Here is a 57671-nt window from a genome sequence, read left to right as displayed (position 1 = left end):
AAAGTCGTCTTGTACAGCTACATATCCCCATATGGCTCCCCATAATCCGCTACCATAAACGGGCAGAATATAGTTTTTTATGTTTTGGTCATTCGTACATACAAATACAGGTAGTTGTCTGTTTTCTAATGGTTTGCCTATTTCTTTTTTGATATCAACAGTGAAAGCGTCACCATCTATTCTGTCTCCCTTGCTGTCAACCAAAAAAGCTTCGGTAATATATTTGTTATATAAACTTTCGATGTATCCAGCCTTGTCGCTTTGCTGGTCAGCATCTAAACCTATATGTACAGATGTGAGTATGTTTTGCTTTTTCTCAACCTCTATATTCTTATCCTGTCTTGGTTTTAAGGTTAGTGCAGTAAATGACAATGCCGCAGCAACCAAAATAACCATTATCGAAGAATATATTATTGTATATGCATTTCCTTGTGTATTCATTATTCCGATAATTTTAAGCTAAACAGTTCTTTTTGAATATCTTATAAATCTCTTAATTTATGTTCATATTGAACTCAACTATTATCCTTGCACAGCAGGATTAGTTTGTCGAGTCCGTTTCATGCGTTGTTTGATGTTTGCTTGAACAACATAATGGTCAATAAGTGGTGCAAAAACATTCATCAATAGTATTGATAACATCATTCCTTCTGGATAAGCTGGGTTTAAAACTCTGATAAGAACTGCTAAAAATCCTATCAGAAAACCATATATCCATTTACCTGTCTGGGTTTGCGATGCAGTAACAGGGTCGGTTGCCATAAACACAATTCCGAATGCGAATCCACCCATCAGTAAGTGATGCCAAAATGGTACCGACATAAATGGGTTTGTGGCAGTTGCTGTCAAATTGAGTATAATTCCCATTAAAAGTGCACCGATTGTTCCCGAAAGCATTATACGCCAACTTGCTATGCCTGTTGCCAATAGTAATAGTGCTCCAATGCCTATGGCTATTACTGATGTTTCTCCTATTGAGCCTGGCACAAAGCCTATGAGCATTTCTGCAATACTATGAGTTTGTGGTTCACCGCTTGCAGCTAATGCTAATGGTGTGGCTCCAGAGAAAGCATCGGCTTTTTCTGCAATCCAAACTGCGTCGCCCGAAATGTGCGATGGATAAGCAAAGAAAAGGAATGCTCGCGCTGTCAGTGCGGGGTTCATAAAGTTCATTCCAGTACCACCAAACACTTCTTTACTAAAGATAACCGCAAATGCTGTACTAACTGCCACCATCCAAAGTGGAATATTGGGAGGCATAATTAGTGGAATTAACATTCCTGTAACCAAAAAGCCCTCGTTTACTTGATGTCCACGCAGTTGAGCAAATAAAAATTCAATACCAAGACCAGTTACATAGCTTACAATTATTATGGGAAGTACTTTAAGGAACCCAAACCAAAACAGTGAAAAGAACGATGTCGTTGCTAATGCTCCTGTTGATAAATAGTGTTGATATCCAACATTATACATCCCAAATAAGAGTGCCGGCATAAGCGCTAATATCACAACTGTCATGGTTCGTTTCATATCTATTACGTCGTGGATATGTGAACCAGATTTGCTTGTTGTTTTAGGTACAAATGCGAATGTTTCAAATGCATCGTAGGTTGAATGGAGCCAGTGAAACTTGGCACCTTTTTGAACCTTCGGTTTTATATTGTCTAATAATTTTCTTGCAGCCTTCATGTGTTCTGTTTTATAACTCACTAATTAAAAACTCAATTCCTTCTCGTAGAGTCTTTTGTACCTCAATTTTGGAGGTACAGGCAAACTCGCAAAGCGCTAAATCTTCTTCAATAACCTCGTATATTCCCAACTGCTCCATTTTGTCAATATCTTTTGTGATAACGGCTTTAAGCAGATATACGGGTAAAATGTTCATTGGCAGATACTTCTCATATTCGCCGGTAACGACAAAAGCTCGTTCATCTCCGTTTATATTTGCATCTATAACGTATTTACGTTTTGGGAACAACCAACTGAAATAAGCTTTTGAAGCCGAATATTTACTAAACCGAGGCATAGCCCAGCCCATAAACTCGTATTCGTCACCTTCGGGTATAACGGTAATTTGATCATGATAAAAACCGAGAAAACTTGTTGCTTCCTCTTTGCTGCCTGTTAGTGGATTACCACTAATATATCGCAAGTTTTTATCCATACTTACGTTGTTTTTTAGTAAAGGCTCAAAATTAGCACCAACAGTAGTTTTTACATAACTTCGGTTGATAACTTCACTACCTGTTATTGCTATAATGCGCTGGAAATCAAGTTTTCCTGTGCTGAAATATCGTCCTATATTTTGAACATCTTGTGGTCTGACAGTCCAAACAATATCGTCATTCTTAATAATGGGAGCGATATGATGAATTTGTATCCCAACATTACCTGCTGGATGTGGTCCCGTAAAGTAATGTTTTTCGATACTTTTGATATTTTCAAACATTTCGTTTGATTTATCCGCATTTAAACCTAAATGAACTTTGCCCGAAGTTAATTGTTGCAGTATTTCTACACCTGCTGCAAAACTTTGCTTGTCTTGCTCAATTATAAACGAGATATCGGGGGCAAGTGGAGATGAATCAAAAGTTGATATAAAAATATCGCGTGGACTGTTTTCTGGATTCGCTACAAGTCCGAATGGACGTTGTGTTATAAAAGCCCAAAGTCCTGTTTTTAAAAGGTGTTCAGTTATTAACTTTCTGTCAAGCGACGAACGATTTATGTTTTCAAAATCGACAGTGCTATTAGTTTTGTCAGATTTTATAACTACTTCCAATAACGAGCGGCGTTCTCCACGATTTATAGCAGTAACCTTTCCAGAAACTGGTGCTGTTATAACAATGTCGGGATTGGCTTTATCGTGTAATATTGGTGTTCCGATTTTTACCTCGTCATCAATTTTTACTACGAGCTTTAGACTTAATCCTTTAAATTCCAAAGGTTTAATAGCAAAAGTCTCAGAATTTGGTACATCTGTAATTTTCCGGTCGGCTTCTCCAACTATAGGAATATCGAGCCCTTTGCGGATTTTTATTACTTTTGACATTAGTTTTTTTTGTTATTTGTTTGTGCTTGGTTTTTATCTCAATAATCGTGCAAATGTAGGTAAAATAAGATATATAATTTCTATATTTCTGATTTATATTTTAGTGTCATTAAGACAAAAATATATGTTGCTCAAAAATGTGTCAAACATAATATCTTTCTTAGTATATTCGTTTTTTGATTGGTTTTTATTGTAATTATGAGATATGTATAATGAAAAAGAAGTTATACTCAATTGAAAAGCAATTATTTTTTGTTGTTTTTTTTATTGCATACGGTCAGGCGTTTTCTCAACCACTATTTCCATCGCAAGAGGTTGTTGATAAAATATGGGAAGCGACATCATTGAATAATAATCGAGTACACGTCCCTTATGTTCAATCAGTTCAAACTTACTTATCGGGAAGTACAATGACATATCCAAATCTCGCGATTAATGGCAGTTCGTCGTTAGAGTTGCATTTCGATGATATAGACTCTACGCAACACAATTATTATTATACAATTGAGCATTACGATGCAAACTGGCAAGTTCAAAACAACGATGTAAACAGTTATTTAGATGGTTTTGCTAATAACAGTTTGAACGACTACGAGTTGTCGATAGCAACTACAATTCCGTATCGTCACTACGTTTTGAGGATTCCAAACAACGACATCAAAATAAAACGAACGGGTAACTTTTTGCTTAAAGTTTTTGATGCTTCCACAGATGATGTTGTGATATCGCGGCGTTTCACGGTTTATGACAATAAAATTTCTATTGACGCAAATATTCGAATGATACATGGCGGTAGTATGAATTACAACAACCAAAAACTTGAGTTGTCAATTGATATTTCAAGGGTTCAGGTTAGCGATGTCTTTTCTGATTTGAAAGTGGTTGTTGTGCCCAACTATATTTGGCATGGGGCGGTTACGGATATTTCCCCGTTGTTTGTCAGGGGGAATATTATAACTTACGAAAAAGAGTTAAGTCCAAATAACGAGTTTAGAACTTTGAATTTAAAAGAGTTAAGTACTAATTACTCTGATGTTGAAAAGTTAGTTACGATACGTGGAGTTGATCATGTACAGTTGCCAACCGATATGTTTAGGACCAATACACCGCCACGTAGTTCAGACGATATGAACGGTAAAAACCATATCGAAAAGTTTGGGTCGTGGAATAGTAATACTGAAGCTGACTATTTTTATGCCTATTTTACGCTAAAATCGGAGTTACCGATGATAGAGGGTAATGTATATGTTTATGGTGCATTGACGGGATATTCGTTAAATCCTTGGAATTTAATGGTTTACGATGTTGATAAGGCGCTTTACGAAAATAAAATGTTGCTAAAACAGGGATTTCATGACTATTGTTATGCTTTTGTTTATAATTACGACAATCGCATTGATTTCAGCAAGATTGAGGGGAATTTTGCCCAAACAAGTAACGACTATTTGATTTTTGTTTACAATTGCGATCGCTCCACAGGACTTGACGATTTGTTAGGTTTCACGGTGGTTACCTCTTTTCCGTAGAGTTTATATTGGAGTGGGTTGGAAGCTAATTATGTTTTTATGAGAAAGGGAAATGGAGATAAAAAAATTGAATTTTACAAACGGTCGCAAATAGACGTTGTTAAATGGGACTCTTTGGTTCGTCAAAGTTTCATGCGGTTGATTTATTTTGAATCGTGGTATCTTGATTCAATGACCAACTCTAATTGGAATGCCCTGATTTATGGTGATTATGAGTTTGTAATGCCTTTGCCTTTTAGGGAAAAGTATTTTATACAATATATTTATCAACCATTTATTACTCAGCGACTTGGGGTAATAGGGAAAGATGGCTGTTCGCCTGAAATAGTGTTTGAATTTTTAAGCTCTATTCCGAGTAAATACTTGATTGTTCACTTAAATGGCACTTTTAAAACTGAGATAAACAGTAATTATGATGTCGTTCAGCGGGATAATCAAATTTTGAGATTGATTAAAGGTTACGACCATATAGCTGCCGACTACAATAGAAATACACGGCGCAATATTCAAGCTGCAAACGAATTTGAATTGACAATAGATTATAATTTAGACGTTGAGCAATTTCTTGAGTTTCAGTGCCAATGGGAGCCTCAAGAGTTTACAAAACCAAATGCCAATAGTATTAAGAATTTGATATACAATGCAAAAATTTATTCCCAACCTTTGCTTGTTGGAGTTTACGATAATAGTGAGTTAATTTCAGCAGGCTTGTTTATTGTTGATGCTCAACGTGTTTATTTCCTTTTATGTTCATCAAGTAACGTTGGAAAAGATAAGCGTGCAATGTTTTTGTTGATCGACCGAGTAATTGAAAGATATGCAGGAGAGGATAAAATATTTGATTTTACAGGTTCGAGCATAAAGTCAATAGCGCAACGTAACTTGGGATTTGGTGCGGAAACAGAGCATTATAGTTTTGTGAGTCGTAAAAGTCTTATACAGCGCTTGACAAAATGATTTAATCTTTAACGATTATAAAAATATCTTCGTTGTCTTTTTTCATAAAGTATTGCTCACGCCCAAATTTTTCAAGTACTTCCGGATTAGTTTTTAACTCTTTAAGGTTTTTAGAGTCGGTTTCTATTCTATGCTTAAAGTACTCAATATCACTTTTTAATTTTCGCCGTTGCTTGATACTGTCAACCCTGTCAATCAGATTGTTAGTATCAAAAAAAATCATCCAAACTAGAAATACTATAAATGTTAACCCATATTTGTTATGTAACCTCTTAAAGTAAAAGTTTTTCAGACCCTTCATGATTATTAATTTACACGTATTGTTATAGTGTTCTTATTTGAAAAATACGATCAAATATAAGTTTATCTTATTGCAAATAGTTGATAAACTATAGTTTTTTATTAAGTAAAATTTCAAGTACTGCATTTGCTTGCATATTCGAAACAATTCCAATCCTTGGTGCTAAAGGCGGTAGAGTTTCTTTTGCTCCAGTCATGAAATCACCACAAATAATCAATTTCTCATATGAAGCTTGTGAAATTCTATCGCTATTACCCCAACCTGCGAACCCTGAACTCATTATTAAAAACTTTTCAGGAAAATTTAATAATACCGTTTCGACAAGCATCTGTTTGTTTTCAACTAAACTAAATGCTTCGACAATAACATCGCAATTACGGAATATGGTTACAATCGAATTCTCGTCTAACTTAATGTCGTGTGTTTCGGTTTTAATTAGTGGATTTACTTTTTTAATATTTTCGGCTAATGCAAGCACTTTTTTATGTCCAATTTGATCCTTAAAATAGTATTGAACTTCAAGGTTTGATTCTACTACAACATCGAAATCGGTTAAAACTAAGTGGCCAATACCTGCACGAGCTAAAGCCATAGCACAGTTTGAGCCTAATCCTCCACTACCTGCGATACCCACCTTTTTATCGCGTAACCTGCGTTTTATAGTTTCTGTGCTAAGCATTTGTTATTAATGAATTAAACCAATATATCAACCATTTGCAATATTACATTAAGGACTGATGCTCCAAGGCATTTGCTTCTTTCGGGGCTCCAGCCGTATGTCGAATCGGGTAGGTTGTTGTTATCTTTAAATGGCATTTCAATTGTCAATGATAGGCAGTCGAAATTCTCGCCAACCCATTTGCTACAAATGTCCATTTTTGCCTTCCCTGGTTTATCTATTTCGTAACCTCTATCGGTTTGAAAATCAGGACTTGTTTTTTTCCAAATATCGGTAAACTCTTTTTCCAACATGCCTAAACGTTTGCTAAACGAGGGGATTCCAGCGTTTGATGTTGCAAAACAGTAGGGAAGAGCCTCATCACCGTGGATATCTAAACACATATCAACACCTGTATCTATCATACGTTGACGAACGTAATATACTTCGGGTGTTTCTATGGGGTCGGGATTTTGCCAGGCGCGGTTTAAGTTATGTCCGGCTGCGTTGGTTCGCAAATTACCATGTATTGAGCCATCGGGGTTGATATTTGGAATCAGATAAAAAATAGCTTGGTCCAAAAGTGTGCGTGAAACAGGATCGTTTGTATTACAAAGTCTTTCAATTAGCCCCTCCATAAACCATTCAGCCATGGGTTCGCCAGGGTGTTGGCGACCAATAATCCAAATTTTTGGTTTGCTATCGGCAATTTCGCCCGCCACAAGTAAATCGATATTGCGACCCTCTACGGTTTGCCCCAGGTTTTCAAGAACCATCTGCTTGCTTGTTTGGGCTTTATGGATCATCTCAAGATGTCGTTGGTGCGAATATGGTGCAAAATATGCATAATAAACCGAGTTGTATTCGGGCATATGTGTTATATGTAGTTCCTTCCCATCAAAAGATGTAGGAACTCTGAACCATGTTTTTAGGTCGTATGAAGCAACTGCACGGTAGCCCGTCCATCCTTCTGGATAGCTAACTTCTGAGGCGTTAACAATTGATATTTTACATGGGAAGCCTTGTGCACCCTCTAAACGAAAATAGAACCATTGCATAAATGTACTTTTAGTGTCTCGCCTGATAGCAAGCTCTATGTTTTCAGGGGTTTCGGCTTTTATTACCTCAATGTTTCCTCCATCAAAATTTGCAGTAACCTTCATATCTTATGTTTTAGTGTTAGAGAGTATTGACCATGTTATTAGTGGCGATTTTGCGCTAAAGTATATATTTTTTTGGTAAAATGATGCTTTGCTGTTAAAAAAGATTTATTTAAAGCACTTTTTAGTGATAGAAATAGGTTATTAGTGGTTAATTCAAGTTGATTCTTTAAATCTAAGTTTATAATATTTTGCCTATCTGTTTTATAACTTATTTGTAATTGCGCTAAAAAGCTAATAAAATTGTATTTTTGTCTTGAAATAAACAGAAATTTAATCAACTTTTGAAGTGTATATACCGGTATTGTTTTACACAAAGGCGTGATATTAAGGTATTTATACTTCATGTAATTAAAATTATAAACATATGAAAGCATACGGATTTCCCGGTCAGGGAGCACAATTTGTAGGTATGGGCAAAGATCTTTACGATAATTTGCCAATTGCCAAAGATTTGTTTGAACAAGCCAATGAGATATTGGGATTCAGAATTACTGATTTGATGTTTGCAGGTACCGAAGAGGATTTGCGTCAAACAAAGGTAACACAACCAGCTATTTTTCTACATTCTGTAATATTAGCGAAAGCATTAGGCAATAAATTTAATCCGGATATGGTTGCTGGTCACTCTTTAGGCGAGTTTTCTGCACTTACGACAGTTAATGCACTTTCGTTTGCTGACGGATTAAAGTTAGTTTACAAAAGAGCTTTGGCAATGCAAAAGGCTTGTGAAAAAGAGCCTTCAACCATGGCGGCTATCTTAGGACTTGACGACAGCATCGTAGAAGAGGTTTGTCAAAAAATTGACGAGATTGTTGTTCCTGCCAACTACAACTGTCCCGGGCAGTTAGTTATTTCAGGTTCTATAAAAGGAATTGAAATTGCATGCGAAAAACTAAAAGAAGCAGGAGCTAAGCGAGCACTTCCTTTGAAAGTTGGAGGAGCGTTCCACAGCCCATTGATGGAGCCGGCACGAGTTGAACTAGCCGAGGCTATCAACAATACGGTATTCAATAAGCCTATTGCACCTGTATATCAAAACGTTGATGCAAAACCGCACATTGAGCCAGAAACAATCAAAAAGAATTTAATTGCTCAACTAACTTCGCCTGTACGTTGGACGCAGATTTCTAAAAATATGCTTGCTGATGGTATGACAGAGTTTACCGAAGTAGGACCAGGCACAGTATTACAAGGTTTGATAGGGAAGGTAAGTAAAGAGGTGGTTGTAATGAGTGCGGCACTATAGGTGTAGAGCATTTTAATCTCTTTACCAATATATAAAAAACGATTAGCGAGGAAAAAATCGCTAATCGTTTTTTTGTTATCACAACGCTAAGCGCGTGATAGGTGAAATCTATTTTTTAATAAGCTTATGAATGGATATTGTGCCTTGATTGTTTAAATTTTATCTTGTTACTTTTCTCTTTCTCCTTTTAATAGATTTTAATCCTTTATACAACGAACAGACATTCCCCAGCTTCTATCGACATTGCTCCTATAGACTGAGCTTTCGAAGCAGCGCATGTCACGGTACCATGCAGAATTCGTAGTAGGATCTTCTGTAGCACTCCACCAATTACCGAATCTTCCAATAGCACCGAATCCGTTTACATAGTACCCACCTGGCAGGGCTGTAAAGCCAGATTCATTGGTTGCACCTTCGTTTGGACTTTCCCAGTGAGTAGTCCCTGCCTCTTTAAGCTTATCGCCGGCGATCCAATCTCCACCTAGATAATCGATTAATTGCGTCCACTCTGCATCACTTGGCAAGTGCCAACCTGCGGGACAAATACCTTGAATTCCGCTTGGATTAGTTTCGCTACCTGTCGTTCCGTCGACTGCTGCTATCCAATTATACAATACACCGTAGGTGTTATAATTGGCTGTTACTTTGGCTGCTGTTACATCTGTGCCTTCATAGTCATAAACATAATAATATGGCTCTGTTTCTGACCATGTCTCAGGACCAACTACATTTGGTAAATATTTTAAGTTCTCTGCCATCCAAATCTGTTCACCAATGGTTACGAATTTATAAACGTTACCATCGCGGGGATCCGTAAAACTGTTCTCATCTTGTTCTTGTGTAGTAAAAGTTAAGGTATTGCCATAACCTGTACCCTTGCTATTTGTTGCGTATGCTCGTACGTAGTATGTTGTATTGGGCGACAAATCAGTTAATATACTAGAAAACATACCTACTCCTGTTCCATCTGTGGTAATGTTGTCTGATATTGTTGGAGTTTGATTTGTGCTCCAACACACTCCACGAGCTGTTACATCTGATCCACCATCTGAAGTAATGCTACCACCGCTATTTGCAGAGGTTTGAGTAATGTTGGTAATTTCCGTTGTTGATAATGTGGGTATGCTCATGTTATTGCCGTTTATTCCGTCTCCTTCAACTTTTTCACAACCATTTGCAAAGAGTAGAAATAGTCCCACTAACAGTGTAAAAATAAAAATTCTTGTAGTTTTCATGATTATTATAATTTTTAATTTAACGTCACATCAAATTTCCACATTAGTTCATAAACTATGTGTTTTACAATATCTACAAAGGTAACAAAATCTTTTAACAGATGAAATAATGACGTATCGCAAAAAAGGCAATTATAATATTAAGGTAGAAATATTTTTTAAATTTGGCGCATAATACATAAAAGATACTATAATGCAATATGCTTATAATATCTTTATTTTCAACTCATTGGCTGTTTTGTGTCTAATGAGTTGTTATGTTTTACCTTGCACCTATTACCTGTTTTATTATCTTCACTAATTATTGAATTTGAAGAAATTATCATATCCAATGCCTAAGTCAAACCGACCGTTAGCAAATGCTGTTGGTTCGTTGTTTAGGACCGTCCTAAACTTAAAGGTGCCGGAAAGTATCGATTTCATAAATTCTTTATCAACCATGAGTTTTTGAAATTTCTTAAAATGAATTTCACCGTCAAGAATGTCGAGATGGTACGTTGTGTCGCCATTTGTAAAATAGGTCTCTACGTTTTCTCCGCTCAGGTTTATACGTACATCGTTCAACACTGAAAGCTCATCATGATTGTTTGGGGAATAACCTTTAATACTAAATTTTAGAGAGGTTTGTTTGCCATTAAATGTACCATTTAAGTTAAAATGTAGTGTGTCGGACTTTACAATGACCTTTACAGGCGTTATGTATTCACGAGAGACAAAAGGCTTTCTGTCAATATAAACCCCGAAAGTGTTGTAACCCCATTCGGAGTATATTGGAAGTTCGGGATAGAGCGAATCTTCGATAAAAACGCTTTGGTTAAGTTCAAAATCCTTTTCATTATAGCATCCAAAAAGGAGAAAAGATAAGATTACGATTAATGTAAGATGAATATATGTTTTCATACGTTTGTAGTTATTAATGTTTTATTCTTTTGATTCTTTGTTTATTAACGGAATACTAAGTGATAGTTGTATGCCAGTAAGAAAGTCAACTTTAATAATAGATGAGTGCTTCTTGGTTAAAATCCTTTTTACAGTAGGCATATCTGCACTTAAAGTAACACCATTAGTAAATTTATAACCCATGCCAATGCCCACGTATGTTGTAACCAAAAGCTTATTAGGAGAAAATGGTACTATATTAAGTACGTCGGCTTCGTATTGTTGCATCTCGGCTTGAAAAAACTCGGCACTTCTTTTTGAGTGGACATTCACTCCAAAGTCTAACCCTAATCTGCCGTAGAAGTTAAAACCTTGAAAGCGCAAAGGTGTATATTTTACCTCAATAGGGATAGATAGGTAGCCAGCTGTTTCTTCGATATTCTTTAAGCGAAATAAGTTTGTTTCGTATTCAGCGTTTTGATTAGAGCGAACATAGAAAAAGCCGTTTTCATATTCACCTAAAAAACAGTTTCTCATATAAGTGTACTGTAGTCCAGTATAAAGACTAAGCTTGTCGGAAAATCTAAACTCTGGCTTAATGCTCAAGTATTTTATTAATGATTTACTTGTCAGATAATCACTTTCGTAACTAGAATGGCTGTCGAAAGTTTGCCGTATGTCCCAAAGGTTTTCTTTCGTTCCATCAATGGCTCCAACGCCAAGTCCATCAACAGATAGATGAATAGAACAGTTTCTTTGTGCGTAAGAACTCACCCCTACGCTCAAAACCAAAAATGATAAAAGAATTTTCTTCATAAAAAACAGATTTATATAATTACAAAATTATATAATTTTTCGTTACAACAATAAGCAAAAATTGTTTTATTCCTATGACAAAAGTATATTTAAAACGCAACATCTAAGGAAAAAACTCATTTTTAATAAATGATGTTGCATTTTGACGCCTCAAATCTACCATTCATCAATTTTACGCTTACTTTAATGTATAAATACATTATATTTGCATTACAAACCATTTAACATATCAATCAAAATGAGATTAAAAATCACGTTTTTATTAATTTCAACATTTTTTGTCGGTATAAGGCTCTTTAGTCAAGAGTTTGATAATCAGATTTTTGACGATCCTACATTAGTCGCTGCCGAGAACCAAGAAGCCGAATTGGCTTATAATCTTGGTGTAACGCAGTTTGGCAATGGAGAGTACGAAAAGGCTCTCGAAAGCTTTGGAAAATCGATATCTTATGATGGAAATTTTGCAAAAGCATATTTAAATCGTGGGAGTACATATATGCAGTTAAAAGATTATGGAAATGCAGTTGCCGATTTCTCTAAAGCTATTGAAATTACAAATACTCTTGGGGTAGCATATTTTAACAGGGCTAGGTCATATGAACAGCTAAATAATCAGGATTCAGCATATTCAGATTATACAAGTGCTATAAACAATAAGTTTGAAGATTATAGGGCTTATTATTACAGAGGTGTAATAGAGTTTCTTAGAAAGAATTATGACGCAGCTGTAGCTGATTTTACTTTAAGTATTAATCGTAAAGAAGATTTTGCTTATGCATGGAACGATAGAGCAAGCGCAAAGCGCATGTTAGAAAACTATTTGGGGGCTATTGAAGATTACAACAAAGCCATTGCTCTTGATCCCCATTTAGCATTAGCTTATAGTAATCTTGGAAGTGCAAAGCGTCGTCAGGGCGATAATCAAGGTGCACTTGAAGAGTACAACTTGGCAATAAAAATGGATTCGACTCTTCCACTTGTGTGGAATAATAGAGGTTGTGCCCGATTTAACTTAGCCGATTACGAAGGTGCAGTTGAAGATTTTGAGCATGTAATTGAACTTCGAGACGATTATCCATTTGCGTACAATAACTTGGGAACATCTCTGATCAAATTAGAAAGATATAATGAAGCAATTGTTGCCCTGTCAAAAGCCATTGAGTTAAATCCTGATTATGGAGAAGCGTATTTAAACCGCGGCAATGCACGCGAAATGATACGTGATGTTAGAGGAGCATGTCTTGATTGGAAACAGGCAATTAACTTAGGACAAATTCAAGCGAAAAGCTTCGTGATTTTTTGTGAAACCGAATAAATTTTTCCACAGTTATGACAAATTTGTACAGAAATATAATATTCATAATAACTATAGTATTGTCATTTGCCTTGTCGCAAGATGCTGTAGCACAGAAAGTTAAATTAAAAATTAATTCAGCAGATTTCGAAGTCCCTGCCAATTATAAACAGGCTAAGAAAAATGCAAAGAAAGGACTGAAACACTATAAAAAAGGCAAAGTAGGCGATTACCGTGAAGCAGCAAAATATTTTAATGCTGCCTATGAATTTGATCCGAACAACGCAGCCTTAAATTATTATTTAGGGAGTAGTTATTTGGCCTCAACCAATAAAAAGAGATGTCTGCAACATTTTGAGATTGCACATAAGCAAAATCCCAATATTGCAAAAGACATTTTATTTAAACTGGCAAGGGGATATCATTTGAACTATAAGTTTGAGAAAGCCCGCGAATATTACTTAAAATACAGGGCTACATTGGATACAAAGGAACTACTACGACTAACACCGGTAATCCAAAAATACGTGCAAGAAACAGAGTATGGAGAAAAATATGTTAAAGAGCCTCAGCGAGTTTTCATTGATAATATTGGTGATAATGTAAATACAGCGTTTTCAGAGTATTCGCCAGTTGTCTCAATTGATGGCAGGACTCTTTATTTTACATCACAACGACCTATTGTGGGTAAGAAAAAAACACCGAAATATAAGTCAACACAAAATTATTACGAGAAGATATACAAAACCACAAAAGAAAAAGGAGTTTGGACCGAGCCTGAACAGCTTCCTAAGCCCGTTAATTCGAAAGCAAATAATGCTGTAGTAGGAATATCTCCGAGTGGTCAAGAATTAATCTTGTTTGACGGCAAAGACAGAAATGGAGATTTATCTATAACAAAAACAAAAAGCAAAGCAAGATGGAGTAAGCCATCTAAGCGCTCGTTTGGGAAAATAAATTCAAAACACAGAGAAACATCTGCATCGATGCATTTTGATGGTAAAACAATGTGGCTTACATCTAACAACCCTGAAACTTCAAAAGGTGGTAGTGATATTTACGAATCACGCAGAACTGATATCAAAAAAAATTGGGGGAAACCATTGAATCTCGGGAATCTAGTTAATTCCCCCTATGATGAAGAAGCAGTTTTTATAAGCCCCGATGGACAAACTCTTTATTTTAGTTCGAATGGGCATACATCAATGGGAGGTTTTGATATTTTTAAGTGCGAAATTGAACGAGATGGAACATGGGGAGTTCCGCAGAATCTTGGTCATCCCATAAATACGCCCGATGATGATATGTTTTTCTCAATAACTGCGAATCAACGTTTTGGTTATTATGCTTCACAAGGTCAGGATAGTAGTAATGGCGATTGGGATATTTATATGATTACCTTCTTAGGACCTGAAAAGCCGTTAATTCAGAATTCAGAGGATATGTTGTTAGCTTCATTAGCCAACCCAATAACTGAAACTGTAATTGAAAAAACAGTTGAAATTAAAACAATTCGTCTTACAATTGTAAAAGGCGTTATTAGCGACTCATTCACAGAACGTCCTATTGGAGCAACTATTGAGGTTGTCGACAACGAGAAAAACGAAATAGTACAAACCGTAGAGGGGAATCCAGAAACAGGCGAATATATGATTACTCTGCCTTCGGGAAGGAACTATGCTATGATGGTTAAGGCAACTGATTATTTGCACCATTCGGAAAACTTTAATATACCAGCTGCTACTAATTATCAGGAAATTACAAAAAACATAATGTTAAATAAATTAGAAGCTGGTTCGAAAGTAGTTTTAAATAATATTTTCTTTGAATTTGGAAAAACAGTTTTACATCCAAGCTCATATCCTGAATTAGAGAGGGTAGTGGTTATGATGAACACATATAAATCCTTGGTGATTGAGATATCGGGACATACAGACAATATAGGTTCAGAAGCAAGCAATATTAGAATATCAGAAGGACGTGCAAAAGCTGTTGTCGATTATCTGATAAATCAAGGAATCCCAACATCGAGACTTACATACAAAGGATATGGATTTAATGAACCTATTGCTCCAAACACAACAGAGGAAGGACGTCAGTTAAATAGGCGTGTTGAATTTAAAATCTTGAAAAAATAATAAAACAGAATAAAATATTACTATGAAACAAAACATGCAGACAAAATTTGAAAAACGTTGCAAACTATCATGTTAGTTCCATAATATAATCTTTAACTGGTAAAATTATAAAGATATGAACAGTATAGTAAAAAAAATAATAGTGCCTGTAATGATGGTCATGCTAGTTGTTTTCCCCTCATGTATAGGCGATAACTTTGAACTTGACAAGTTGTCAACAAAAGTACAACTACAATCCAGTTGGATTTTTCCTATTGCATATGGCTCAATGACAGTAGAAGACATTGCGAAAATAGCCGACTCTGTTGCTGACAATCATTTGGTGCCGAATGACTCTAATTTGGTTATTATACGGCTTCAGGACACAATGATGTCGCAAACGGCTGAAGATCTAATAACTCTAATGAATCAGACTTTTACTATGCAGTTTAATAAGACTGATTATGATAGTGCAGGAGGTTTTGCCCCTACCACTGTTGTAATGACAAAACACGAAACGGAATATCCATTTGGAGTTGTTTTAGGTCAATTATTAGACAGTATGGTTTTTGATAGTAATAAACTTCGTATAAGAGTAAACTCTAATATGCCTAACAGAGGACAACTAATCATGACATTTCCCGAATTAAGAAAGAACGGCAATTCATATGTTAGGATGATTTATATCGAACCACAAGGCAACTCATACAGTTATGATCATACATTTACCGATTTAGAGGGATATGTTTTAGATTTGACTAAAGCACATAGTGGAGTTAACTCACTGTTTATTAATTACACCCTTGCCTTAAGAAATGAAGGCTCACAGCCTTTTAATCCGGAACATAAAATTGACATACAGATTGATTTTAATGACAATGAATATAGTTGGCTTTTTGGATATGTAGGTCCATTTGAAAATGAATTAGGACCATCAAAAATAGATCTCGGTTTTACAAACGAAATTACATCAGGAGCCTTTTATGTAGAAGCGCCAGTAATTCGTTTTATTATTTCCAATTCCTTTGGAATACCCACTAAATATGGATTCGATTATGTCAATGTACATAATAAAAGATTAGGTAGAGTAGATCCCCTTACAGGTAATGTGCCATTTTTCGACGTAAACCCAGAGTATTTAGTACTACCGGTGAATTCATACCCATATTCTTTAGTGGAATCCACTGATACGGTAGAGGTTTTCGGAGAGCTAACCAATCTTCCTCAACTTTTATATGATTTGCCAAGTAGTATAGAATATGTTGCAAAAATTAATTTGAATCCCACAGAATCAGGAACACAGCGCAACTTTATGAGTAAAAATAGTAAAATCTCTGTTGTGTCGCAGCTCGACGTACCTTTCTGGGGAAGAACACCTAATATATGTTTTGTCGATACAGTCGATTTTGATACTGGTTCAGACACAACTATTTTTAATTATTTTAAAAAAATTCAAGTTACACTTGATATTACAAATGGTTTTCCTCATGATATCAGACTTCAAGGAATACTTACCGATGTAAATTATACCTATAAAGACTCAATTTTCGGAACCCCTGAGGAACAAGTAATAATAGAGTCAGGTATAGTTATGAATGGTGTAGTTACTGGTAAAACTAAAAAAACAACAGTTATTGAGGTTACTAAAGATAGATTTGATAAGTGGAAAGGTTCTAAATATATGATACTTAGAGCATTTTACAACACCACGTTACCTTCATCAAATACGCAACCCCAAGAGAGTGTTTTGTATTATCGTCACTATGGTGTAGATGTCAAAGTTACGGCTAAAGCTGAAGTAGAAATCGAAGAGCATTTATAAAAAAGTAATGGAAATGAGTAAATACAAAATAAAAATATTAGGAAATGTCTTTTTATTGATTTTTTTCTTTGTGGCTTTACAGGTTAAAGCGCAAGAAAATATGGGAATGTATTATTTGCACAGCGTTCCTAATAGTGTAAGACTAAATCCATCTTCAACTCTCACCTACAATGGATATTTTGGAGGAGTAATAATACCTGTTTCGGGTCAAATTTTACCACCGCTAAATATTGGCTTAAGTATAAATAGTTTTTGTTATAGTGATATTATTTACAAACCGGGAGGAGCATTTGGAGACTCTTTAGCCACCGTCTTTCACGATGTTAGCAAATCGCGTGCTTTTGCCGATGGACTTAGACCAATTGTTAGAATGGATTTCCATACATATATTGACCTGCTCCATTTTGGTTTCAGAACAAAAGATATTTTTTGGCATTTTTCCTTGGTTGAAAAAGTTGAAGCAGGAGTATCGTTCCCACGCGATTTGCTTAGGTTAGCCGTTTATGGTAATGATAATTTTCCAGATCCTTATATAGATTTAAGTGGATTCGGAGCTAAAGCACTACACTACCGAGAAATAGGGTTTGGAGCAGCTTATGAGCACAGTACTGTTCTCTCGTACGGAGCAAAAGCTAAAGTATTGTTCGGAATGGGAAATTTACAGTTTGATAAATCGAAACTAGAATGGAGAACCAATCCAGAGACAGGAGACTTTATTTTTAATGCAGATTTCAATATCAATGCGTCTCAACCAATATTTGAAATTCTTGATTTTCGTTACGACTCGGAAGGAGATTCAGTGGTTTTTAAAACAAAAGAAAAAGAATTTGACCCGGTTAGCTATATTACCAATATGAAAAATGGTGGAGTAGCAATAGATTTAGGTGCGACTTACAGTCCTGTTAGCAATTTGAAGCTACATGCAAGCATCATAGACCTCGGTTTTATAAGATGGAAAGATAACGTTACAAACCTCAGAGCAAAAGGTGAGTTTGATTTCATAGGTGTTTGTTTGAATGATCTTATCACTGATACCACTAATAATATGGGAAGTATGTATATAGACAGTTTATTTAAAACATTTGATATCAAACCGTCACATCAGTCATATAAGACCATCATTCCATTAAAAATGTATTTAGGCACAAGTTATCAGCTCACGGATATTATAAGTTTTGGAGCTCTTTATCATGGTCGTTTATGGAATAAAGAATTTAATTCGTCAGTTACCTTATCTGCAAATCTTAATAATAGAGGATTTGGAGCTGTAGTATCATACACGCTAATGAAAAACAGTTATAAAAATGTAGGCTTAGGTGTTGCTTTGAGATTGGGAGGCTGGCAAACTTTTTTAATAACAGACAATTTGCTTGATGCAGTTTTTCCGCAAAATGGTCAAAGAATATCATTCCGATTCGGAACAAACTGGATACTGGGAAGACAGAAAAAACATACATCATTGATTAAGTAGCATTATGTAACATTACTACTTTGAAGTTTTATTTAAACATCAAAGTAGTTATACTTTTATATCAGATTATTATGAAAAAGCAATACTTATATTGCAAACAGATAAAAATAGTTTTATAGTTCACAATCATTACTACATATTTACAGGTGAAATTTTACAACAATTAAAGCATAATTACGTTGAGAGTAAACAAATTAATTTTTTTAAAACAACACAAAATCCCATTAAGTAATCTAACTAATATAAGTAATGAGAAAAATATTTTTAATTACCCTTGTTCTAGGAATTCATATACAATTGTACTCGCAAGTTCCACAAGGAACCATTGATAATAAGCGCGGAAATACACTGCTTAATTTTGGATTAGGAGCATCGAATATAGGTGTCCCGTTTTATTTGCAAGGAGAGCATTTTATCTATAGAGAGCTTACCATGGGAGCTGAAACGAGACTGCTCATTAATCGAGAAGTTTATGTAGGAAGCAAATATCTTCACACAATGATTTCTCTTGGATGTTTTAGTAACTACTATTTCGATAAACTTCTCGAATTGCCCGTGTGTATGGATTTATACGCGGGAGCTTCAGCCGGATATATGCTTCTTACACAGACTAAATCGTACTCAAATGTGTCATACACTGGTAATAGAGGTAGTGGATTATACTTAGGATTGCACGTTGGTAGTAGATATTATTTTAGCAATCAATGGGCTGCTCAATTGGAGTTAGATGTGGGGATCATGTTTTCAGGTTTAAAAATAGGAGCAACATATAGATTTTAAATACGGTGAATTATCAACATTTAATAGAAAAGATTTATCAAGAGGTTAAACCTTCAATAGGTAAAGGGAAAGTAGCCAACTATATCCCTGCACTAGAGCGTGTTGATGTAAATTCGTTTGGTTTTGCAATGAGAACCAAATCGGGAGAAGAATATTTCGTAGGGGAAGCTTTAAAACCATTTAGTACACAAAGTATAAGCAAACTATTAACGTTAGTACTTTGCCTAAATAATGACGATTCTGTTTTAGAAAACAAAGTGGGTCTAGAGCCATCTGGAAGCGCATTCAATTCACTTGTTCAGCTTGAATATGAAAACGGGGTACCCCGAAATCCATTTATCAACGCAGGAGCATTAGTTATAACAGATATTTTATTATCACAATATACAAATCCCGAAGATGAAATTTTGTTCTTTGCTCGAGAATTAGCTCAAAATCATGGGATTAACTACAATATCGAAGTACGAAATTCTGAGAAAGAAACAGGATTTAGAAATGCTGCCCTTGTTAACTTTATGAAAAGCTACGGCAATATTCACAATGACGTAGAGCGTGTACTTGATTGTTATTTTACGCAATGCTCATTAGAAATGAGTTGCTTGGATCTGGTTAGAGCTTTTAGTTTTCTTGCAAATAACGGAACACACTCAAATGGTCAGCATATTTTATCTTATAGACAAAATAAAAAAGTAAATTCATTGCTTTTAACTTGTGGCACATACGATGCTGTTGGAAAATTTGCATACAGAGTTGGATTGCCAGCAAAAAGTGGAGTAGGTGGTGGGATAATTGCAGTTATCCCCAATGAAATGACTTTGGCTGTGTGGTCACCGGGTCTAGATAAGTCGGGAAATTCAGTTGTGGGATCACTTTTTTTAGAACTATTTACAACATACACAGGCAAAAGCATTTTTTAGTCTTTTGTTTGATTATCAATGCGATATAAAAATTTGAAATGCTGGTTGTAAAAAAGATGGCAAAAAATGTTGCAAAAATTATTTCTTTTCAAATATAGTTGCTACTTTAGCTTTGTGAAAGCATCTACAATAGATGTAAAGTTTAATTATTAACCAATAAAACAATTATTGTCAACACATCCTGATCGATGAAAAAGGCAAAGAATGAACCATTTAAGAATCACTCAAAATTGAATGATGATTTTGAACGTGAAGGAAAGGGGCGGAGATCGGCAGCTCCGCAGAAACAAAAAAAGCCGCTCTCGATTTATGATAACTTCGATGAAGATGAAGAAATTGATGAGTATCTTTTAGACGAAGAAGATGATGAGGATTCCGATAGTATTTGGGATTACATGGACGACGATGATGAATTGTAAAATCGAGTAAAAAAAAATAATAAAGATGGGCTTCACTCGAAGAGACCCATCTTTTTTTTAATATGTGGTAGCAATATTAATTAACTTATAATCTTGATAAAATGAGAACCATAGAGAGTAAAAATCCCTATACAGGAGAGATAATTGCAGAATATAATTTGTACGATAATAGTCGTATTGACAAAATATTGCAAGCTTCTGCAAAACTTCAAAATCATTGGTCTCAAATATCAATGGACAGAAAAAGTGATCTATTCCTGTCTTTGGCAAGCCTTCTTAGAAAAAGGAGACATGAACTCGCAACCCTTATTACAAGAGAAATGGGTAAGGTCTTAGTTGAATCGGAAGCAGAGGTAGAGAAATGCGCTTTTGTTTGCGAATATTATGCAAAAAATGCGAAAGATTTTTTATCCCCAATCAATATCAAAACAGATTACGCAAAGTCATATGTAGTTTATAATCCTTTAGGAGTTATTTTAGCTATTATGCCGTGGAACTTTCCATTTTGGCAGGTTTTTAGGGCAGCTGCTCCTATTCTTATGGCTGGGAATACAATAGTTTTGAAACATGCTAGCAACGTAAGCGGTTGTGCATTAGCTATCGAGAAACTATTTGTTGAGGCAGGATTCGAAGAGAATATTTTATCCACTATTTTGATTAGAGGGGAAGAGACATCGAGTTTAATTGAAGATAAAAGAATTTCAGCTGTAACTCTCACTGGCAGCACAGAAGCAGGAATTGCTGTTGCAAATACAGCAGGCAGAAATTTAAAAAAGGCAGTACTTGAACTAGGAGGAAGTGACCCATACATTATTCTGGCTGATGCTGATTTGAATAGCACAGTTGAAAAATGTGTAACAGGACGACTTATAAATGCAGGACAAAGTTGTATTGGAGCAAAACGATTTATTGTTGTGAACGAAGTTTATGATCAATTTATTACAACTTTTGCAGAAAAAATGAGTAAAGCTAAAACGGGTAATCCTTTAGATAAAGAGACAACTTATGGTCCATTGGCAAAAATAGAATTTTGTCGTGAGCTTAGCTCTCAGGTAAAAAAATCTATTTCAATGGGGGCTGAAATTTTGGTAGGCGAAAAAGCATTCGATAATGACATGCCCCTTTATATGCCCACCGTCTTAACCAATGTTAAACCAGGAATGCCAGCTTACCACGATGAGCTGTTTGGTCCGGTAGCTTCAGTTATTCGAGTAAAAGATGAAAAGGAAGCTATTTTTGTCGCAAACGATACGATGTTTGGATTAGGAGCAGCGATATTTACCCAGGACATTCAAAAAGGTACTTATATTGCTCAAAACCACTTAAAATCAGGATGTTGTTTTGTAAATGATTTTGTTAAATCTGATCCGCGTTTACCCTTTGGAGGCATTAAAAATAGCGGATATGGACGTGAATTATCGTTGTGGGGAATAAGGGAATTTACTAATTTAAAAACAGTAGTTGTAAAGTAAATATATAGTATGCGAAAATCGGAAAGTAACAACGAATAGGATAAAAAAAACCGTCACTTTTTGTGACGGTTTTTTTATTTAATTTTAATACTCATCTTCGTTAAAAAAGAAATCTTCTTTACTGGGGTAGTCGGGCCAAATATCTTCAATGCTTTCATAAATCTCGCCCTCTTCTTCAATTTCCTGAAGATTCTCTACCACCTCCATAGGTGCTCCCGAGCGAATGGCATAATCAATAAGCTCGTCTCTTGTGGCGGGCCATGGTGCGTCTTCCAATTTTGATGCCAACTCTAAAGTCCAATACATAACGATTGTTGTTTTTTAATGTTAGTAAAAGTGGCGCAAAAATATAAAATTATTTCAATTTTATATCATGGTTTCCAAACAATTTCTTTACCCTTAAAATCCATACTAAATTTTCTTGACAGAACAAATAAATAATCAGATAGTCGGTTTAGGTATTTGATAACCATTTCACAACCGCCAAACTGTTCATGAACTTGCAGAACCAAGCGTTCAGCTCGTCTGCAAATACAACGTGCAACATGGGTGTGCGACACTGCCAAATTGCCTCCAGGTAGAACAAAAGATGATAATTGAGGTAAAGTAGCATCTATGGCGTCCATCTCTTTTTCTAGGAACTCTACGTGAGAGTTGTTTATTTCAGGCACTTTAAAATTAATATTTTCACCCTCAATTGATAAAATAGATGCAACTGATACCAAACGGTTTTGTATCTCTATTAATGATTCAATTGTATGCTTGTCCACCTTGGGCATATCACGCACAACACCAATATATGAGCTTAACTCATCTATTGTTCCATAGCTCTCTATTCTTATATGATACTTGGGAACACGCTGTCCGCTAAGCAATGCAGTTGTTCCATTATCTCCTGTTCGGGTATATATCTTCATAATCTTTTTGATTTTATTTCGATTAAAATATTGAGTTTAGCTAAATGCGAAAGTAAGCAATATTTTGGTTATTGACCTTAATTGATCAAAAATTTAAAATTATGCTGTTAATCTCAGAAAATATACGATTTACATAAATTTGTAATATCATGGAAGCATAGTCCGAAAACCTTTATATAAGGCAGATTATAACTATGTTGAAAAATTTTTTTATTATTGTATAGCAATTTGTTAACAAATTGTTATCTTTGCATTGTTGTCGTAGCTAAGGTGCGGACAATAGGATTAATCACTAATTTAAACAATAGGCTATTATGAAAAAAATTTTTAGTTTGATGGCTGTTGCAGTCTTTATGTTTGCTTGTGGCGGACCACAACAAAAGACAGAAACAGTAGAAGTTGACGCGTTAAGTATTAGTGCGTTGATGGAAAATGTAGATCAATACGTTGGAGATACTGTGACCGTTCAGGGTACAGTTGGACACGTATGTCGTCACGGTGGCGACAAAATGTTTTTGGTTTGCACAGAGACAGATCAAAAATTAAAAGTAGAATTATCAGGAGACTTAACATCGTTTACTCCCGAAATGGAAGGCTTAACTTATACAGTTACAGGCGTTCTTGAAGGGATTAAAATTGATGAAGAGTATTTGGCAAAATGGGAAGAAGAACTTGCCAGCCAAGAACATGAAGGCGATGCTGAAGGACACGATGATACTCCAAGTGGAGAAAAAGCCGACATGGGAGAACACAAAGGTAGTTGCGAACAAATTAAAACCTACCGCGAACAAATTGCTGCTTCAGAGGTTGGATACATCATGTTTTACGCTTTAAAAGCTTTTAAAATTGAACAAGTTGTAGCTGAAGTGGTAGAAGCAGAACCAGCAGAGGAAGCAGAACCAGCAGAAGAAACTGCGCCTGTGGAAGAAGAACCAGCAGTAGAATAGGTTTAAGCAAAAAGAAAAATAATTTTTTATAAGTGTAATAGCTTAATAAAATTATTTAAAAAGCAAGTAAACAAATTAGCAGTGAACATGGTTATCCGTTAATCATGTTCACTGTTTTTTTAGTAAACTATTATGGCAAACGATATCAAAAAAATTTGTGTTTTCTGTGGTTCTAATGTTGGCAATAAGCAAGAGTATACAAGCACAGCAATAATCCTCGGTCGACTGCTAGCTAAAAATAATGTAGAATTGATTTATGGAGGTTCTAAAGTAGGTTTAATGCATCAATTAGCAAAAAGCGTAAAACAACATGGTGGGAAAATAGTGGGAATAATCCCATGCTTTATGCACGAAAAGGGTTTGACAGATAGCATTGTTGACGAAATCATTATTGTGGAAACCATGTCAGAACGCAAAGAAAAAATGATACAACTTGCTGATGCATTTATAGCTTTACCGGGAGGTTTTGGAACTCTTGACGAAATACTCGATGTTATTGTAACATCTCAAATTGGTTTGCATACTAAACCAGTAGGAATAGCTAATATCAATGGCTTCTACGAACTTTTTATCAGATTTATCGAACAAATGATTGAAGAGGGCTTTTTAAATCAAGCTCACAAAAACACATTTATAGTCTCTGAAAAAATAGAGGATTTATTTGACAAAATACGCACATATAAAGTTAATTAACACTTAACCGTAGTGATACTTTTGTGATTTTTCAAAATAACTCACGTTAAACTAGACCAATTAAAATTATTTTTGGAGTAGTATTGTTCGGGCAAATCAAATAATTATTCTAAATTTGTGAAAACGTTAACTGCTTTTTTTAACGTTTTGTTTAATTATTAAACTACAAATTTGTCAAACAATAACGTGATTGTAAAATCTACGCAAGTTTCGTATGATTTTAAATCAAAAAACTATAAAATCATGAACAAATTTTATTTATCTATTGTTGCTACTCTTCTTACATACAGTTTATTAGCAGCACCTTTTCAAAAATTACCATATACTATTAAACAGCCAAATGGTACTCTTATAGAGTGCTTTATGTCGGGCGATGAATTTTTTAATTGGGTCCATGATAATGACGGATATCCAATTATTAAAGGTTCAGACAACTATTACTACTATGCTGTATTATCAGGTGAAACCTTTGTGGCTTCGCAGTTTATTGTTGGAGAACATTTGCCCAATAGTGTTGGAATTGTAAAAATGCAGGATATTAATAAAAGCATTTTTATGAATACAGGCAAGAATGCAAGAAAAAATTTAGAAATACCGGAAAAACCAGTATTAAATCCATCTAGAGACCAACGCAATACGTTGCATACAGGTACGATCAATAATATTGTGATATATATCAGATTTGCAGGGGAGAGTGATATTCAGACACCACGTCAGGTGTATGATAATAGGTTAAATTTACCCACAGGTAATTCTCTCAAAGCATATTACCGTGAGGTGTCATATGATCAGTTGACAATCAATAGCACACATTATCCTCCGGTTAGTGACCCTGAAACTCAAAATTTTTCATATCAAGACTCACATCCAAGGAGTTACTTTGAACCTTACCATGCAACTGATAATCCGGGAGGATACGATGGTCATAGTCAAAGAGCACAGCGCGAACAACAGTTGTTGGTTGATGCCGTTAATTGGATTAATGCAAACCACCCAATACCATCAGACTTAAATATTGACGCAGATAATGATGGATACGTCGATAATGTTTGTTTTATGATTAACGGAGATTGTGGCGAGTGGAATGATTTGTTGTGGGCGCATAGGTGGGCGTTATATTTGTACACTGTGTATATTAATGGCAAAAGAGTTTATGATTTTACTTTTCAGCCAGAAAACCAAGTTAGCGTTAGGACATTATGCCATGAAATGTTTCACGTTTTGGGAGCACCCGATTTATACCATTATTATAATGGAACTGACTTAAGACCAGTAGGGAAGTGGGATATTATGCAGAGTGGAGGTGGCCATATGCTTACCTATATGAAGTGGAAATATGCTCAGCAAAACTGGATTACTAATATACCCGAAATAACCGTGTCGGGACAATACACACTATATCCAAGCACTCAACAAACAAATAGCTGTTTTCGAATAGCATCTCATATGAACAATCAGTTTTTTATGGTGGAGTACCGTAAATATTCAGGTGAGTTTGAGTCACAGCTGCCAGGTCAAGGACTGATTGTATATAGAATTAATACCAATTTTGATGGTAATGCTGATTATGATGGGGAATATATATTTGACGAGGTTTATGTTTATCGACCCGGTGGTACAACTACAACAAATGGAATTGTTGATGCAGCTGCATATTCAGCCAACAGTGGACATACCGCAATAAATGATAACACAGATCCTTCTAGCTTCCTTACTGATGGTTCTGCAGGAGGCTTGAACATATATAATGTGACTGGAATAGGAGATTCTATATCTTTTAATGTAAGTTTTGGAACTGTTCCATTATTTGAATTAGTTGTTGACCCCAAACCTACGGAAGGAGGAAACCCAACTGGTGCAGGTACGTATGAATCCGGGACTGTTGTTGAGTTACAAGCAAATCCCAATCAAGGCTGGAGGTTTATTGCATGGACAGAAAAATCGAACGTTTTTTTAAGTTCCAACCCTTCTTATAGCTATACAATGGGATTTAAGAATGATACAATAAATGCTATTTATGCAGAAGATACTCACGTTGATGATATTGAAAATCAGTTTGTTATTTATCCAAACCCAGCAAACAATTCACTTTATATTAGTACACTAACAGATATTCGACAAGCTGTTATTTATGATATATCAGGAGTGGTTTTAATGAACATTACATCAGAAGAAGCTTTGAGACAAATAGATATATCGTCTTTAAAATCAGGAGTATATTTGATAGAAGTGTACGATAGCAATAAAATGAAAAAAACAATAAACAAGTTTATTAAGTTGTAACTTATTTTAGAATTAATGAAAAGCTACTTGAAAAAAGTAGCTTTTTTTGTATTTTTAGGGTTCAAGATTAAATTTATTCTTATCACTTAGTGATGTGAATTTTATGATAACCAAAATAAAACAATAACCAAATCTTAATGATATCGTAACTAACTTTTTTGTAAATTTTCTTAATTTCGTTACTTACATAAAAAAGGTGGTTTAACTAAATTGTTGATTAATATAAACCGTAAACTGAAAAATATTAACATATGAAAATCAAATCTTTAATAAAAACGTTAATGACCTTCATAACGCTCGCTGCAACAGCAAGTTTGGGATTAGGTCAGGTGGGTTTGTCAAGCACAAGCTACAATGAAACATTTATTCGATCTTCCGACACAATTGTTGAATGGACTTTTCCTGTCAGCGGACTTGACAGAAAAGCCAGCGGTGGCATAGCAGTTAACTTAGATAGAGAGATTTCGCGAGAACCAGAGTTTACAGGTAATTATTCTGATATTACAGGCGACGGGACACGAGCTGTTAATTCCAGTAGGTGGGAAGATGGTGCAGATAGTAAATATTGGATTATTGATTTTGCAACAACGGGGTATGAGAACATCACGCTTTCTTCAAAACAACGAGGTTCAAATACAGGTCCACGTGATTTTAAAGTTCAGGTGAAGTTAGATGGTACAGAGTGGATAGATGTTGCAGGCTCAGAAATTGTTGTTGCTGCTACCAGTTTTGCAAGTGGTACATTGTCAGATATTGCTTTGCCTGAAATTTGTAATAATCAAGGGAAAGTCTATTTGCGTTGGATAATGACAAACGACACTGCAATCAATAGTTCAATTGTTGGTACCTCAGGAACAAACCGTATTGACAATATCTTTATTAAAGGATATAGTGTGTCAACAAGTGTACAACACAGTTTGACTTTATCGTCATTAGGCAATGGAACTACTATTCCAACGTCGGGAATATACGTATATAATCAAGGTACAAATATCTCTATTCAAGCAGTTCCAGATTCAGGTTGGACGTTCACAGGCTGGTCAGGCGATATTACTTCAACTGATAATCCTCTTGCTGTTACTATGAATATTGGAAGAGCAATCACAGCGCAATTTACAGAGTTAATAGTCTATCACACAGTGAATTTTAGTGTGGTGGGAGGTAACGGCAATTTAACAGCAACCGTTAATGAAGTAGGAATAACTACTGGAGATACAGTTTCTGGTGGCAACAATATTGTTTTTACTGCTATTCCAGATATGGGATATCGTGTAAAAGAGTGGACACACAATTCAGCTGTGGTTGAAAATAATACTACAAATACATATACGTTAGAAAACATTTCGTCAGATGCAGCTGTGACTGTTGAGTTTGAGCCTATTCCAATAATAACATATACAGTTAATTTTAGTGTAGTTGGTAGCAATGGTTCACTATCTGCAACAGTTGACAGCTTAAATATAAGTTCTGGTAGTGAAGTAGAACCTAGCAAAGATGTCGTTTTTATTGCTTATCCTAACACAGGCTATCGTGTAAAAGAGTGGAAAAACAATGATGTTGTAGTTGCTGGAAACACAACAAACACTTATACAGTAGAGAATTTATCGAACGATATAAATGTTACTGTTGAGTTTGAATTGTCTCCGGAATATACATTAACAATTAATATTGTAGGAAACGGTTCTGTAACAGTTAACGGAGCAGAATATACCATACCCATGTCATTTAGTGAGGGAAGTGAAGTCGTTTTATCAGCAGTATCAATTGCTCCTTGGACATTTGAGGGTTGGACAGGCGGATTGGTTTCTACAAATAGTAACGAAACAGTAACAATAAACTCAGATATAACAATCACTGCAACATTTACTCAACTGCCCGAAACAATTGTTGAGTGGACCTTTCCTGATTCTGTTGAAAGTAGGCTAGCAAGTGGTGGTATAGCCGTTAACTTAGATAGAGAGATTTCACGAGAGCCGGATTTTACAGGTACCTATTCGTATATTGCAGGAGACGGAACAAAAGCTATAAACACCAATCAATGGGATAATGGAGCAAATAGTAAATATTGGATTATCGACTTTGCTACAACAGGATATGAAAATATTACACTATCTTCTAAACAGCGGGGTTCTAACACAGGTCCACGCGATTTTAAAGTTCAAGTAAAATTAGATGGTACAGAGTGGATTGATGTTGTCGGTTCAGAAATTGTTGTTTCTTCCACCAGTTTTACAAGTGGTACATTGTCAGATATTGCTTTGCCTGAAATATGCAACAACCAAGGTAAAGTTTATTTGCGTTGGATAATTACAAGCGACACTTCAATCAATGGTTTAATTGTTGGCACCTCAGGAACAAACCGTATTGACAATATCTTTATTAAAGGAGATAATATGTCAACAAGTGTACAACACAGTTTGACTTTAACGGCAATAGGCGAAGGAACAACTTCCCCAGCATCAGGCACATATGCTTATAACACTGGTACAAATATCTCTGTTCAAGCAGTGCCAAATTCAGGCTGGACATTTACAGGCTGGTCAGGCGATGTTGTTTCAACAGATAATCCTGTTGCTGTAATTATGGATGCAGATAAAACAATCACGGCACAATTTACAGAAGCTACAGGCCAATACTCTGTAAACTTCAGTGTTATAGGAGGTAACGGCAATTTATCAGCAACTGTTAGTGGAACTGAAATATTCAGTGGTAATACTGTTTCTTATAACAACGACGTTGTCTTTACTGCTTCACCAGATTCAGGCTATAAAGTCAAAGAGTGGAAAAATAACGGAACTATAGTTTTAGGAAACACAACAAACACCTATACAGTAGAGAATTTATCAGAAAATATAAATGTTACCGTTGAATTTGAGCAGATTACAGGAACAGAACACACCCTAACAATCAATATTGTAGGGGAGGGCTCTGTAACAGTTAATGGTGCAGAATATACCGCACCAATGTTATTTAACGAAGGAAGTGAAGTTGCTTTATCTGCAGTATCTGGTGTTTCGTGGTTATTTGATGGTTGGACAGGCGGATTAGTTTCTACAAATAGTAACGAAACAGTAACGATAAATTCAGATATCACAATCACAGCAACATTTATCCAACTGCCCGAAACAATTGTTGAGTGGACCTTTCCTGATTCTGTTGAAAATAGATTAGCAAGTGGTGGTATAGCCGTTAATTTAGATAGGGAGATCTCACGAGAGCCAGAGTTTACGGGTACTTATTCTTATATTACAGGCGATGGTACAAAAGCTATTAATACCTCTCAATGGCACAACGGTGCCGATGGCAAATATTGGATTATTGATTTTGCAACAACAGGATATGAAAATATCACACTTTCCTCGAAACAACGGGGTTCTAATACAGGTCCACGCGATTTTAAAGTTCAGGTTAAATTAGATGGTACAGAGTGGATTGATGTTGCAGGCTCAGAAATCGGTGTTGCTTCTACCAATTTTACAAGTGGAGCATTGTCAGATATCGCTTTGCCTGAAATATGCAATAATCAAGGTAAAGTATATTTACGTTGGATAATGACAAGCGACACTTCAATCAATGGATCAATTGTTGGCACATCAGGAACAAACCGTATTGATAATATTTTTGTAAAAGGCGTAGTGTCAGCTGAAACACACTATTCTGTTACTTTGACTAAAAATGGGTTAGGACAAATTGTTCCCGATGAAGGAGTCTATTCTTATAACAGCGGAACTTCTATAACTTTGCAAGCTATTCCCGACGAAGGTCAAGTTTTCGAAGGTTGGACAGGTGATATTGCTTCAAGCAATACTACTGAAATACTTTTAGTTAATGATAATAAAGTAGTTACAGCAAACTTCCGTCCATTTGCTTCAGCAACAATAAATCCAACATCAGGTGAAGTCTTCAGCGAAGAGACAGAATATTTATCAACAGTTATTACTTGGAATGATGCTAATGAAGTAACATCAATAACAGCTTTCAATAATACTTTAACAGAAGGAGAAGACTACACAATAACCGATAACGATGGCAATACAGCGACGTTGACATTTAACGTGTTTGGAATTATTACAATTAAAGAAATAACAGAATCAGAGGAGATATTATGCGAAATATTTTTCGACCAAGGTGCAAGTAGCATATACACTATTTATAACCATTATGCACCACATTTTTACGTAACATTTAATATCACCTCTGGAGGAGCACCGGTATATAATGCAAAAATAAGTATTAACGATGAAGTGTTATACACCGATGAAACAGGTCAAAACGAATTGTTATTGGCAAACGGAACTTATCCTTATTTAGTTGAAAAAGAGGGTTATGAAGTTTATACGGGCACTCTTATTGTTGAAAATGAAGATCAAGTTGTCGCTGTTAATCTGATAAACGGTATTTTCGATCAAGCATCAAGTACAATTCGTTGTTATCCTAACCCTGTTTTTGACATGTTAACCATTGAGCGTGAGAGTTTTAGTAAAGTAAAACTCGAAATTTACTCTATCGAAGGCTCATTGATTATGACGCAATATTTTGCATCCGACAAACTGTTGTTGAATCTTGAAGGTTTAAAAGGTGGGGTTTACATAATAAGATTAACTGATATCATAAAATCTCAAACAGTAAGAATAATAAAACAATAGCGTATCAGTATTAATGCTACAATCGAAACTGTCTATGTTTTAGGCAGTTTCGATTTTTATGTTAATAATATTTTTAACAAATCATTAACAAATAGGAATAATTATTTGTATCTTTGAATTAGATTATTAAAAAAAACCTAATGCAATATGTTAGACAAATCTGATTTAAAACAATTTGAAAACAAAGGAATCAAGAGTTCTGATGTTGAGCGACAAATAGAACATTTCAAAAATGGATTTCCGTTTCTAAACATATCTGCGCCTGCAACTGTAGGAAATGGAATTTTAAAAATTGACGATGTAACGATTGAAAAATATCAAAAATTACATCAAAAGATGTTGTCGCATAAAAAAACTGTAAAATTCGTACCCGCAAGTGGAGCAGCAACACGGATGTTTCAAAAAGTATTTGAAATTATCCACCAATATGATAAAAGTCAAGAAAAATATTTAGAGTTACTGGTAGATCGTTCCTTTAATTCAATTTACTACGTTTGTGAAAATTTAAGGCTATTCGCATTTTACCCTGAGTTTCACGCAATTGCTGAGGCACAAGGCGAAGATATTGAAGCACGATTTGCTAAAAAAGATTATGTCTATATTTTAAATCTTATGCTATCGCCAAAAGGTTTAAACTACGGTAATCTTCCTAAAGGGTTGATAAAATTTCATAAATGCGACGAAGGTTCCAGAACTGCAGCAGAAGAACACCTGGTAGAAGGAGCGCAGTATGCATCATGTAATGGAAAGGTTAACATCCATTTTACTGTATCTCCTGAACACTTAAAGTTGTTTGAAAAGCTTATGAAAGAAGTAGTTCCAAAATATGAGGCAAAATTTGGAGTTAAATATAAAATTGAATTTTCGGTACAAGATCCAGCAACTGATACTATTGCAGTTACCAAAGATAACAAGCCATTTCGCGAGTTAGACGGAAGCATTCTGTTTAGGCCTGCAGGACACGGAGCTTTGTTGACAAATCTTAACAATCTTGATTATGACGTGGTTTTCATTAAAAATATTGATAACGTTATAATTGACAGGTTAAAACCAGATACAATTAAGTATAAAGAGGTTCTTGGTGGCATATTGTACGAGCTACAGGATAGGATTGAAACCTACATGAAAAGACTTGAAAATCCAGAGTCAATTACAGAACAAACTCTTACAAAAATGATCAATTTCTGTGGAAAAAGGTTGAATAATCCTGCTGCCTTTGAGCAATTATCGGCAAAAAGAGAACAGAAAATTAAGTGGTTGAAAGATGCTCTAAATAGACCTTTAAGAGTTTGTGGAATGGTCAGAAATGAAGGAGAACCCGGAGGCGGTCCATTTTGGGTTAAAGGAGAGAACGGTGTAAACAGACTGCAAATTGTAGAAACTTCACAAATAGATCCTAAAAATAAAGAACACCAAAAGTTATTAGATAGTGCTACACACTTTAACCCTGTAGATTTAGTATGCCATATTACCGATTATAAAGGCAAACCATTCGATCTATACAAATATCGTGACGATAATACAGGAATTATTAGCACTAAATCGAAAGATGGACGGGAGCTTAAAGCCCTTGAATTACCCGGATTATGGAACGGAGCTATGGCAAATTGGAATACTGTATTTGTTGAAGTTCCAATTTCGACCTTCAATCCCGTAAAAACCATTAATGATTTACTACGCAAAGAGCATTTATCTGAAAGGGATTTAATGGGTGCAACTAAACCACAGTAGTCACTAAAATAATCTTTATAGAATCTTTTAAAAGTTAATTTGTAGTATTCAGAAGTATAGTAAGAAACATTCATAAGTTTGTACAATAAAGTCAACTAGCTCATTATCGTTGTGAGATGGTTGACTTTTTGTATCTTTGGTAAGTAATGTTGCATTTTATACCAAATTGTAATTAAAAAAAATCCAATCTTTTTTTAATTTTACAATGGTAAATACCGATGACTAATTGGTATTATACTTGAAATTACCAAATTGCGCTCTATTTAAAATTAAAAATTATACAATGATAAAAACAAAAATCACATTTACATTAGGATTTAGAATTTTTATACTATCTGTTCTTATGCTGGTTGCAAACAGTTTGAAATCTCAAAGCAGTGTTGATTCCTTATTGCATGTTATTCAAAGTTCATCTAAAAATCAGAAGGTCAAAACACTTGTTTCGAGTGCTTATGAGATTAGAAATGACAATCCGGAAGAGGCAATAAAACTCCTGTTAGAATCGATAACAATATCCAAACAAAGTGATTATAAAGCAGGATTGTTGTTCAGTCATAGACTATTGGGAAACTTATATTTAAAGGTTAATAATTATGAGAAATCAATTAACCATTATGAGGAGTGTATAGAGTATGCAAAAGCACAAAACGATTCATTGACATTGCGTGAATGTTATGTGAATTCCGGCTCCATATACTTTACTCAAGGCTTGATTGGTAAATCATTGGAATATTTTATGCAGGCGGTTAATTATTCCGAAAGTTTTGACAAAGAGAGAGAGTACAATAATCTTGGAGCAGTTTTTTTTAGTGAGGGCGAATACGACGAGGCATACAAATATTACAACCTGGCACTTGAAATATTTAAAGAGAAAAAAGATACATATAGCTATTTGGTTGTTTTGATTAACATAGGTCATATTTTTAGAATGACAGAAAAATATGACTTGGCTTTAACTCATTATAATAACGTTTTAGTAGGCAATGATACTATAAATGATGATGAACTCTCAATTATCTGTTTAAACAATATTGGTATTGTAAAATCAAAGACAGGTGATAGCGATAGCGCAATTCACTATTTTAAAAAATCGTTAGAAATAGCTGAAAATCATCCTGATCAGGTTGTTTACTCACGAACTCTGTTTTTATTAGGAGAGGAATATTTCAATAGGGGGATGCTTTCCAAAGCAAAACCATATCTTTTGAAATCATTTGAAATAGCTAATAAACTATCAATTTATGCCGAAAAAAGTGCTTCTTCAGATCTTTTACAACAAATTTATACAAAAGAGGGGCAATACAAAAATGCTTTATATTATGCCAATATGTATAAACAAGCATCTGACAGTTTAGTTGAAAATGAGGCCAAAAGCGAGATAATGCGGTTGATGTTTGAACATAAAATAAAACTTCAGGAGATAGACAAAAAGGAACAAATTGAAAGACAAGATGCCGAACACCGAAAAAGTGTATTTAAGTTTTATACTGTTACCTTCATATTGATCATTGTTACTCTACTAAGTTTTATTGTTATGTACCGAGCAAGGCAGAAATCTAAGTATGCCAAAATTGAGAAAGAAAAGGCAAAACTAGAGGTTGAAAAGATGGAGAGAGAACTTGAATTAAGAAATTTCGAGGTTGTAGGCAAGGTTTTGGCTATTAATGAAAAAAATGAGTTTATTGATTCTACTGCCAAGCTGCTTGATGATTTTTCTCAGAGCTTGGCACAAACAAAAAAGACTGAATTAGATGCAATTATAAGGCAAATCAGGGAACAAGAAGAGCAAAACCAGTGGGAAGAGTTTTACTTCTATTTTACTAAGGTTTATTCAAAATTCTTTGAAAGATTAGAAACGGATTTTCCGGAACTAACTCTCAGTGAAAAACGTCTATGCGCCTTTTTAAAACTTAACATGACTACAAAAGATATTGCTTCATTAACCTATTTGAATTTCAAGAGTGTTGAAGTCGCCCGAACACGCTTACGCAAAAAGCTAAACTTAACTAACAGTAATATAAGTTTTTCTGAATTTTTTAGCAAATACAATTAAGCAATTGGCAATGTGCAATGAACAATGGGTAATTAACAGTTAATAAACATGTTATAAATATAGTATCTTTTTCAGTGACGAAGTAATAAGAAAGAACATAAAATATTCAAACCCAAACCCTTAAAACAAATCATTATATTGCAAATTCAATATGATAAAACAAATAATATATTCAACTTTAAAATTGTAAGCGTATGAAAAACAGATTTTTAAAATTAGTTACATTCCTGTTGCTATTAGCGGTATGGTACCCGTCTAATGCGCAACAGTGGGAGATTTTAGACCCTCTGCCCGAAGGCTCTAGCAGATACCGATGTCACTTTATTAATGCCAACGATGGCTGGGTTTTCCGCACAGGAAACTTTCAGCTACTACGTACGCGCGATGGCGGAAAAACATGGACAGAACTATACCCCATGACAGGTATGCGCTATATTTTTATGACCGACACTTTAGTTGGCTATATGATTGTTCAGGAAAATACGCTAAAACTTTTCAAAACCAACGATGGCGGAAACAACTGGCAATTGCTTAATCTTCAATTTGGTTATTACTACGATGAATGGTCATCCCCTATAAAACCTATTTACTTCATTAATAAAAACGTAGGTTTTGTTGCAAACGTTAACACATATATGAAAACCACTGATGGAGGAGAGACATGGATTGAAATGGAATTACCCTACAATAGTAGTGGACCAGTTGCTAAAATTGTGAATAATATTACATTTATTAATGATTCGGTAGGATGGATTGCAGCAAACACTTCAGGAGTGAATGGAAGAATTTTTTATACCACAAATCAAGGAGCAAATTGGATATCATTAAATATTGGATGGGTAAATAGTGAAGTTGTTTTTTCCGAGTTAGATGCTTTGAACAAAGACACTATTTTAATAACTGGATATCAGTTTGGATATGCAGATTATTACGGAAACGCCTCAATAACTAAAGACAATTTTAATAGTTATTCGTGGTACGAAATTGACGTTGAGCCATGGCGAAAAGGAATTTTTATTAACGACACTACGGTTCTGTTTTATGGATATAACAAGCAAAATATTGGAAAGATTTGGACAAAAGGAATTGACAATACAGAATTAATAGAAGACACTCTGTTTCAAGGAACAATGTCTTTCCAAGCAGCACTTCGCACTCAAGGAGCAGTTTTTTTACACGATGGATATACCATTGCAAAAAGAGTGGACACTGCTTATGTTAGTATCCCCTATGAAACCATAACTCAAGAGAAGTTAATTCTATTTCCTAATCCCTCATATAACAAATTAAATATTAAATTGCCACACAATGCAACAAACGGTAAAATTACCATAACAAACTTAACAGGACAGGTTGTTTTACTTGACAATATTGAACAGATTGATAAGCAGATTGATATTACTAAACTCTCCTCAGGAGTCCATTTAATAACTGTAATAACCGACAATAAACGTTTTTGTGAAAAATTTATTAAACTTTAAAAAAACGTAGCCATGAAAAACAGATTTTTAAAATTAGTTACATTCCTGTTGCTATTGGCGGTATGGTACCCGTCTAATGCGCAACAGTGGGAAAACATTTGGCACGAAGGCAATTGTCTCGAAGTAATTATAACAAATTTCCACACACCCGATACAGGTTGGGCAATTTGCTTCCGTAACCTTTACTACACAACCAACGGAGGAGAGACATTCCAAAATGTTTATCAAATGCCAGACTCTCTTATTTTCGAGCCGGAGCCTACGTGTCAACCAACTCAGATATATCCTGTAAGTGGTACCACTGCTTATCTAAAAATGTTAAGAATGATGGGCGATAAAATTTACAAAACAACCGATGGAGGATTAACTTTTGAAGAATGGGAAATCTCTCCAACCTCATATTATAATCCTCGAATTTATATCTCAGAGGATACAGTTGTTGCTTATAGAAGCACACCCTCTTCTATCGTATATTCTTTAGACGGAGGATTTAGTTGGTTTCCGGCTGATGGAGCAAGCAATTTAAACCGAGGGTTCAACTGTTTTCATAAAACAAAAAAAGGGAGGTTATGGGCATTTGGAAAGGCTAATAACGACTTTTTTTATTCAGACAACAATGGACTAAGTTGGCAAACAAAACCTTCTCCTGTTGAGAAGTATTCCATACAACATGTCTCATTTCTTGACGAAAACAATGCCATTATATTAACAAAAGGCAAGAACGACGAGCAATGTGAATATTATTTATATGTTACCGACGATGCTTTCAGTACAATTAAACATTCACACTTGATTGATTTTCATGCATGTGATAAGTATGTGGAAATTTGTTATCAAAAAGAAAATGTTATTTGGATGATTCATCCAAACAATGTGTACCAAAGTACTAACGGAGGAGAAACGTTTAATATTTATCAAGGACTAAATTACTTTTTTGTCAACAACTTGCATTTTCGTGACAACGTTGGCTATGTAGGAGCAGAAACCAACTACCCATATACAGACCTTATTTTAAAGTATGTCGATACTACCACTTCAATTACGCATACTGCTATTACTAACAATACGTTATCAGTTTTTCCAAATCCTGTATCACAAGAGCTATCTGTAATTTTCCCTTATTATGCTATTGGAGAGCTACAGATATCAATAATCTCAATAGAAGGTAAAACAATTTTCTCGTCAGAGATTGCTGCCGAAACCTCTAACTCAGCCATTAACATACCAGTACATTTTCTTTCTACTGGAGTTTATTTTTTCAATGTCATAGGAAACAACTATTCGGAAACAACTAAGTTTATTATTAATCGCTAAGTTTCAAATATCATGCAGAGAAAAATTTACGCTCATCGTATGATATAAAAAAAGCTGTCTCATTTTGAAACAGCTCCTTGTTATTAATAAACCGTTCAGATAATTATCGGATTATTATAGTTTGTCTTAAAACATTACTAGCCGATTTTGCATTAATAATATACATTCCACTACTTAGTCCGCTCAAATCTAATTGCTCCGTTCCGATTACAGTTTTGCTGTAAACAACAGAACCTTGAATGTTTGTCACAGTTATTTCGTACTCGTCGTCAAGTTGAACTGTAACCGTTCCGTTAGATGGGTTTGGATAAACTTTCAGTGCGCCGATTTCAGTGTTTTCGTTAATACCTATAATTGAAAAATATGTGGTTGCCATTTCGCTCTCTCCAGAAGAGTAAACTGCTACTACTCCGGCTGTATAAGATTCACTTTTAGGAGGATTACTTAAGTCAAAGTCAAATGTATAATCGGTGGTTTCTCCCATTAGACTGTCGTTTAAGTAAACCTTATAATTAACCAAATGTCTGTTGTCTGATTTGCTGTTTTGTGCAAAAATCTCAACATCATCAATCATAAGAACATATCCACCGTCCGATACGTTGTGTATAGTAACATATTTGGCATTTGCAGGAATAGTATATTGATATGTTTCCCAATAATCCGGTAAAATAATAGCTTCTGTTGTTAGCCAGGTAAAATCTGTCGGTTGGTAACCTGTAGTAGAATATCCAACCTTAATTTTATTTGGAGCAGGGTCTAACATAAGTGATTTTGCTTGAAATCTGAATTTAAAATCATTTTCAAAGTTAAGTTTCGGAGATATAAAGTAATCATCGTTGTCTCCGTAAAAATTACCAAAACTTATCAAGAATTTTTCACCACTGTATGGAGCAATCATTTCATATATTTCCACATCAATTGGTGGGTTGGTTTGTGATGGAGTGAAAGTCATATATGAGTGTGGCTCATTTTTGTTTGGATATTCAAAGCCATCAATACCTACTGTTGCTAGCTTGTCAACATCGTTATATTTCCAATCAACAACACCTTGTGGTGCTATTGCAAAGTCTGAACACGATTCAAAGTCTTCAAAAATATTTTCAGTATGATTCCATTTCAGTGTAACAATTGGATATTTTATCTCAACTTGTAAGTTAAACGGTTTGGCTAATGTTTCAATCAGCTCGCAATCAAGTGTATAAGTTTCGTTTGTTGACAAGTCAACGTTTGACATAACTAAATCGTCGAAACCATCGTGAGTTATACGAATATTGTAATTGGCTTTAAAAATAGAACCTAAGCTAACAACACCGTCTTCATTTTCAACAATATAAGAGTAGTTATGCTGACCGTTTGTGCTTGTAAGATTTATTATTGCACCAACGCTTTCTCCTGCTCCTGAATTTGCAGTTACGTTAAGTGTAACAATAGTTGTTAAACCAACTTCAAATATATTTGAGAAACCAGCATCCGATTGAGCATTACCTGAATATACTCCACGAACAGCATAACGGTACCAACCATTATCTACGTTTGACACATCATCTGTGTAGTTTTTATCTGTTAGATTGGTTGCAAGTGTTGTCCATTGAGCAGGAACCTCTTCTTGTCCCGGTGTAAGACGATACAGATTGTAACCATTTAATGATCTGCCTTGATAGTTTCTATCTGCTCCTAATTTACCGCCAGTATTGGTATTATACCCTTCGGCACGTATCATAAGGTTACCGGGTATTTGACCTAAACCTAAATCTTCTAATAAATAAAATGGATCTGTTAAATAGTTTTCGTTTACCCAGTTGACACCATTTTCATATGGATAGTTGTCATCTAAGCCGGCATCAATACCGATTTCCACACGTCCTTCGTAACTTATGGCAATCATAAACCCGTTTTCAACAACTATTGTTTCAGGGAATACGAATGAGCTCCATTGGTCATCAACGCTTGGAACATTGTTTTGATTGAAAAGCACGGTATTTGTGGGATTTCCATTTGCATCTAAAGCAAAAACAAATACGTTTACAAAATTATGAGGCTCATCAATAAAGGTGGTGTACCAACTCATTTGATATAGCTGTGCTGGCTCTCTAAATACTTGTCCAAAAACAGCCACCGCTCCATTAAAGTTGTGTCCTATTTGCAAGAGTTGCTGTCCACCATCGCGGCGATAAATTGTCCTTTCAGAAGGAGATAACCATGTAACTTCAACAGAGTTGCCATCTTTAACTGCTGTTACTTTTGATGGTTCTTCTAATATGTCATTTAAATAAATATTACCTAACGAAATAGTTGCATCGTTAGCATCAAACGTTCCTGTATGATTAAAAAAACCTTCTTTAGAAGCTACAAGAGTGTAGCCTTCGGCATAATAAACCTGTGGTATGCTAAATGCACCACTTGCATTTGTAGTGGTATTGTATTCGGAGTATCCTGTTACTGAAATGTTTACATCTCCAATAGGATTGTTGTCATTGTCAAGAACAGTTCCTTGTACGGTTGCCAAAGATCTTTCTATCATGGTAACATCTTGTGTTGTTGCACTGTCGATGTTTACGTTAATAGTCTGGTCATTATATCCAAATACAGTGTAGCTGACATCATAACTTCCGGGGGTTACCATGGGAAAATTATATTGACCTGTTGCATTTGAATTTGTATTTAAATCGGTTCCTTCAATTTTTACTAATACATTTTCTATCGGATTACTTGAAGTGTTTGTAATTGTACCACTTAAACTTCCGCTACTGGCATTGCTAACACCTATACTAATATCGGCAACGTGACTTGCACTCATACCTGTTTGCGAAGGATCAGTTGTTGGTAAATCAAAATTGAATGGAGTACCGTTAAGATCTGCATAACGTCGTGATCTTATTTCGTTGGGAGTATTAGAAGCATTAAAGTTAAAGTGGTTGAGATACTGTATTTCACTAGGTCTGTGCTCAATCATTACACATAGGTTTGAACCACTGTAAATAAATGGTTGAGTGAGGTTTATTATGAATTTTTGGTTTGTTCCACTAGTGAATTGTATTTCTCCATCGTAAACTAAAGTAAAATTACTTGCAGGAATCCAATATCCACTCTCTTCTGATAAGGAGGTTGCATCTGTATTGCAAAGCCATATTCTGAAAAGCTCTCCTGTAATTAAAGGGGGATAGTCGTTAGTCAATGTTTTGTATGTGTACTCAAGTTTTTCCACTGCACATGCTGCGTGATTGATCTCTGCGGCTGTGTATATGGTTTGCGACAGTGAGGTTTTAAAATACATGTCAATTGGGAAGTTATAAGAACCATACGGAGAAGAGTTTGTTCCGATATGTATCCACTCATCAACTTCGCGTGCGGCGCTTTGTGTAGTACTGTTTCTGTTTTCAAAAGAAAAACCTTGCTTAGTGCCTTGATTTAGTTCTGTTTTAGCTTTTAGTTGTATTCCATTAGCTACTTTGGGTTGTGCAAATGAAAATGCAAACCAAAATGTTAAAAATAGAATGGCTGTTAATTTTAATCCGTTCATCTGTTTACTATTTAGTGTTTTAATATTCTTGAAGAGAAAACGTTGCCGTCCTTTTCAATTTCTATAATGTATAATCCGTTAACACAGTTAGTTATGTCTATTGCAATATCTGTACCGTTTAATTGGCTATTGTAAACCTCTTTTCCATTTAAGTCAACTATACGGATATTAGCACCAGACAATTTACTACCAACTATATTAAACATACCGTTACTTGGATTTGGGTAAACTAAAGTAGTTGAGAAATCAAATTCATTAATTGATACTGGCTTAGTTTTGAAATCTACGATAGTTGCTGGTCCCCACTCTCCGTTTCCGTTTTTACAGACAGCAACAACTTTGTAGTCGGTTTCAGGTGTTAAGTCAAGCCATATCCAAATGTCAGTTTCATAAAGTGGATAGCCGTCATTTTTAATAATTTCTAGAGCCTCTTCTATGCCAATCTCTTCGAAATACTCTTTTGTAATTATACCGTAATGATATTCTGCAGTCTCTATATTTGGAACAACAACCGTTTTAACAGATGTTTCAGTAACATCATGAACAGTTACCTCAGCTGTGGCTACACCTCCACCTCCTAGGGTTGTGGTGTGTACACTAACCGAGTCATATGGGAACTCAACATCATTATAATCAACGCAAAGAGTATAAACAAAATACTCTGTATCTGGTGTCATTTGGGTATAGTTGTGAGTATATGCTCCATTTTTTTCAATACCCCAAGCTTTAATCATGTTAGCTACACTTCCCATCATTGGTAACCATTGTGCTACTTCAGCTGCTGTCATTGCAACAAAATAGTACGATTGACAGAATGTGTTTGGTATAAAGTTGACGTCAAATGTAGTAGCTGCAATATTGTTAACTGTAACGTAAACTTCAGGTATTGCTTCACCTTCAGCTTCGCCCATTAAACGCATAACTCTGAAATAAAATAAGTCTCCTGGTATTAAGGGAGAGAATCCCACAAGCACTATTTTCCCATCTTCGTCAATTGCCATACTTTTTGTATGACTTTCAGTATCTATGGGATTATAAAGCATATATCCGTTCTCACCGAAAGTGTTATCTATAGAACCATCACTGTTTAATCTCCCTACCAATACGTCATATTTACCTGTTGAGTAAGTTGCACCCTGACCTGCATATAGAATTTTCCCATCGTCTTGTATTGCAATATCATTGTTGTAGCTTGCTTCGGCTCCGGTATGAACATATGTATAGCCGTTTGTTCCGAATCCTTGGTCTTTTGTTCCATCAGGATTTAAACGTATAACGGCTATATCGTAATCGGGTGATCCTACTATAAGTTGTGTTTCTTTGTGTCCTCCAACTACAATTTTGTTGTCAGGTTGTATTTTGACAGATGCCGCAATGTCATAACAAGTTCCGAGATCCTCTAAAATAAAGCCAGTACTGTTAAAAGTGTTGTCAAGTGTTCCATCTACGTTATATCGTGCAATAAGAACATCGGCTGTTGTTTCAGCTCGAATAGCAAATCCTACAGCAACAATTTTTCCATCCTCTTGTAGGGTAATATCTTCTATATAGCTTGATACGTTGGTTACTCCATCTGTATCTTTCATCTGTGTCACGACATAACCATTTGTGCCATAAGTAGCATCAATCGTACCGTTACTGTTTAAACGTGCCAATCCACAGTGGTCGTATACGCCATCAAATTTATAACCGCCAACAACAATTTTCCCGTCATTTTGAATTGCAACTCTCATTGAGTTGGATAAACCTGTAAGAAGTGTTAAGCCGTTTGCTCCAAATGTGTTGTCGATAGTTCCATCGGCATTGTAACGTACAACTAATGAGTTATATGTGCTACCGCCATCCCAAGAACTGCCACAAACAACTATTTTCCCGTCACCTTGTAATGCAATGCCTTTGGCTCGTGCTCCAGATGCATGAGTGGTTTGCACTACGCCATTTGTACCAAAACTATCGTCAAACGAACCATCGTTGTTTAATCGTATAACTGTAAAGCTAAATGAACCTGAATTTGCTTCGCCAACAACAATAATTTTACCGTCAGGCTGAATAGCAACGTCGTTTGCCATGCTTGGCGCACCAAGGCTTGTTAGTGTTAATGCGCCATTATTCCCAAATGTTGGATCTAAATCGGCTGGATTTTGTGCGTTTAAGCCCAAAAACGTCAACCCAAATAATAGTGTTAAAAAGTAATTTCTCTTCATTTTCTTGTTTTTTTAATGTTGCTATGATTATGCAAAAATGAGTTTACCATTAAACACAAAAAAACTTTTTGCCAAAACAAAAACATTACAATGTATTGTTGTAACCATACAAAACCAATACATAATTAACTAAGATGTTAAGCATCAGATATAAAGATGTTTAAAGTTAAATTTGTTTTCAACTTTGTTTTTTATTTAAATCACTGTTATGTAAGTTTTATATTGTGGGTAATTAATGTGTATATTTCTGTGTTTTAGATAATTGTAAGTTTTTTAATTTAGCTCACATATAATTCTCTTACTTTTTTATAGAATAAAAATATGATTACTTATCATTTGCGACTATATTTGTAGGAAACGTTATAATTAATGAGTGATTTAAAACTTCCTTCTAAGTTATTGGAAAACGCAGTTAACGAACTGTCGAAATTACCGGGAATTGGTAGCAGAACAGCTTTACGGCTAATCTTACATTTACTTGGGAAGTCAAAGGAAGAGGCTTCACGTTTAGGTGTGTCGATAATAGAATTGGTCGAAAATGTTAAATTTTGCCAAGAGTGCCATAATATTACTGAAACTGATTTGTGCAGCATTTGCGCCGACCCTAAACGAGATCAATCTCTTGTGTGCGTAGTCGAGGATATTCGTGATATGATGGCTATTGAGAGCACTTTACGATACAAGGGGGTTTATCATATACTTGGTGGCGTAATATCACCTGTTAATGGCGTGAGTCCGAACGATTTAACTATCAATCTGTTGAAAACAAGAATTGAAAACAATAATATAAGTGAGCTAATTTTTGCCCTGCCCACAACAATGGAGGGAGACACCACAGCATATTATATTTATAGAATGTTTGGAGATAAAGTTGAAAGATTATCGACATTAGCGCGTGGTATTGCTTTCGGTGACCAGTTACAATACACAGATGAAATTACATTGGGCAATAGCATAGCCGAACGTGTACCATATAAAGGATAAAATTATATACTACTAATAACCAATTAATAAAAAATGAAATGAAAAAGTATTTATGTATTCTGCTTTTATTGACTCAAACAATGTTTCTATCAGGTCAGAGTCAAAAATATTTGAGAGTTAAAGTCTTTGCAAGGACAACCGAACATTATAATGCATTAATGCTAAATGGATTGGCTCTTGAAAGAACTGAGTTGAAACCCGGTAACTATTTTATTACAGAGTTATCGGAACAAGATTTTGCTAAGATTAAAGATCTAGGTATTGAAACTGAAATCCTTGTCGATGATTTAGAATCTTATTACGTAAATCGTAACAAAGGATTTAACGTAGAAGAGATGAATCTTGAGATGAGAAACGCTAATCGTAACATAGATGGAGTTGTAACACCTGTAAATTTCACGCTCGGAACACTTGGAGGTTATCATACTTATAGTGAAATACTAGCAGAACTTGACAAAATGCGAAATCTTTTCCCAAATTTAATATCTGCAAAAGATATTATCAATCCTTCATTAACGACTATTGAAGGACGATATATACACTGGGTACGTATTTCAAACAATCCTGATGTTGATCAAGATAAGCCTAAAGTATTATATAATGCATTAACACATGCGCGAGAGCCCGCCGGAATGCAACAAATGCTTTTTCAAATGTGGTATTTATTGGAAAACTATGATACCAACCAGGAAATTAAAGCTTTAGTTGATAATTTGGAGATATATTTTATTCCCTGTGTAAACCCAGACGGGTATGTTTATAATGAAATAAATAACCCTGAAGGAGGAGGCTTGTGGCGAAAAAATCGCCGCAATAATGGTGATGGTTCAATGGGTGTGGATGTGAACAGAAATTTCGGATATATGTGGGGTTACGACAATAATGGTTCATCACCTACAGGAACGGCAGAATCGTATCGAGGTACAGCTCCTTTTAGTGAGCCAGAGACACAAAATATAAAATATTTCTGCGAATCGCGTCAATTTAAGTTAGCACTTAACAATCATACTTACAGCGATATACTGATTTATCCTTGGGGTTATGAAAATATTTTAACCCCCGACTCAACTGTCTTTGTAGAATATGCCAAACGAATGACAAAACAGAACGGATATGAGTATGGAACATGTTATCAAACACTTTTATATCTCTCTAATGGCGGTAGTGACGACTGGTTCTATGGCGAGCAAACAACAAAAAATAAAATATTGTCATTCACTCCTGAAGCTGGAAGTGCTGCTGACGGTTTCTGGCCCGCAATGGATAAAATAGAAGCACTTTGTGCGGGACACACTGAAATGAATTTGTACATTATGCGCTTTGCACTCCCTTATTCTGAAATTACTGATCTTTCTGATTTAACTATAGATTCTCACGCATATGATTTTACGTTTAATCTAAAATCATTGGGTTGGGTTGAAAATGCAAATTTTTCAGTTTCAATAAAGCCTGTTTCAAGCAATATACTTTCAGTTGGTGATTCCTTAATGTTCCACAATATGAACGTCTTAGACGAGGAGAGTGGCTCAATTCAGTTAAATTTGAAATTTAATACAGTGCCGGGCTCAAAAGTAGTTTTTGCTGTTCTTGTAAATAACGGTGTATATGTTCAAACCGATACAATAACAAAATTTTATGGAGAGCTTATTGCCGAGATTGATGATAATTGCGAAACTATGGATAATTGGATTTCAGAGACATGGAATACCACAACTTTAAGTTATCATTCACCCACAAAATCAATTGCCGATTCGCCTAACGGAAATTATTCAGCCAATTCAACGACAACCATTAATTATAAAAATCCGATAGATCTTAGCAATTCAACATACGCTAATATCGAGTTTTGGGCTAAATGGACAATTGAAAAAAACTTTGATTATGTTCAGCTTCAGGTTTCTGAAAATAATGAGCAATGGATACCCCTCGAAGGCTTATATACTCACAGTGGGTCAGAAGATCAAGATCCCGGGAAACCTGTATATGATGGATCAAGTGACTGGGTTAAAGAAAATATTTCTTTGGAGGAATATTTGGGAAAAACAATTTATCTACGCTTCATACTCGTTAGCGATAATTTAGTAAGTCTCGATGGCTTCTATTTTGACGACTTTAAATTAATGAAAATGGATTATCAGCTTGAACCAACAATGAACTTACCAGAGAGATTTGAGTTCGAGCAAGCTACATCGTTGCATGTTGATTTTACAGAATATATCGCCACATTAAATTTTGATAATTTGAACTTGAGTTGGGAAGGAAATTCGAATATAGAAGTTTCCAAAACCGATTGGATTATTACTTTTCAGGGTGTAAACGACACATGGCTCGGCGAAGAGAATATTACATTTATTCTAGATTATGGATCCGGACAAATCCAAAGTAGTACAATAGTTGAAATTAAAGAGCCTGTGGGTATAGAGCAAAGCTTGTCAAACGAAATTTTTGCATATTATCAACGTGATTATAACAGGCTTGTGGTTACACTTACCCCTGAATGTATTGGACAAACAGTTGAAATATATTCAATTAGAGGGGAAAAGTTGTATAGTAAAACTGTTAGTTCTGAAACCTCTTATATTGATGTTGCGAATTTTTCAAATGGAATTTATTTTGTTAAAACAACGAATGGTATTGCGTTAAAGGTGTTGATATACTAGATATTAGTAAGAATCACTATAGTTTGTCGAAAAGTAGCTGAGTTTAAGTGTTGGTTGGATAGGCAAGATGATCTATATTTTTTAATTCACATTTTGTAAATTACATTTTGTAAATTACAAAATGTGAATTGTTGTTGTGTTTACAAAATTAAATATTGAGACACGATTTGTAATTGATTAATCACTCTTTTTAAGTCTTAATAAATATCGTGTTCCTAAAAACATTAAGTAAGCTACAATAACCCCTAAAATCCCACCACAGATAACATCACCGGGATAATGCACCCCCAGATATATGCGACTGTAGGAGACTAATGCTGCCCAAAAAAGCATTGATACTGTTATCCAGCGTTTTTGAAAAATAAGGGCAATAAAAGTTGCCAAACCAAAGCAGTTGGCGGCGTGAGATGAGATAAATCCGTAGTCTCCACCGCGATAATTGCGTACTACGTGTACTAAATGTCCAAAATCGGGATTGTGAGTTGGTCTAAACCGTTCGACACTGTTTTTAATCAAGACACTTATTTGATCGGTTGCAATAATAGTTAGGACAATGCCCAAAACAAAAAATAGCCCTTGTAGTTTGTATTTTTTTATAATTGCGTATAATAAAATAGCATATAATACTATCCAAATATACTTTCCGCTGATATGCCACATCAGAAAATCTAGGACTTCGCAGTGTAAACCGTTGAGAAACAGAAAAAGTTTTTCGTCTGCTTGAACAATCATCTCTTAATCAGCCTTTTGGTGTAAATTTTCCCAAATCATATCTTTCAGTTCAGTCAGATTTTGATTTGTAACCGATGAAATAAATACATGGGGTATATCTGGCAAATCTTTTTCCATCTCTCTTTTCAGCTCATCATCAATTAAATCGGTTTTTGTTATGGCTAGCATTCTGTTTTTATCCAACAGTTCTGGATTGTATTGCTTTAACTCGTTTAGTAAAATATTGTATTCATTTTTGATATCAGCATTGTCGGCAGGGATAACGAACAGTAAGGCTGAGTTGCGTTCAATATGCCTTAAAAAACGTAGTCCTAAACCTTTCCCTTCGCTGGCTCCCTCAATAATTCCGGGAATATCAGCCATTACAAATGACAAGTCGTCACGATACTCAACAATACCCAAGTTTGGCGTAAGGGTGGTAAATTCGTAGTCGGCAATTTTGGGTTTCGCAGCCGATATAACAGACAATAGTGTGCTTTTCCCAGCATTTGGGAAACCAACTAAACCAATATCAGCCAATATTTTGAGTTCTAAAGTGAACCAGCCCTCAATACCGGGTTCTCCAGGCTGTGCAAAACGTGGTGTGCGCATGGTTGGCGATTTAAAATGGTTGTTGCCCAAACCTCCTCTGCCACCACGAAGCATAATTGTCTCTTCTCCATGTTCGGTAATTTCGGCTATTATTTCTCCTGTATCTTCGCTACGAACAACCGTGCCCAATGGAACTTCAATATAAACATCTTCGCCATCGGCTCCGGTGCTTAGTTGTTTACTTCCAGATTCGCCATGACCGGCACGGATATGTTTTTTATAACGTAAGTGCAGCAGTGTCCACATGTTTCTATTGCCACGAAGAATTATATGTCCGCCTCGTCCTCCATCGCCTCCATCAGGACCGCCTTTTGGCACAAATTTCTCTCGACGTAGGTGCGTTGAACCACGTCCTCCGTTGCCTGATTTACAGAAAATGCGTATATAATCTACAAAATTTGAATCCGACATAATGTTTTTTTAGAGTTATTACTATTCTGAAACAGCGTAAATATCGGGGTAGTTACGCCCAAATCCGCTGTAATCAAGTCCATAGCCTACAACAAATTTATCGGGAATTTCAAATCCCACATAATCGAGTTTTATATTTCCTTTGTAAGCTTGAGGTTTGTATAAAAGAGTTGCATATTTAACCTCGGCAGGTTCGTACCCGATAAGCTGTTTACGGATTTGTTCGAGTGTTGTTCCTGTATCAACAATATCTTCAATAACCACAACGGTTTTTCCCGCAATATCTTCGTTAAGACCAATTAATCGTTTTACATTGCCACTAGTGCTGGTTCCTTGATATGATGCCAATTTAAGAAACGTTATTTGACACGGCATGTTTATTCTCTTCATTAAATCGGAAGTAAACATAAAACTGCCGTTCAGAATCCCTAAAAAGATAATATCTTTTCCTGATAATTCGTTGCTGATTTGTGTGGCTAAAACATCAACACGTTTGAGAATGTCTGCCTGCGATATGTAAAGGCTAAACTTTTTGTCAAAAACATTAATCATATTCAAAGCAAATTGAGTTTAAAAACTGATTTTACAAGTGTGGTTTTTAACCTATAAAATATAAAAAGAGGCTATCTTTGCACAAAAGTACAATATTTTAATATAAAAAACATATTCGATGCAACCAAAAGTAAGTATAATTATGGGTAGTGTTTCCGATATGAAAGTGATGGAAAAGGCTGCCAAAACTTTGGATGAGTTTGAAATTCCTTTTGAGATAAATGCTCTTTCAGCACATCGCACACCCGAAGAGGTTGAAAAGTTTGCCAAAAACGCCCACGGCCGTGGGATAAAAGTGATAATTGCGGCAGCAGGCATGGCGGCACATTTGCCAGGTGTTGTTGCAGCTATGACACCGATTCCTGTAATTGGAGTTCCGATAAGTGCGACATTAGATGGCATGGATTCATTGTTGGCGATAGTCCAAATGCCTCCGGGAATTCCTGTTGCTACTGTTGGTATTGATGCTTCGCAAAATGCTGCTTTATTGGCTGTTCAGATACTTTCAGTAACCGACAACGAACTGTATAAACGCTTTACTGAATATAAATCTGCGTTGAAATCGAAAATTGTCGAAGCTAACAAACAGTTGTCAGAAATAAAGTTCAAGTTTAAGGTAAATTGATTTCCTTGCGTTAATTAGAAGTTGCAAGGTACAATGAGAAAGTCGGCGGTGCGTTAAGCCCACGGTTGCTGAGTTTATAGAAGCGACCATTTCTTATAGACACCTTTGTGATGGCTTCGATTGCTGTGCACTTAGCCACCGAAAACGTTCACTAAGCTTATTTTTCGACAGGCTCTTGAAGTTTGGATTTCTAATTTCTAATTTTTCTTAACCGTTTGTTCACAACTAATGTTTTTGTTTTAACATTTTTTCTGTAAGTTTGAGAACTCAAAAAAAATGTATTTAATGAGCACAACAGAGACAATTTTAGCTAAAAACAGACAAGTTCTCTTTTTTATACTTCTATTTGGTTTTGTAGCATCAACAAACTTCACAGTATTTGCTGGCAGTAATATAAAATATGGTGGTGCTAGAGCAGTAGGGCTTGGACAATCTGTGATTGCTGTGCCTGAAGCTGGATATTTTCAAAATCAAGCGTTGCTAACACACTTTGATTCGCTATACGTTGAAGTATATTCGTCTTTATCATTCGCAATAAAGGAGCTTGGTACACATTCACTTTTTGCTGCTCTTCCGGTTTTGGGAGGAGTCTCCTCAATTCAGTATCAATACTTTGGATATACTAATTATAACGAAAACCGCATGGGACTTGCGTATGCTCGCAAGTTGACAAAAAATCTAAGTCTCGGAGTACAAATTAGTTGGTTACGTATTGGAATGCCTGCACCTTACGGAACTTACAATAACTTTATTGGCGAGGTTGGATTATCGTATAAAATAGGTAAAAGGTTGATTTTTGGGGCGCACGTTTTTAACCCAACTCAATCAAAACCTGTTAAAGATACCGACGAAATTGCTCACACAGCCATTAGAGCAGGTATTGCGTATTATCCCGTAGATGCTTTGGCATATAGTTTTGAAATCGTCCAGTTCCTGAATCAAAAAACATCATTCCGCACAGGTTTAGATTTGAGTATTACACAATATTTGAATGTTAGAACAGGATATAACCATGATAATAAGACAATTTGTTTCGGTGTGGGGGCGAACCTAAAAGTATTAAGCATCAATATGGCATTAGGATATCATAATGTATTAGGATATACACCTCATATATCTTTAGGGAAACAATTCTAAACCAGATAGATAGTTAAGCCCATGAACCGTTTTTTTAAAATTTCTCTTTTTTCTATTTTAATTATAGTCTTATCATCGGACGTTTTTGCTCAAGATGATATTGTGCAAACTATTGTTGGACAGATGGTTGAAACATGGGCAGAAAACGAAGTCCCTGAAGAAGAAATAGAGCGCATGTCGGAAGAGTTGTATATGCTTAGCGAGATGCCAATATCGCTCAATGATGAGGATCTGTCGCCTCTTTCTGATGTTTACCTTCTTACTGACTATCAAATTGCAATAATTAAGAAGTACAGGAAACAACACGGTAATATTCAGACTATATGGGAGTTATCAATGTTTCCAGAGTTTACAACTGAGGATTTGAACACGTTAAGTTACTTTGTGTCGGTATATGTTCCTGAGCCAAAAAAAACAATAAAGCAAATAATCAGATATCCTAAAAATGAGGTTATTAGTGAATATAGGCGTAATATCGAAAAAGCTGATGGCTACTTTCCAAAATCTGATAAACCTGCAGCATATCAAGGCACTCCTGATAAATTATACTTACGATATATTATCAAATCAAAACGCGATTTCTCGGTGGGGATAACTGCCAAGAAAGATCCCGGCGAAACATTTTTCAAATCACCACGCACAGAAGGGTTTGACTACTATTCGGCACATGCCTATATAAATTTAGACAGATTTGTGAGAGAAGTAGCGGTTGGGGATTACACGGTGGCTTTAGCAAACGGTTTAACTGCGGGGTATGGTTTTATTTCGGGTAAAAATTCACGAGCGGTCTCCATAAAACATAACAACAGTCGCATTAGAAAATATTCGGGTGCTACTGAGTTTGGCTTTATGCGTGGAGCAGCAACATCTCTGCGATATAAAAATATTAGTTCAATTATTTTCCTCTCTCATAACAATGTAGATGCCAGCATATCAACAGATAGTGCTACAGGTACAACCTATATAACTTCTCTACCAGAATCAGGCTATCATCGCACTGAAAGTGAGTTAAAACGGCGTAAGGCAGCACAGCAAAGTGTTGTAGGCGCGAATATCCAATACGATACAGAAAAATTAAAACTGGGATTAAACTCGGTGGTGGTAAAATATAATCACCCAGTTATGCGTAGAAACGTCTTATACAATATATTTGAACCCAACACCGATCTGTTTTACAATCTATCAGTTGATTATCAATACATAAATAGGGGAGTGTTGATGTGGGGAGAGGCAGCAATTGACAAAAATCAAAAATTTGCATTTCTCCAAGGTGTTCATTTTAAAACATCCGATGTATCGCAACTTGCACTTTTATATCGTAACTATTCGCCACAATATTATTCTCCTTTGGCTCTCGCTTTTGGCGATTCTGATAATGGTTCGAACGAGGAAGGACTTTACGCAGGAATGATTTTTTATCCATTCTCAACCCTGGAGGTAAATGCGTATGTTGATATTTTCAAATATCCCTGGATGCGTTTTCGTCGCTCATCGCCTTCCTACGGAAGTGATTATATGGTTGATATGCGTTGGTCGTATAGCAGAAATGCACGTTTGTCAGCACGCTTTAGATTAAAAGAGACCTCTTATGATGTTACGTCAGACACCATAATCACACGTCAGCTCAACGCCGAAACAACAACGCGTTGCCATTTGCAATCAGACATCGATTTTACAAAATATTTATCGAGTCAGACACGTGTGGCTGCCACATTTTTCAATAACTACAAAGGCAAGCAAACAGGTTGGATGATGTACCAAGAGCTTACATTCAGATTTTTGAAAGAGCAGTTACGCCTTTCGGCACGTTACGCAATTTTCAATACTGATAGCTACGACACTCGTATTTACGCATACGAAAAAGATGTACTCTATGCCTTTTCAGTACCAGCGTTGTATGCAACAGGATCGCGATACTATTTAGTGGCTACCTGGAAAATAACCCGCGATATAGCAGTTTATGCCAAATGGTCGCAATCAATTTGGAGTAACGTTGATGAGTTAGGTTCAGGAAACGACCGAATTGACGGTAATACACGTTCGCTATTTACTTTGAAAGTAAAGGCGCAGTTCTGAGCAATTAGCAATTAATAATTAAATGATTGATTATCAAACAATAGCCATGACTTTTAAATCGTGGATTAGGTCGTGCGTGTGTTTTATGGGCTTTAGCCCAAAACTTAATATTCCTTAATTCCTTAATGGTTATACCGATTGGACATACACTATAGTTCAAACTTCGCTACCGCTCTTTTGAACTATGTGTCTGTAACATCGGTATTTACAATTGTAAAATTTTAAAAAGATTGGACTATTTTAAAATTACAATTGGTATTAAATATCAGTGTTGTACAATTATTAAATTGCATTTGCTAATTGAATTTACCTAAGTTTCAATCTTTTTACACCTAAAAAATATATCTTTGTTTAAATGAATAGATAGATAATATTTGTTTGATATTCGTAAAATTAACCTAAATTATTACTACTTATGAGAAAATTAATTTTTAGAATAAGTTCAGTTGCCGTGCTAATTACATTTTTGCAATTTTTTGTCGGATGTGCAGGACAGCAACAACAGGTTGAATCAGAAGTTAAAATCAAAGTCGGTATATTCTTCGGACATGGAGGTTCTGAAACGTGCAAATGGGAGACAATGGAGGCTATTAAAATTGACAAGGAGATGGTTCCCTATTTTATCACATCTGCTGATATTGCCAGCGGTTGTTTAGATACGTTAGACGCTATTATTGTGCCTGGTGGTGGCGGTAGCAGACAATATCTAAATCTTGGTCATGTAAATATGACAAAAATAAGGGATTTTGTCAGCTCAGGTGGTGGTGCTGTAGGGATTTGTGCAGGAGCCTATCTTTTTTCTAATACTCCCGAATATTCGTGCATGGCAATTAACGGTGCAAAAGCCATTGATGTTGAGCATGATAATCGCGGACACGGATTAGCAAAATTCACCCTTACAGACGCAGGGAAAGCTATTTTTATAGAAATTGCAAATCTCGATACTGCTTTTGTCTATTACTACGAAGGACCTGTTTTCGTCGAAGCCGACAATGATACTATGACATATCAGACCTTCGCAATAATGGAAAGCGACGTGCATGAACAAGGAAACGCACCAAAGGATATGACCAACAATAAACCATTTTTCATTGGAAATGAGCTTGGAAAAGGACGTGTTTTTTCTACCATTGCACATCCAGAAGCCACACCGGGTATGCGTTGGCTAATTCCGCGAATGGTACGCTGGACACTTAACAAAGAGTTTGTAGAATATTCAGAAAATGCAGTACGACCTGATATACACACAGATGAAATCCTGTTCTCTGTAGATATGTTGAAACAGGAGTCAAAATATTTCAGAACCTTTCTTTACGGTACTCCCGAAGAGAAAATTGCGGCACTTGACTGGCTCGAAAAAAATATCTCGTGGGATGCAAAAAGGTGGGTGCAAGGATTGGTTTATGACCAATCGCCATTAGTGCGCGCACGTGCAGCTCAGTATATAGCAAATTCAGAATTTACATACTATTTACCCGACTTGCGCGGAGCTCTTAAAAATGAACAAGATAGCGTTGCAAAAACGGCTTTGCAAAATGCGATTGACTTTCTGAACGGCATTTAATTCAATTAACAATTAAATAACTGAAAGTTAATGTATTGTAGAGACGTCATAATATGGCGTCTCTATGCTTATTCAACAAAAATCTGTATAAACCCGTTACTTCTGTGTTCAACCCATTATTCCCCAATAATTTTAACCAACACCCTTTTCTTTCGCTTACCGTCAAACTCGCCGTAGAATATCTGCTCCCACGGACCAAAATCTAATTGACCATCTGTTATAGCAACTACAACTTCACGTCCCATGACAGTTCGCTTCAAATGTGCGTCGGCGTTATCTTCAAAGCTATTGTGCTTATACTGGCTGTACGGTTTTTCGGGAGCTAAAGTCTCTAACCATTTTTCAAAATCGTGATGTAAGCCACTTTCATCGTCATTTATAAATACGCTCGATGTTATGTGCATTGCGTTACACAATAGCAATCCCTCTTTTATGCCACTTTCGGCAAGGCATTTCTTTATTTCAGGAGTGATATTTAAAAACGCCCGGCGCGTATCGGTATTAAACCACAACTCTTTTCTATAAGTCTTCATTTTCTTTTTAATTATGTTGATTTTGTATCAAATCTACTAAAATTAATTAAAAAGTAAGATTTAAGCCAACCATAAAGTGTCGATTTGCCTGTGGGAAGTAGCCGTCAAGTGCCCGCAGTTCGTTGTTATAGTAATAAGAATATACCCAGGCATTAGTTATATAATCGACATTATATAAATTGTTAATTTGCGTAAAAAATGAAACATCAAACACTCTTGTGTTCAGTAAGTAGCTAATTCTCAAATTAGTAACCCAATACTGTTTTAACTGACGATCTGCACTTGCAGTATTATCTATATACTGTTTTCCAATAAAATTGTCAGTAAGCGTAATATCAAGGTTTTTAATAGGTTTAACTGTCAATATTGAACCAAGGAGAGTATTTGGAGAAAAGGAAATATCTACATTTTTCAGAGTGTCAGAGCGTTGTGCATAAGTGTCCCAATCGTCAAAATAGGCTATGAATTGGTCGATTTTATTGCGGCTAAATGTTGCAAACAGAGTCCAATCAATAATTTTGTGTTGTTTAACCGACAATGAGAGCTCAACGCCATGTCGATAGCTTTTTTCAACATTCTCCATAATTGCACGCCCTGTTGCATTAACGTTTCCCGTTAAAACTAACTGATCTTTGTATTGCATATGAAAAAAGTTTACCTGAGCTATAATAATCTCAGACTTATAGCTGAAACCTGCTTCAAAATCTAAAAGTCTTTCAAATGTAGGCGTACCTTTAATTGTATCAGCATCGGTAAAATTGCTTCGGGTAGGTTCCCGATGTGCCTGGGCTACCGAGAAAAAACCCGATAATCTGTCCTTGTGAATAAAAACACCTGCCTTCGGATTAAAAAATAGAAAATTGTGCTTTTGGCTAATATCAATATTATCGTCGTTGAAGCCACTGAGAACGTAATTGATACCGCGTAGTTGTAAATCGCCGTATAAGTCAATCATTTCGCCCAGTTTTATTGACGACTTCAGGTAAATATTTGCATCGTTTTTTGTTGCAGCGTTGCGATAATACTCGTGATTAGGCTTAAATGAACCATCATTATGTTTTGTCCATAAAATCTCTCCGAAATGTCTGCCCAAGTATTGATTTAGCCCTCCACCCAATGTAATATCAGTTTTATCTGTTTGATATTTTGCTGAGGCGGTGGCTCCGTAAAAGTCGTTATCGAGGTATTTACGGTTTATAAAATCTGTTCGTTTTATCGTAGTGTCGCCTATTTGCATATTTGGGAGCGCAAAACTTGACAGTTTTTTGTTGTATCGGTACGATTCGTAAAAGCCAAATCCTTGTGTATAATGCAAAGCTACGTTGGCTGTCAGGTTCTGATTATGTTTGTAGGTGTAAAATAGCTGATAGTGATCTTGTTTATAGTCATCAACCTGATTTTCATACATATACTGATTATATGTTCTGCTGTTACTTGTAAATAGGTTTTCTGTCTCTTCGGGCGAAAATCCTGAATCTTCGGCAAACTGTTGCATTCCAGCAGTATCGTTCTCTAATTTGACTTTTGGAACGCCGTTCCATGCCTGATACGTTATCTGTTTCCCTGAAGTTATGTTTGCCTTAACAATGTGTTTGTCAGAGTAATATCCGCCACTTGCGAAAAGGCTTTTCATATCGGCAGTAGCTCGGTCAATAAATCCATCAGACGATATTTGCGAAACTCTGATATCGAAAGCAAAATTGTTGTCAAGAAGTCCCGTACCGGCTTTAAGCGTATGTTTACGTGTGTTGAATGCTCCAAAAATGTTATTTATTTCAGCAAATGCTTTGTGGCTCAGACTGTTAGTCTGCATATTTACTGAGGCACCGAAAGCAGCAGCCCCATTCGACGATGTTCCAACACCACGTTGAATTTGAATGCTGTTGACACTT

General features: G+C 35.6%; 43 protein-coding genes (1 of these 43 running past the window's edge). 25 read left to right on the top strand and 18 right to left on the bottom strand.

Annotated elements, in window-relative coordinates; all coding sequences use genetic code 11:
* From nqrC to GX311_07800, 3 genes are all read right to left on the bottom strand, one after another.
* Window positions 1–441: the 5' portion of an NADH:ubiquinone reductase (Na(+)-transporting) subunit C gene (nqrC, locus tag GX311_07810; GenBank protein ID NLK16285.1), read on the bottom strand. Its footprint begins 294 nt before the window's first position; only the first 441 of its 735 coding nucleotides appear in the window; the start codon lies at window positions 439–441; its stop codon lies off the left edge, out of view.
* An 81-nt stretch (window positions 442–522) separates the two neighbouring features.
* Window positions 523–1689, bottom strand: a complete 1167-nt coding sequence (locus tag GX311_07805; GenBank protein NLK16284.1) for an NADH:ubiquinone reductase (Na(+)-transporting) subunit B — start codon at window positions 1687–1689, stop codon at window positions 523–525.
* Between the two features lie 10 nt (window positions 1690–1699).
* Complete coding sequence (locus GX311_07800; protein NLK16283.1) at window positions 1700–3052, bottom strand: Na(+)-translocating NADH-quinone reductase subunit A; 1353 nt, start codon at window positions 3050–3052, stop codon at window positions 1700–1702.
* Between the two features lie 212 nt (window positions 3053–3264).
* On the opposite strand from GX311_07800, the gene GX311_07795 reads away from it, so the two are divergent.
* Both GX311_07795 and GX311_07790 read left to right on the top strand, forming a co-directional pair.
* Entirely contained in the window at window positions 3265–4578 is a 1314-nt protein-coding gene (locus tag GX311_07795) for a DUF5103 domain-containing protein (protein NLK16282.1), read from the top strand.
* Between the two features lie 39 nt (window positions 4579–4617).
* On the top strand, window positions 4618–5535 hold the full coding sequence (locus tag GX311_07790; GenBank protein ID NLK16281.1) for a hypothetical protein: 918 nt from the start codon (window positions 4618–4620) through the stop codon (window positions 5533–5535).
* Window position 5536: 1 nt separating this feature from the next.
* On the opposite strand, the gene GX311_07785 is transcribed toward GX311_07790, so the two are convergent.
* From GX311_07785 to GX311_07775, 3 genes are all read right to left on the bottom strand, one after another.
* Window positions 5537–5836 carry a septum formation initiator family protein gene (locus GX311_07785; GenBank protein ID NLK16280.1) on the bottom strand — a complete coding sequence of 100 codons (300 nt, stop codon included), beginning with the start codon at window positions 5834–5836 and terminating at the stop codon, window positions 5537–5539.
* An 88-nt stretch (window positions 5837–5924) separates the two neighbouring features.
* Complete coding sequence (thiF, locus tag GX311_07780) at window positions 5925–6515, bottom strand: sulfur carrier protein ThiS adenylyltransferase ThiF (GenBank protein NLK16279.1); 591 nt, start codon at window positions 6513–6515, stop codon at window positions 5925–5927.
* Between the two features lie 14 nt (window positions 6516–6529).
* Window positions 6530–7657 (bottom strand): carboxypeptidase family protein, encoded by a 1128-nt coding sequence (locus GX311_07775; protein NLK16278.1) that lies wholly within the window; start codon window positions 7655–7657, stop codon window positions 6530–6532.
* Between the two features lie 364 nt (window positions 7658–8021).
* Here GX311_07775 and fabD point away from each other — a divergent pair, with 364 nt between their 5' ends.
* The gene (gene fabD, locus GX311_07770) at window positions 8022–8903 is read left to right on the top strand and encodes an ACP S-malonyltransferase (protein ID NLK16277.1); all 882 of its coding nucleotides are present in this window, start codon (window positions 8022–8024) and stop codon (window positions 8901–8903) included.
* 197 nt (window positions 8904–9100) lie between these two features.
* Here fabD and GX311_07765 read toward each other — a convergent pair whose 3' ends face one another.
* The 3 genes from GX311_07765 to GX311_07755 form a co-directional block, all read right to left on the bottom strand.
* The gene (locus tag GX311_07765; GenBank protein NLK16276.1) at window positions 9101–10033 is read right to left on the bottom strand and encodes a hypothetical protein; all 933 of its coding nucleotides are present in this window, start codon (window positions 10031–10033) and stop codon (window positions 9101–9103) included.
* A 402-nt stretch (window positions 10034–10435) separates the two neighbouring features.
* Window positions 10436–11038 carry a hypothetical protein gene (locus GX311_07760; protein ID NLK16275.1) on the bottom strand — a complete coding sequence of 201 codons (603 nt, stop codon included), beginning with the start codon at window positions 11036–11038 and terminating at the stop codon, window positions 10436–10438.
* Between the two features lie 21 nt (window positions 11039–11059).
* Window positions 11060–11833, bottom strand: a complete 774-nt coding sequence (locus GX311_07755; GenBank protein NLK16274.1) for a PorT family protein — start codon at window positions 11831–11833, stop codon at window positions 11060–11062.
* A gap of 238 nt (window positions 11834–12071) precedes the next feature.
* Here GX311_07755 and GX311_07750 point away from each other — a divergent pair, with 238 nt between their 5' ends.
* From GX311_07750 to GX311_07715, 8 genes are all read left to right on the top strand, one after another.
* Entirely contained in the window at window positions 12072–13148 is a 1077-nt protein-coding gene (locus GX311_07750; GenBank protein NLK16273.1) for a tetratricopeptide repeat protein, read from the top strand.
* A 14-nt stretch (window positions 13149–13162) separates the two neighbouring features.
* Window positions 13163–15265, top strand: a complete 2103-nt coding sequence (locus GX311_07745; protein ID NLK16272.1) for an OmpA family protein — start codon at window positions 13163–13165, stop codon at window positions 15263–15265.
* A 115-nt stretch (window positions 15266–15380) separates the two neighbouring features.
* On the top strand, window positions 15381–17066 hold the full coding sequence (locus GX311_07740) for a hypothetical protein (GenBank protein NLK16271.1): 1686 nt from the start codon (window positions 15381–15383) through the stop codon (window positions 17064–17066).
* A 13-nt stretch (window positions 17067–17079) separates the two neighbouring features.
* Window positions 17080–18537: a hypothetical protein gene (locus GX311_07735; protein NLK16270.1), complete on the top strand. Its 1458-nt coding sequence runs from the start codon at window positions 17080–17082 to the stop codon at window positions 18535–18537.
* Window positions 18538–18786: 249 nt separating this feature from the next.
* Window positions 18787–19317, top strand: coding sequence for a hypothetical protein (locus GX311_07730; GenBank protein ID NLK16269.1), 531 nt, complete (start codon window positions 18787–18789; stop codon window positions 19315–19317).
* Window positions 19318–19322: 5 nt separating this feature from the next.
* On the top strand, window positions 19323–20234 hold the full coding sequence (locus GX311_07725; protein ID NLK16268.1) for a glutaminase: 912 nt from the start codon (window positions 19323–19325) through the stop codon (window positions 20232–20234).
* 188 nt (window positions 20235–20422) lie between these two features.
* Window positions 20423–20653 carry a hypothetical protein gene (locus GX311_07720; GenBank protein ID NLK16267.1) on the top strand — a complete coding sequence of 77 codons (231 nt, stop codon included), beginning with the start codon at window positions 20423–20425 and terminating at the stop codon, window positions 20651–20653.
* 101 nt (window positions 20654–20754) lie between these two features.
* A complete protein-coding gene (locus GX311_07715; GenBank protein ID NLK16266.1) occupies window positions 20755–22125 on the top strand; it encodes an NAD-dependent succinate-semialdehyde dehydrogenase in 1371 nt (456 codons plus the stop codon).
* An 84-nt stretch (window positions 22126–22209) separates the two neighbouring features.
* Here GX311_07715 and GX311_07710 read toward each other — a convergent pair whose 3' ends face one another.
* Window positions 22210–22431, bottom strand: coding sequence for a DUF2795 domain-containing protein (locus GX311_07710; GenBank protein NLK16265.1), 222 nt, complete (start codon window positions 22429–22431; stop codon window positions 22210–22212).
* A 65-nt stretch (window positions 22432–22496) separates the two neighbouring features.
* Window positions 22497–23042, bottom strand: a complete 546-nt coding sequence (locus GX311_07705; GenBank protein NLK16264.1) for a cob(I)yrinic acid a,c-diamide adenosyltransferase — start codon at window positions 23040–23042, stop codon at window positions 22497–22499.
* Between the two features lie 314 nt (window positions 23043–23356).
* Between GX311_07705 and GX311_07700 the strand changes: the two genes are divergently transcribed.
* The 8 genes from GX311_07700 to GX311_07665 all read left to right on the top strand — a co-directional run bounded on the left by GX311_07700 (window position 23357) and on the right by GX311_07665 (window position 38190).
* On the top strand, window positions 23357–23989 hold the full coding sequence (locus GX311_07700; protein NLK16263.1) for a hypothetical protein: 633 nt from the start codon (window positions 23357–23359) through the stop codon (window positions 23987–23989).
* 132 nt (window positions 23990–24121) lie between these two features.
* Window positions 24122–24682: a TIGR00730 family Rossman fold protein gene (locus tag GX311_07695; GenBank protein NLK16262.1), complete on the top strand. Its 561-nt coding sequence runs from the start codon at window positions 24122–24124 to the stop codon at window positions 24680–24682.
* A gap of 243 nt (window positions 24683–24925) precedes the next feature.
* Window positions 24926–26965, top strand: a complete 2040-nt coding sequence (locus GX311_07690; GenBank protein NLK16261.1) for a M6 family metalloprotease domain-containing protein — start codon at window positions 24926–24928, stop codon at window positions 26963–26965.
* Between the two features lie 251 nt (window positions 26966–27216).
* Window positions 27217–31611 (top strand): T9SS type A sorting domain-containing protein, encoded by a 4395-nt coding sequence (locus tag GX311_07685; protein NLK16260.1) that lies wholly within the window; start codon window positions 27217–27219, stop codon window positions 31609–31611.
* A 147-nt stretch (window positions 31612–31758) separates the two neighbouring features.
* The gene (locus GX311_07680; protein ID NLK16259.1) at window positions 31759–33342 is read left to right on the top strand and encodes a DUF4301 family protein; all 1584 of its coding nucleotides are present in this window, start codon (window positions 31759–31761) and stop codon (window positions 33340–33342) included.
* Between the two features lie 283 nt (window positions 33343–33625).
* The gene (locus GX311_07675) at window positions 33626–35395 is read left to right on the top strand and encodes a tetratricopeptide repeat protein (GenBank protein ID NLK16258.1); all 1770 of its coding nucleotides are present in this window, start codon (window positions 33626–33628) and stop codon (window positions 35393–35395) included.
* Window positions 35396–35589: 194 nt separating this feature from the next.
* A complete protein-coding gene (locus GX311_07670) occupies window positions 35590–36876 on the top strand; it encodes a T9SS type A sorting domain-containing protein (GenBank protein ID NLK16257.1) in 1287 nt (428 codons plus the stop codon).
* A gap of 12 nt (window positions 36877–36888) precedes the next feature.
* Entirely contained in the window at window positions 36889–38190 is a 1302-nt protein-coding gene (locus GX311_07665; protein NLK16256.1) for a T9SS type A sorting domain-containing protein, read from the top strand.
* Window positions 38191–38293: 103 nt separating this feature from the next.
* Here GX311_07665 and GX311_07660 read toward each other — a convergent pair whose 3' ends face one another.
* Both GX311_07660 and GX311_07655 read right to left on the bottom strand, forming a co-directional pair.
* Window positions 38294–41710, bottom strand: coding sequence for a T9SS type A sorting domain-containing protein (locus GX311_07660; GenBank protein NLK16255.1), 3417 nt, complete (start codon window positions 41708–41710; stop codon window positions 38294–38296).
* Window positions 41711–41721: 11 nt separating this feature from the next.
* Window positions 41722–43914 carry a T9SS type A sorting domain-containing protein gene (locus GX311_07655; protein ID NLK16254.1) on the bottom strand — a complete coding sequence of 731 codons (2193 nt, stop codon included), beginning with the start codon at window positions 43912–43914 and terminating at the stop codon, window positions 41722–41724.
* A 369-nt stretch (window positions 43915–44283) separates the two neighbouring features.
* Here GX311_07655 and recR point away from each other — a divergent pair, with 369 nt between their 5' ends.
* Window positions 44284–44898, top strand: a complete 615-nt coding sequence (gene recR / locus GX311_07650) for a recombination protein RecR (GenBank protein NLK16253.1) — start codon at window positions 44284–44286, stop codon at window positions 44896–44898.
* 38 nt (window positions 44899–44936) lie between these two features.
* The gene (locus GX311_07645) at window positions 44937–47558 is read left to right on the top strand and encodes a T9SS type A sorting domain-containing protein (GenBank protein ID NLK16252.1); all 2622 of its coding nucleotides are present in this window, start codon (window positions 44937–44939) and stop codon (window positions 47556–47558) included.
* 177 nt (window positions 47559–47735) lie between these two features.
* Here the strand turns inward: GX311_07645 and GX311_07640 are convergent, their stop codons facing one another.
* From GX311_07640 to hpt, 3 genes are read right to left on the bottom strand one after another with little or no spacing between them, the layout of a single operon-like run.
* Entirely contained in the window at window positions 47736–48290 is a 555-nt protein-coding gene (locus GX311_07640) for a phosphatase PAP2 family protein (GenBank protein ID NLK16251.1), read from the bottom strand.
* Between the two features lie 3 nt (window positions 48291–48293).
* Complete coding sequence (obgE, locus tag GX311_07635; protein NLK16250.1) at window positions 48294–49292, bottom strand: GTPase ObgE; 999 nt, start codon at window positions 49290–49292, stop codon at window positions 48294–48296.
* A gap of 21 nt (window positions 49293–49313) precedes the next feature.
* Window positions 49314–49850, bottom strand: a complete 537-nt coding sequence (gene hpt, locus GX311_07630) for a hypoxanthine phosphoribosyltransferase (protein NLK16249.1) — start codon at window positions 49848–49850, stop codon at window positions 49314–49316.
* 112 nt (window positions 49851–49962) lie between these two features.
* On the opposite strand from hpt, the gene purE reads away from it, so the two are divergent.
* The 4 genes from purE (at window position 49963) to GX311_07610 (ending at window position 55246) form a co-directional block, all read left to right on the top strand.
* On the top strand, window positions 49963–50469 hold the full coding sequence (gene purE / locus GX311_07625; protein ID NLK16248.1) for a 5-(carboxyamino)imidazole ribonucleotide mutase: 507 nt from the start codon (window positions 49963–49965) through the stop codon (window positions 50467–50469).
* Window positions 50470–50754: 285 nt separating this feature from the next.
* Window positions 50755–51606, top strand: a complete 852-nt coding sequence (locus tag GX311_07620; GenBank protein ID NLK16247.1) for a hypothetical protein — start codon at window positions 50755–50757, stop codon at window positions 51604–51606.
* 21 nt (window positions 51607–51627) lie between these two features.
* Window positions 51628–53682, top strand: coding sequence for a hypothetical protein (locus tag GX311_07615; protein ID NLK16246.1), 2055 nt, complete (start codon window positions 51628–51630; stop codon window positions 53680–53682).
* 415 nt (window positions 53683–54097) lie between these two features.
* Window positions 54098–55246, top strand: coding sequence for a biofilm PGA synthesis protein PgaB (locus tag GX311_07610; GenBank protein ID NLK16245.1), 1149 nt, complete (start codon window positions 54098–54100; stop codon window positions 55244–55246).
* Window positions 55247–55362: 116 nt separating this feature from the next.
* Here GX311_07610 and GX311_07605 read toward each other — a convergent pair whose 3' ends face one another.
* Both GX311_07605 and GX311_07600 read right to left on the bottom strand, forming a co-directional pair.
* Window positions 55363–55779 carry a YjbQ family protein gene (locus tag GX311_07605; GenBank protein NLK16244.1) on the bottom strand — a complete coding sequence of 139 codons (417 nt, stop codon included), beginning with the start codon at window positions 55777–55779 and terminating at the stop codon, window positions 55363–55365.
* Between the two features lie 46 nt (window positions 55780–55825).
* A partial coding sequence (locus GX311_07600; protein NLK16243.1) for a TonB-dependent receptor occupies window positions 55826–57671 on the bottom strand: 1846 nt, incomplete at its 5' end.

It is taken from the genome of Bacteroidales bacterium (genome assembly GCA_012519055.1).
In the GTDB taxonomy this organism is placed as follows: Bacteria; Bacteroidota; Bacteroidia; order Bacteroidales; family Salinivirgaceae; genus JAAYQU01.
Note: the sequence above shows the minus strand (reverse complement) of the source record. Positions and strands in the feature narration are given on the sequence as shown.

Coding starts and splice junctions, on each gene's coding strand:
- GX311_07765 (NLK16276.1), bottom strand. CDS start 10,033: ATGAGCATACCCACATTATCAACAACGGAAATTACCAACATTACTCAA.
- GX311_07670 (NLK16257.1), top strand. CDS start 35,590: ATGAAAAACAGATTTTTAAAATTAGTTACATTCCTGTTGCTATTAGCG.
- GX311_07610 (NLK16245.1), top strand. CDS start 54,098: ATGAGAAAATTAATTTTTAGAATAAGTTCAGTTGCCGTGCTAATTACA.
- GX311_07665 (NLK16256.1), top strand. CDS start 36,889: ATGAAAAACAGATTTTTAAAATTAGTTACATTCCTGTTGCTATTGGCG.
- fabD (NLK16277.1), top strand. CDS start 8,022: ATGAAAGCATACGGATTTCCCGGTCAGGGAGCACAATTTGTAGGTATG.
- GX311_07645 (NLK16252.1), top strand. CDS start 44,937: ATGAAAAAGTATTTATGTATTCTGCTTTTATTGACTCAAACAATGTTT.
- GX311_07775 (NLK16278.1), bottom strand. CDS start 7,657: ATGAAGGTTACTGCAAATTTTGATGGAGGAAACATTGAGGTAATAAAA.
- GX311_07790 (NLK16281.1), top strand. CDS start 4,618: ATGAGAAAGGGAAATGGAGATAAAAAAATTGAATTTTACAAACGGTCG.
- thiF (NLK16279.1), bottom strand. CDS start 6,515: ATGCTTAGCACAGAAACTATAAAACGCAGGTTACGCGATAAAAAGGTG.
- GX311_07805 (NLK16284.1), bottom strand. CDS start 1,689: ATGAAGGCTGCAAGAAAATTATTAGACAATATAAAACCGAAGGTTCAA.
- GX311_07705 (NLK16264.1), bottom strand. CDS start 23,042: ATGAAGATATATACCCGAACAGGAGATAATGGAACAACTGCATTGCTT.
- GX311_07690 (NLK16261.1), top strand. CDS start 24,926: ATGAACAAATTTTATTTATCTATTGTTGCTACTCTTCTTACATACAGT.
- GX311_07680 (NLK16259.1), top strand. CDS start 31,759: ATGTTAGACAAATCTGATTTAAAACAATTTGAAAACAAAGGAATCAAG.
- GX311_07655 (NLK16254.1), bottom strand. CDS start 43,914: ATGAAGAGAAATTACTTTTTAACACTATTATTTGGGTTGACGTTTTTG.
- GX311_07750 (NLK16273.1), top strand. CDS start 12,072: ATGAGATTAAAAATCACGTTTTTATTAATTTCAACATTTTTTGTCGGT.
- GX311_07795 (NLK16282.1), top strand. CDS start 3,265: ATGAAAAAGAAGTTATACTCAATTGAAAAGCAATTATTTTTTGTTGTT.
- GX311_07605 (NLK16244.1), bottom strand. CDS start 55,779: ATGAAGACTTATAGAAAAGAGTTGTGGTTTAATACCGATACGCGCCGG.
- GX311_07730 (NLK16269.1), top strand. CDS start 18,787: ATGAGAAAAATATTTTTAATTACCCTTGTTCTAGGAATTCATATACAA.
- GX311_07640 (NLK16251.1), bottom strand. CDS start 48,290: ATGATTGTTCAAGCAGACGAAAAACTTTTTCTGTTTCTCAACGGTTTA.
- GX311_07660 (NLK16255.1), bottom strand. CDS start 41,710: ATGAACGGATTAAAATTAACAGCCATTCTATTTTTAACATTTTGGTTT.
- GX311_07735 (NLK16270.1), top strand. CDS start 17,080: ATGAGTAAATACAAAATAAAAATATTAGGAAATGTCTTTTTATTGATT.
- GX311_07785 (NLK16280.1), bottom strand. CDS start 5,836: ATGAAGGGTCTGAAAAACTTTTACTTTAAGAGGTTACATAACAAATAT.
- GX311_07800 (NLK16283.1), bottom strand. CDS start 3,052: ATGTCAAAAGTAATAAAAATCCGCAAAGGGCTCGATATTCCTATAGTT.
- purE (NLK16248.1), top strand. CDS start 49,963: ATGCAACCAAAAGTAAGTATAATTATGGGTAGTGTTTCCGATATGAAA.
- obgE (NLK16250.1), bottom strand. CDS start 49,292: ATGTCGGATTCAAATTTTGTAGATTATATACGCATTTTCTGTAAATCA.
- GX311_07740 (NLK16271.1), top strand. CDS start 15,381: ATGAACAGTATAGTAAAAAAAATAATAGTGCCTGTAATGATGGTCATG.
- GX311_07620 (NLK16247.1), top strand. CDS start 50,755: ATGAGCACAACAGAGACAATTTTAGCTAAAAACAGACAAGTTCTCTTT.
- recR (NLK16253.1), top strand. CDS start 44,284: ATGAGTGATTTAAAACTTCCTTCTAAGTTATTGGAAAACGCAGTTAAC.
- GX311_07685 (NLK16260.1), top strand. CDS start 27,217: ATGAAAATCAAATCTTTAATAAAAACGTTAATGACCTTCATAACGCTC.
- GX311_07755 (NLK16274.1), bottom strand. CDS start 11,833: ATGAAGAAAATTCTTTTATCATTTTTGGTTTTGAGCGTAGGGGTGAGT.
- GX311_07745 (NLK16272.1), top strand. CDS start 13,163: ATGACAAATTTGTACAGAAATATAATATTCATAATAACTATAGTATTG.
- GX311_07695 (NLK16262.1), top strand. CDS start 24,122: ATGGCAAACGATATCAAAAAAATTTGTGTTTTCTGTGGTTCTAATGTT.
- GX311_07715 (NLK16266.1), top strand. CDS start 20,755: ATGAGAACCATAGAGAGTAAAAATCCCTATACAGGAGAGATAATTGCA.
- GX311_07615 (NLK16246.1), top strand. CDS start 51,628: ATGAACCGTTTTTTTAAAATTTCTCTTTTTTCTATTTTAATTATAGTC.
- GX311_07710 (NLK16265.1), bottom strand. CDS start 22,431: ATGTATTGGACTTTAGAGTTGGCATCAAAATTGGAAGACGCACCATGG.
- GX311_07700 (NLK16263.1), top strand. CDS start 23,357: ATGAAAAAAATTTTTAGTTTGATGGCTGTTGCAGTCTTTATGTTTGCT.
- GX311_07720 (NLK16267.1), top strand. CDS start 20,423: ATGAAAAAGGCAAAGAATGAACCATTTAAGAATCACTCAAAATTGAAT.
- GX311_07675 (NLK16258.1), top strand. CDS start 33,626: ATGATAAAAACAAAAATCACATTTACATTAGGATTTAGAATTTTTATA.
- GX311_07760 (NLK16275.1), bottom strand. CDS start 11,038: ATGAAAACATATATTCATCTTACATTAATCGTAATCTTATCTTTTCTC.